37 protein-coding genes and 3 pseudogenes (2 of these 40 only partly in view) are annotated in these 57,671 nt (G+C 65.7%); 16 read left to right on the forward strand and 24 right to left on the reverse strand.

Going from position 1 to position 57,671, the window contains the following annotated elements; all coding sequences use genetic code 11:
- The 4 genes and pseudogenes from OZ403_RS32475 to OZ403_RS32490 all read right to left on the reverse strand — a co-directional run.
- Window positions 1–2,610, reverse strand: partial view of a hypothetical protein gene (locus OZ403_RS32475; RefSeq protein ID WP_268782572.1) — the 5' portion only. It extends 819 nt beyond the left edge of the window; the window shows 2,610 of its 3,429 coding nt (coding positions 1–2,610); it begins with the start codon at window positions 2,608–2,610; the stop codon falls past the left edge of the window.
- A gap of 107 nt (window positions 2,611–2,717) precedes the next feature.
- Complete coding sequence (locus tag OZ403_RS32480; protein WP_011556093.1) at window positions 2,718–3,374, reverse strand: response regulator; 657 nt, start codon at window positions 3,372–3,374, stop codon at window positions 2,718–2,720.
- Window positions 3,352–6,570 (reverse strand): sensor histidine kinase, encoded by a 3,219-nt coding sequence (locus OZ403_RS32485; RefSeq protein ID WP_268782573.1) that lies wholly within the window; start codon window positions 6,568–6,570, stop codon window positions 3,352–3,354. The genes OZ403_RS32480 and OZ403_RS32485 overlap by 23 nt, the downstream gene beginning before the upstream one ends.
- A 407-nt stretch (window positions 6,571–6,977) precedes the next feature.
- Window positions 6,978–7,328 (reverse strand): annotated as a pseudogene (locus OZ403_RS32490) (integrase core domain-containing protein); the annotation flags it as partial.
- Here OZ403_RS32490 and OZ403_RS32495 point away from each other — a divergent pair.
- Window positions 7,281–7,463 carry a transposase domain-containing protein gene (locus OZ403_RS32495; RefSeq protein WP_161604932.1) on the forward strand — a complete coding sequence of 61 codons (183 nt, stop codon included), beginning with the start codon at window positions 7,281–7,283 and terminating at the stop codon, window positions 7,461–7,463. The pseudogene OZ403_RS32490 and the gene OZ403_RS32495 sit on opposite strands and share 48 nt — an antisense overlap.
- Window positions 7,464–7,467: 4 nt before the next feature.
- Here the strand turns inward: OZ403_RS32495 and OZ403_RS32500 are convergent, their stop codons facing one another.
- On the reverse strand, window positions 7,468–7,893 hold the full coding sequence (locus tag OZ403_RS32500; RefSeq protein ID WP_140795129.1) for a hypothetical protein: 426 nt from the start codon (window positions 7,891–7,893) through the stop codon (window positions 7,468–7,470).
- Window positions 7,894–8,024: 131 nt separating this feature from the next.
- Here OZ403_RS32500 and OZ403_RS32505 point away from each other — a divergent pair.
- The 4 genes and pseudogenes from OZ403_RS32505 to OZ403_RS32520 form a co-directional block, all read left to right on the forward strand.
- Window positions 8,025–8,429: pseudogene (locus tag OZ403_RS32505) on the forward strand (IS3 family transposase); the annotation flags it as partial.
- 294 nt (window positions 8,430–8,723) lie between these two features.
- The gene (locus OZ403_RS32510) at window positions 8,724–9,473 is read left to right on the forward strand and encodes an SDR family oxidoreductase (protein ID WP_140857006.1); all 750 of its coding nucleotides are present in this window, start codon (window positions 8,724–8,726) and stop codon (window positions 9,471–9,473) included.
- Window positions 9,474–9,487: 14 nt separating this feature from the next.
- A complete protein-coding gene (locus tag OZ403_RS32515) occupies window positions 9,488–9,988 on the forward strand; it encodes an Ohr family peroxiredoxin (protein ID WP_268782575.1) in 501 nt (166 codons plus the stop codon).
- 50 nt (window positions 9,989–10,038) lie between these two features.
- Window positions 10,039–10,494 carry a cupin domain-containing protein gene (locus OZ403_RS32520; protein ID WP_237080716.1) on the forward strand — a complete coding sequence of 152 codons (456 nt, stop codon included), beginning with the start codon at window positions 10,039–10,041 and terminating at the stop codon, window positions 10,492–10,494.
- 1,118 nt (window positions 10,495–11,612) lie between these two features.
- Here the strand turns inward: OZ403_RS32520 and OZ403_RS32525 are convergent.
- Window positions 11,613–12,101 (reverse strand): hypothetical protein, encoded by a 489-nt coding sequence (locus OZ403_RS32525; RefSeq protein WP_237079932.1) that lies wholly within the window; start codon window positions 12,099–12,101, stop codon window positions 11,613–11,615.
- Between the two features lie 1,036 nt (window positions 12,102–13,137).
- Here OZ403_RS32525 and OZ403_RS32530 point away from each other — a divergent pair.
- Window positions 13,138–14,550, forward strand: coding sequence for an aminotransferase class V-fold PLP-dependent enzyme (locus OZ403_RS32530; protein ID WP_140795133.1), 1,413 nt, complete (start codon window positions 13,138–13,140; stop codon window positions 14,548–14,550).
- Between the two features lie 241 nt (window positions 14,551–14,791).
- Here the strand turns inward: OZ403_RS32530 and OZ403_RS32535 are convergent, their stop codons facing one another.
- Complete coding sequence (locus OZ403_RS32535; protein WP_140857010.1) at window positions 14,792–15,091, reverse strand: hypothetical protein; 300 nt, start codon at window positions 15,089–15,091, stop codon at window positions 14,792–14,794.
- Window positions 15,092–15,590: 499 nt separating this feature from the next.
- Between OZ403_RS32535 and OZ403_RS32540 the strand changes: the two genes are divergently transcribed.
- Complete coding sequence (locus OZ403_RS32540) at window positions 15,591–16,556, forward strand: outer membrane protein assembly factor BamB family protein (RefSeq protein WP_237080717.1); 966 nt, start codon at window positions 15,591–15,593, stop codon at window positions 16,554–16,556.
- A gap of 13 nt (window positions 16,557–16,569) precedes the next feature.
- Here the strand turns inward: OZ403_RS32540 and OZ403_RS39855 are convergent, their stop codons facing one another.
- Entirely contained in the window at window positions 16,570–17,094 is a 525-nt protein-coding gene (locus OZ403_RS39855; RefSeq protein ID WP_442929655.1) for an IS3 family transposase, read from the reverse strand.
- A 122-nt stretch (window positions 17,095–17,216) separates the two neighbouring features.
- The gene (locus OZ403_RS32545; protein WP_268782576.1) at window positions 17,217–19,286 is read right to left on the reverse strand and encodes a lipoxygenase family protein; all 2,070 of its coding nucleotides are present in this window, start codon (window positions 19,284–19,286) and stop codon (window positions 17,217–17,219) included.
- Window positions 19,287–19,489: 203 nt separating this feature from the next.
- Here OZ403_RS32545 and OZ403_RS32550 point away from each other — a divergent pair, with 203 nt between their 5' ends.
- From OZ403_RS32550 to OZ403_RS32570, 5 genes are all read left to right on the forward strand, one after another.
- Window positions 19,490–21,517, forward strand: coding sequence for a lipoxygenase family protein (locus tag OZ403_RS32550; RefSeq protein ID WP_268782577.1), 2,028 nt, complete (start codon window positions 19,490–19,492; stop codon window positions 21,515–21,517).
- 20 nt (window positions 21,518–21,537) lie between these two features.
- On the forward strand, window positions 21,538–22,974 hold the full coding sequence (locus tag OZ403_RS32555; RefSeq protein WP_268782578.1) for a cytochrome P450: 1,437 nt from the start codon (window positions 21,538–21,540) through the stop codon (window positions 22,972–22,974).
- Window positions 22,971–23,816, forward strand: a complete 846-nt coding sequence (locus tag OZ403_RS32560) for a fatty acid desaturase family protein (RefSeq protein WP_140799884.1) — start codon at window positions 22,971–22,973, stop codon at window positions 23,814–23,816. Before OZ403_RS32555 ends, OZ403_RS32560 begins: the two co-directional genes overlap by 4 nt.
- 1,086 nt (window positions 23,817–24,902) lie before the next feature.
- Window positions 24,903–26,261 carry a M23 family metallopeptidase gene (locus OZ403_RS32565; protein ID WP_268782579.1) on the forward strand — a complete coding sequence of 453 codons (1,359 nt, stop codon included), beginning with the start codon at window positions 24,903–24,905 and terminating at the stop codon, window positions 26,259–26,261.
- 167 nt (window positions 26,262–26,428) lie between these two features.
- Window positions 26,429–28,753 carry a hypothetical protein gene (locus OZ403_RS32570; protein WP_268782580.1) on the forward strand — a complete coding sequence of 775 codons (2,325 nt, stop codon included), beginning with the start codon at window positions 26,429–26,431 and terminating at the stop codon, window positions 28,751–28,753.
- Window positions 28,754–29,114: 361 nt separating this feature from the next.
- Here the strand turns inward: OZ403_RS32570 and OZ403_RS32575 are convergent, their stop codons facing one another.
- Window positions 29,115–30,569, reverse strand: coding sequence for a S8 family serine peptidase (locus tag OZ403_RS32575; RefSeq protein WP_268782581.1), 1,455 nt, complete (start codon window positions 30,567–30,569; stop codon window positions 29,115–29,117).
- A gap of 439 nt (window positions 30,570–31,008) precedes the next feature.
- On the opposite strand from OZ403_RS32575, the gene OZ403_RS32580 reads away from it, so the two are divergent.
- On the forward strand, window positions 31,009–33,378 hold the full coding sequence (locus tag OZ403_RS32580) for a hypothetical protein (RefSeq protein WP_268782582.1): 2,370 nt from the start codon (window positions 31,009–31,011) through the stop codon (window positions 33,376–33,378).
- Window positions 33,379–33,608: 230 nt separating this feature from the next.
- Here OZ403_RS32580 and OZ403_RS32585 read toward each other — a convergent pair whose 3' ends face one another.
- The 3 genes from OZ403_RS32585 to OZ403_RS32595 form a co-directional block, all read right to left on the reverse strand.
- Window positions 33,609–34,679 carry an acyltransferase family protein gene (locus OZ403_RS32585; protein ID WP_268782583.1) on the reverse strand — a complete coding sequence of 357 codons (1,071 nt, stop codon included), beginning with the start codon at window positions 34,677–34,679 and terminating at the stop codon, window positions 33,609–33,611.
- An 852-nt stretch (window positions 34,680–35,531) separates the two neighbouring features.
- A complete protein-coding gene (locus tag OZ403_RS32590) occupies window positions 35,532–37,289 on the reverse strand; it encodes an Ig-like domain-containing protein (RefSeq protein WP_268782584.1) in 1,758 nt (585 codons plus the stop codon).
- A gap of 175 nt (window positions 37,290–37,464) precedes the next feature.
- The gene (locus tag OZ403_RS32595; RefSeq protein WP_268782585.1) at window positions 37,465–37,629 is read right to left on the reverse strand and encodes a hypothetical protein; all 165 of its coding nucleotides are present in this window, start codon (window positions 37,627–37,629) and stop codon (window positions 37,465–37,467) included.
- A gap of 266 nt (window positions 37,630–37,895) precedes the next feature.
- On the opposite strand from OZ403_RS32595, the gene OZ403_RS32600 reads away from it, so the two are divergent.
- The gene (locus OZ403_RS32600; RefSeq protein ID WP_268782586.1) at window positions 37,896–40,316 is read left to right on the forward strand and encodes an Ig-like domain-containing protein; all 2,421 of its coding nucleotides are present in this window, start codon (window positions 37,896–37,898) and stop codon (window positions 40,314–40,316) included.
- Between the two features lie 148 nt (window positions 40,317–40,464).
- On the opposite strand, the gene OZ403_RS32605 is transcribed toward OZ403_RS32600, so the two are convergent.
- The 11 genes and pseudogenes from OZ403_RS32605 to OZ403_RS32655 form a co-directional block, all read right to left on the reverse strand.
- Window positions 40,465–42,822 carry a hypothetical protein gene (locus OZ403_RS32605; RefSeq protein WP_268782587.1) on the reverse strand — a complete coding sequence of 786 codons (2,358 nt, stop codon included), beginning with the start codon at window positions 42,820–42,822 and terminating at the stop codon, window positions 40,465–40,467.
- 13 nt (window positions 42,823–42,835) lie between these two features.
- Window positions 42,836–43,753, reverse strand: a complete 918-nt coding sequence (locus tag OZ403_RS39860; protein ID WP_442929657.1) for an IS66 family transposase — start codon at window positions 43,751–43,753, stop codon at window positions 42,836–42,838.
- Between the two features lie 125 nt (window positions 43,754–43,878).
- Window positions 43,879–44,376 (reverse strand): IS66 family transposase zinc-finger binding domain-containing protein, encoded by a 498-nt coding sequence (locus OZ403_RS32615; RefSeq protein ID WP_140877220.1) that lies wholly within the window; start codon window positions 44,374–44,376, stop codon window positions 43,879–43,881.
- Between the two features lie 46 nt (window positions 44,377–44,422).
- Window positions 44,423–44,788 (reverse strand): IS66 family insertion sequence element accessory protein TnpB, encoded by a 366-nt coding sequence (gene tnpB / locus OZ403_RS32620; protein WP_268782589.1) that lies wholly within the window; start codon window positions 44,786–44,788, stop codon window positions 44,423–44,425.
- 3 nt (window positions 44,789–44,791) lie between these two features.
- Window positions 44,792–45,142 (reverse strand): IS66 family insertion sequence element accessory protein TnpA, encoded by a 351-nt coding sequence (tnpA, locus tag OZ403_RS32625; RefSeq protein ID WP_268782590.1) that lies wholly within the window; start codon window positions 45,140–45,142, stop codon window positions 44,792–44,794.
- 78 nt (window positions 45,143–45,220) lie between these two features.
- Window positions 45,221–45,850, reverse strand: coding sequence for a violacein biosynthesis enzyme VioE (gene vioE, locus OZ403_RS32630; protein WP_140795153.1), 630 nt, complete (start codon window positions 45,848–45,850; stop codon window positions 45,221–45,223).
- Window positions 45,851–45,983: 133 nt separating this feature from the next.
- Complete coding sequence (locus tag OZ403_RS32635) at window positions 45,984–47,273, reverse strand: FAD-dependent oxidoreductase (protein WP_268782591.1); 1,290 nt, start codon at window positions 47,271–47,273, stop codon at window positions 45,984–45,986.
- Window positions 47,274–50,285, reverse strand: coding sequence for an iminophenyl-pyruvate dimer synthase VioB (gene vioB / locus OZ403_RS32640; protein WP_268782592.1), 3,012 nt, complete (start codon window positions 50,283–50,285; stop codon window positions 47,274–47,276).
- A gap of 32 nt (window positions 50,286–50,317) precedes the next feature.
- Window positions 50,318–51,586: a flavin monoamine oxidase family protein gene (locus OZ403_RS32645; RefSeq protein WP_140795156.1), complete on the reverse strand. Its 1,269-nt coding sequence runs from the start codon at window positions 51,584–51,586 to the stop codon at window positions 50,318–50,320.
- Between the two features lie 653 nt (window positions 51,587–52,239).
- Window positions 52,240–52,593, reverse strand: a pseudogene (locus tag OZ403_RS39865) (transposase); the annotation flags it as partial.
- A gap of 717 nt (window positions 52,594–53,310) precedes the next feature.
- Window positions 53,311–55,731, reverse strand: a complete 2,421-nt coding sequence (locus OZ403_RS32655; protein ID WP_268782594.1) for a hypothetical protein — start codon at window positions 55,729–55,731, stop codon at window positions 53,311–53,313.
- Between the two features lie 887 nt (window positions 55,732–56,618).
- On the opposite strand from OZ403_RS32655, the gene OZ403_RS32660 reads away from it, so the two are divergent.
- Both OZ403_RS32660 and OZ403_RS32665 read left to right on the forward strand, forming a co-directional pair.
- Window positions 56,619–57,152: an RNA polymerase sigma factor gene (locus OZ403_RS32660; protein ID WP_140795157.1), complete on the forward strand. Its 534-nt coding sequence runs from the start codon at window positions 56,619–56,621 to the stop codon at window positions 57,150–57,152.
- A protein-coding gene (locus OZ403_RS32665) for a hypothetical protein (RefSeq protein WP_140795158.1) crosses the window boundary here: on the forward strand, window positions 57,139–57,671 show its 5' portion. Its footprint extends 19 nt past the window's final position; only the first 533 of its 552 coding nucleotides appear in the window; the start codon lies at window positions 57,139–57,141; the stop codon falls past the right edge of the window. The genes OZ403_RS32660 and OZ403_RS32665 overlap by 14 nt, the downstream gene beginning before the upstream one ends.

Consider the following 57,671-nt stretch of genomic DNA (forward strand, 5'->3'; position numbering starts at 1 on the left):
CAGGCCCACGTCCGCATCGAAGCCCGTGAAGGTGAGCAGGCGACCATTGCCCGAGCGCGAGAGGTGCCCCTGGTGGACATCACCGCCGGACACCGTGAGTCGGGCCGCCCCCGCCGCGTTCGATGAGGGAATGGCGAAGGTGCGCACGGGCGCCCCCCCCATGGGGCGGTACTCATCGATGAAGACCTCCGTGGCATTCGAGTTGAGGGCCGTGGCGCCCGCGCCCACCCGGAACACCATCGCGTTCGCCTCACAGGCCACCATGACGGTGACGTGGGCCTCGCCCATGGCGCCCGTTCCACCCGAGACCTCGCAGGTCTGTCCCATCGGGTGACGGCTCACCTCGACCGCATACGCCTCGCCAGGACGCAGCGGCAGCGGGAACGAAGACTCCCCGTCGGTGGCGACCGTGAGGGCGTCCACGCCGGACTTCAGCCCCAGCGTGCCGGTCAGCCCCGAAACACTGACGCGCAGCCGGTAGACGTTCTCACACGTGACGACGATGTTCGTGACGGGCGCACCGCTCACGGTCCCCCCGCCGGAGCTCACGGCGCAGCGTTGGTTCTCCGGCTGAGTCTTCACCGTCACCGAGTAGCTGCCCTGCTCCGCGACCTGCTGGGCGAAGGTGAAGGCGCCATTGGCCGAAACCGGGAGCACCTCGTCGCCGTTGTTCTGGAGCTCGAGCATGGCGCCCTCGGCCAGGCCGCTCACGCTGCCACCCACGGGATACGACGCCGTGCCGCAGAGCACCTCGATGCGGGTGACGTCTCCCTCGCCCATCGTGCCCGTACCGTTCGACACGGTGCACACCAGCGGCGCGGTCGCCTGGGCCGTGACGGAATAGGCCGCGCCGAAGGCCACCGGCGTCGGGAAGGCGAAGGCTCCATCAGCGGAGACCGTGAGGTCATCCCCTCCGTTGTTCCTCAGCACCGCCGACTGCCCATCCCCCAGCCCCGCCACGGTGCCGCGCACGAGATAGGAGTTCGGCGAGCAGACGACCGATACGCTCTTGACGGTCGCGCCCCCCAGCGTGCCCGTGCCCTGCCGCACCTCACAGGACTGTCCCTCCGGCTGGGTCTTCACCGAGACGGAGTAGGCGCTCAGGTCCGCCGCCGGCTGGAGGAAGGCGAAGGGCCCATTCGCGGAAACGGTGAGACGCTCCTGCTCGTTGTTCCACAGCTCCAGCGCGGTTCCCTCGACGAGCCCCGCCACCTCACCTCCGACGGTGAAGGACCGCGTGGTGCAGGAGACCACCACGTCCGCGTTGCCCCCTACCCCGATTCGGCCCGTGCCATTCGGCACGCTGCAGATCAGCGGGTAGCGAGCCTCGGCGGTGACGACATACGTGCTCCAGTAGGACACCGGCTTCGGGAAAGTGAAGGAGCCATTTGACGCAACGGTGAGCGCATCCCCTCCGTTGTTCTTCAGCACCACCGACTGTCCCCCTGAGAGCCCCGCCACGCTTCCGCCCAGCGGATACTCCGACGCCCAGCAGGTCACGACCACGCTGTTCACATTCGCCCCGCTCACGGTGCCCGTCCCGTTGCGCACGTCGCAGGCCTGGCCCATGGGCGGCGAGCTCACCGTCACCGAGTAGCCGCTCAGGTCATCCACCGGCCCGACGAAGACGAAGGAGCCGTCCACGTTGACGCGGATCGATTCCGAGCCGTTCGTGAGCTCCACCGAGCTTGTGGGAAGGAGGCCCGTCACGGTGCCACCCAGCGAGAACCGTGTCGTCTTGCAGCTGACGCTCACGTTCGTCACCGGTTGGTTGCCCATGGTTCCGGTCCCCCGGCTCACGGTGCAGGCCACCGGATACACCGCCTCGACGGTGACGTCGTAGCTCGCGCCGAAGGCCACCGGCGTCGCGAAGACGAACTGCCCGCTGGCGGTGATGGTGATGGCATCGCCCCCGTTGTTCTTCAGCACCACCGACTGCCCCTGCGTCAGGCCAAACAGCGAGCCGCGCACGCCGAAGGTGTACGCCGCGCACGTGATGGCCACATCGGTGACGGCCGAGCCGTTCACCGTGCCGGCGCCGCGCTCCACGGTGCAGGCATGGCCCGCCGGAGACGACTGCACCGTCACCGAGTAGCCGGCGAGGTCGACGACCTCCGCGGGAAACCGGAACGGCCCATTCGCGGAGACGGTGAGCACGGGCCCGTCGTTGTTCCGCAGCTCGAGCGAGGCACCCGCGGAAAGGCCAGAGACGACACCGCCCACCGGATAGGTGTTAGCGCCGCAGGTGACGGCGACGCTGGTGACGTCCGCGTTGTCCATCGTGCCGCTGCCGCTCTCCACGGTGCAGGAGGCGCCCTCAGGCGGCGACTGGACGGCGACGGCGTAGGCCGCACCTCGCGCGACCTTCTGGCTGAAGGCAAAGGAACCATTGGTGGTGACGCTTAGGGACTCTTCGCCGTTGCGCAGCACCACCTGGGCGCCGTCACGCAGGCCCGACATCGTGCCGCCCACGGAGTAGGACGGGACTCCGCCGCCTCCGGCATCGGGCTCACCGGGGGGCTTCGGGTCCGAGCCGCAGGCGGTGAGCACGACGCTCAGCAGGCCCACCAGCGCGGCGCTGGAGAAGGAGGGGCGTGAAATCAGTCTCATGGGCGGGGGGTCTCCATGACGGTTTGGGACGCACTACGACCCTACGGCCTCGTCGGAGAGCCCCACCATCGGGGAGCCCCCTAGCCTCCCCTCAGGAATCCCCTACGTCACGACGACTCTCCCGGGACGAGCCCATACCGGACCGCCAGGCGCACGAGCGAGGGCACGTCATAGATGGCCAGCCGCTCCATCAACTGCGTCCGGTGCGCCTCCACCGTCTTCACGCTCACCTGCAGCCGCTCGGCGATGGCGCGCGTGCCGTTTCCCTCAGAGATGAGCTGGAGGATTTCCCGCTGCCGCGAGGTAAGCCGGTCCAGCGGATTCGCCGCGGGCCTCTCGTCGTCGGTGATGCGCAGGAAGCCCTCCACCACGGTCTGTGAGATGGCGGGACTCAGGTAGGTGCGGCCCTGCCACACGGACTCCAGTGCCACCTTGAGCTCCTCCACCGCCGAGTCCTTGACGAGATAGCCCGCCACACCCGCGCGCAAGGCCTGGGCCACGTACTCGGCCGACGTGTGCATGGAGAGGATGAGGATCCGCGTGGAGGGGCTCAGCTTCGGCACGCGCCGGGCGACCTCGATACCATTGAGCCCCGGCAGCGAGAGGTCCAGGAGCAACACATCCGGCTGCAGCTTGTCCGTGAGCGTCAGGGCCTCATGCCCATCGCCGCACTCGGCGAGCACCGTCACCCCACCCAGCGACTCCAGCAGTGCACGCAGGCCCGCCCGCACCAACTGGTGGTCATCCGTCAGCAACACGCGCATGTGGTCCTCCGGAGAAATCTTCCCGCTCGTCCACCCTCACTTCGGCCACCACGCGCGTCCCCCCCCCCGGACGCGAGGTCACCTCGAAGTGTCCCCCCAAGTCGCGCACCCGCTCCTGCATCCCGAACACGCCGAAGCTGCCCGGCCCCCGGCCCGTGAGGACCTGGTTGACGTCGAACCCCTTGCCGTCATCTCGCACCTCGAGCCGGATGACGCGCCCCACGGTCTCCAGCCGCACGTCGATGCGGCGCGCGGAGGCATGTCGGAGGGCGTTGGTGACCGCCTCCTGGATGATGCGGAAGACGGCGATGTCCCGCCCCTTGCTCAGCGAGGGAGGCGCCGACGACGCGGTGAACACGAGCTCGACGCCACTGCGCCGGGCCACCTCGCGCAGATACCACTCGAGCGCGGCGACCAGCCCGAGCTCATCGAGCTGCGGCGGGCGCAGGTCCACGGAGAGCGCCCGCACCTGCCCGATGAGCCGGTCGATGAGCGCGACGACCTCGGGCAGGCGCGTCACCGAGGGACTCGCGGAGGTGTTCATCAACCCGAGGTTGAGCTTGACCGCCGTGAGCGCCTGGCCGAACTCGTCGTGCAGCTCGCGGGCGAGATGCTTGCGCTCCTCTTCCTTCGCGGCCTCCAGCCGCATGGTGAGGCGGCGCAGGCGCTCACGCCCGGCTTCCGCCTCCTCGAGCGCCTGCTCGCGCTCCGCCTGCAACGTGCGCAGCGCGAGGTTGCGTCCGACGAGCAGCCGAGTCCGCCACACCAGCCCCACCACCACCGAGAGCAGGACCACCGCCAGCGCGCCGAAGCGCACATCGGTCCGCTGCCAGAGGGGCGGCGCCACGCGGAGGGTGAACGGACGCATCTCGACCCAGTCTCGGCCCGGGCTGCGCGCGCGCAGCCGCAGCGAATGCTCCCCCGGAGGGAGCGAGTGGAACGAGAGCTGATTGCGCGTCCCCAGCGAGAGCCAGGGCGCCTCCGCCGTGAAGCGATAGGCGTACTCCACGCCGTTGCGCGCATAGTCGAGCAGCGAGAACTCGAGCGAGAAAGGCTGGCGCCAGGGGACCTCCAGGCCAGGGAGGTCCCACACCGGCTGGTTCGGGAGAGCGTCTGACTCCAACCCCTCGATGGAGGTGAGGATGAGCGGCGGCGAAGGCTCGCGGGGCGGGCGCACCGAGGGGTCCAGGTCCACGAGCCCCTTGGAGCTCCCCCAGTAGAGCCTGCCGCCCAGGAGCGTCACCGCCTCCGGGTTGAACGCGTCACTGGGCAGACCATCCGAGGCGGCGTAGTTCTCGAATGCCCCCGTGGCCACGTCCAGCCGTGACAGGCCCGCGCGAGTCCCTACCCAGATGCCCCCGTCGGGGGCACGCGCCATGGCCATCACGTTGTTGTCGATGAGCCCGTCGGTGCTCGTCCAGAGGTCCACGGACACCGGCAGCCCGGAGTCGTCGAGCGACACCCGCTGGAGGCCTCCGCCCACGGTCCCCACCCAGATGGCGCCCGAAGGGTCCTCCATGAGCGCGCTCACGTAGTAGTGGCTCAGGTGCAGCTTCGAGTCAGAGCCCAGGCGCATGCACTCCACCGTGTCCTCGCTGGCCGAGCAGACGTTGAGTCCGCCCGAGCGCGTTCCCACCCAGAAGCGCCCGCGCCGGTCCTCCATCAGCACCGTCACGAAGTCATCGGAGAGGGAGCGAGGATTCGAGGGCTCGTGACGGAAGGCCACGAAGTCATCGGTCTCCGGCCGGTAGCGCTGCAGCCCCTGTCCCCCGCTGCCCAGCCAGACGTGGCCACGAGCGTCCTGCAGCAGCGTGTTGACGAAGCCAGGATGGTCGCTCGCCCCGCGCTCCGTGCGACGGTAGAACTTGAGCAACTGGCCTGTCGTCGGGTCCAGGCGATAGGCGCCCATCGAGATGCCGATCCACAACTCCCCGTCGCGGGTGCGCAGGAGGCTGAGGACGCCTCGAGTGTCGACGCCGTCCAACACGGGCCCAGGCAGTGGGACGGCCTGCCCCGAGCGCACATCCACCCGGTCCACGCCTCCGCCGAAGCTGCCCACGAACAGGTGGCTGTCGCCATCCGGAATCACCGCCCACACGTCCTCGTTCGTCAGCCCGGAGGCCGAGTTCCCGGCCTTTCCTCGCAGTGTCCTGAAGGTCTCCTGCCGGAAGGGCGCATAGAACAAGCCCATCCCGAACGTGCCGATGAACAGGTTCCCAGCGGCGTCGAACGCGAGCGCGCCTTCGTCGATGCGGTGCTCGTAGCCAGGCCCCGCGGACGGGAGACGCTCCTCACGCACTTCGCCCGTCACCGTGTCCACGCGGAGGAGTCCACCGCCGAAGGAGCCTACCCACAGCGTCCCGTGTCCATCGGGCTCGAGCTCCGTGACGACCTGCACCTTCTGGGCGAGCTCCGGTGGAGACAGCCGGGCGCGGCGCAGGTAGGCCTCGTCGCGCTCTACCCGGTAGAGCCCGTCACGGGTGCCCACCCACATCCCGCCGTCCGGGTCCGCCGCGAGGCTGAAGATGTCCCTGGAGCCAGGGCCTCGCTCTTCGGAAGAGATGGGCTCGAACGTCGTGGCGCCGGGCCCGCGTCGGAACAGTCCTCGCGAGAGCGTGCCCACCCAGAGCGCACCCGTGCGGTCGTGCTTCAGGGCCATCACGAACTCCTGGCCCCCGCCAGGCTGGAGCGGAATCCGCTCAGCCACCCCCGTCTCCGGGTCCAGCAGCGCGAGTCCCCTGTGGGTGCCCACCCACAGGCGCCCATCGTCGGCGTCGGCCAGGGTGAACACGCCGTCATGGGGGATGCTGGCGGGGTTGCTGGAGTCGTGACGGAAGTGCCGGAAGGACCAGCGAGCCCGGTCCACGAGGCTCAAGCCACCCGTCATCGTGCCGACCCACAGCCGTCCCTGGGTGTCCTCGTGCAGGGTGCGCACCGCGTTGCTTGCCAGGGAAGCAGGGTTGCCCAGTTCGTACTGGAACTTGCGGAAGCGCTGGCCGTCGTGGAGATAGAGGCCCTCGCGAGTTCCTATCCAGAGTAGCCCCACCCGGTCGTAGAGGACCTCGGTGATGTACTCGGCCTGGAAGGGGCGCGCGCCGCCCACCTGCATCAACCCGAGCTCCTGAGCACCCGGCGCGACGGCAGGGCACAACAGGAGGAACAAGAGGACTCCCAGCCATCCGGGAGCCGTGCGCAAGGAGAACCTCCGCGACGAGCTCACGCGCGCACCTGGGCAACCCTTCCGGTGAATTCGTCCAAGTCGAGACAGCCTTGCCTCACGGGAAACGAGCCGCCGAAGAAACGAACGTGAATCGACCCGAAGAGATTCCTATGTCACCCAGAAGGAGCGCCAGCGACGGGGAGTCGGGCCCGAAGGTGGCGAGCTGAGTCGAGTGTCACGGTGACGTCACGTCTCCCGCGCCGCGTCACGCCCTGCCTGGCCAGGTGTCAGCGGCACGAGGCGCCGAGCAGGAGCTCCAGGGCCCGTGGCATGTCACGCAGTCGTGAGACACGTCACGGGGAAATCGTGACGTGTCGACCCAGCGGGTGAGGCAGGAGTTCAGGTGCTCTACCCCTGGAGTTGCCCCCGTCAATTCGGACAGCTCAGGCTTGGGAATTAGCAATACGGAATTCGCGAGGTGACATCATCTTCAATCCGCGATGAGGGTGGCCGCAGTTGTAGTCGTCGAACCAGGCGGGCAGCTGGGCGAGGACGTGGGGAGCCGAGGGCAACTCATTGACGTACACGTAGTCGCGCTTGAACGTCTTCACGAAAGCCTCGGCCATGCCGTTGCCTTCCGGGGAGCAGGCGGGCGTGGTGCATACCAGCAGGCCGAGGCTCCGGCCGAAATCGCGGGTGTCCGTGGCCGTTTCGACGGGCCCGTTGTCCGACAGCCACTCCACCGGATGTGGCACCCTCGAGGTTCCCGAGCCGAAGCGGGCCTCCACCGTCTCGGCCTCTACGCCCTGGTGGCCACCTGTGAGGCCAACGGCGCCAGCCCCGAGGCGTACCTCGCCGACATCCTGCTGCGCGTGCGGGTCTGCGAGCGGAACGTGACGGCGTCGGTGGACGTATCAATCGAGCGGTGAGCGGCTACCCCGTCACCACGAGGACTGCGAGATGATTGTGTTCGAAGAATAGCTTTGCGGCGCCGACACGCAGACGGCGCATGTCACGTTCGATGCCTTCGTCGACGCTCAAGCCATCGGCGCGCAGCCGAGCCGACACAACGGAGTCATCAGGACCATCGGCGAAGAGCCACAGCTCGAGCGTGCGTCCAGGTCCAGCGTTGAGGCCGTATTGCGCGTAGTCGTTAAAGATCATCCAGCAGCGACCATCCTCGCCGAAGTGCAGCTCGAAGTTCCCGTAGCGCCAGATCGACGCGCGCTCGACGGTCTCCTCGACTCCCCAGTCGTCCGGCGCTCCCAACCGCTGGCGTACGTCGTCGCGGCCCATGCCGACGGCGGCACCGCCAAGTCGGCCTTCAACGATGAGCTCGCGCAGCGAGAAACAGGTCATTCGCCGCTCCATTGCCGCATTCTGCCGTCCCCAGAATCTGTCGCGCCAGGGCTTTGCCTCCCCGGAGGCATCCCGCCGTGGCCACGCTGCCCGAGTCCGTCGACTACACCGAGTTGTGCCTACCCCCAGCAAAGGTGGTGGGCTGGGCGATGGGCGAGAGAATCGACCGCAGACTGGTGCTGAGCGCGCTCGACATGGCGTTGCTCGGCCGTCCCGCCCCGCTACTGCACCACTCCGATCGCGGTAGCCAATACGCGAGCGAGGACTACCGCCAGTTGCTGGAGGAGCGCGGCATCGGATGCAGCATGTCGCGCAAGGGCAACTGCTGGGACAACGCCGTGGCGGAAAGCTTCTTCTCCACGCTGAAGCTGGAGCTTGTCTACGTCACCCGCTTCAAGACACGTGAGGCGGCGAAGCAGTCACTGTTCGAGTACATTGAGGTGTTCTACAACCGGAAGCGGCGCCACTCAGCCCTGGGCTACGTCTGCCCCGTGGAGTACGAGCGGATGACCGAGACCAAGAGGCTGGTAGCATAGTCAACCTGTCCACCGAACCGAAGCAGGCCCAATGGCCGCCAGCGGACACGGCCCTCAGTTGCTCGCTCCTCTGCCTACCCCTGACGCAGGAGTGTTAGGCATCTCGCCCAGCGAATACCGGCTGAAGGTGAATCGCTAGCTCTCTCGGGCGCCCGCGCGCGGGTCTTTGGTGCGCTGCCAAGTCCGATCGATGCAAACAGGAAACACCGTGCGTCCCCAGGCGGTCTCGTGGCGGCGCGCGGCACTCCTTAGCATGCACGTGGATTCATTCCACCTTCAGCCTGGAGAAGCGTCATGAAGATTGTTGTGATCGGCGGTACCGGCCTGATCGGCAAGAAGGTCGTGGCGCGACTGGTTGCGCAGGGCCATGAGGTGGTTGCCGCTTCGCCGGCAACCGGCGTCAATTCGTTGACGGGCGAGGGCCTGGCGCAGGCGTTGTCCGGCGCGCAGGTCGTAGTGGATGTCGCGAACTCGCCTTCGTTCGAGGATCGGGCCGTACTCGAATTCTTCGAGACATCGGGCCGCAACCTGGCGGCGGCCGAAAAGGCAGCGGGCGTGGCGCACCATGTTGCGCTGTCGGTCGTGGGCACCGACAAGCTCAAACAGAGCGGATACTTCCGCGCCAAGACCGCGCAGGAGGACCTGATCCGCAAGGCCGATATTCCCTACACGATTGTTCGCTCGACGCAGTTCCTGGAGTTTCTGGGTGGCATCGTGCAGTCGGCCGGACAGGACGACACGATTGCGCTGCCCCCCGCACTGTTCCAGCCGATCGCGTCGGACGACGTGGCGCACGCCGTGGCCGATGCCGCGCTTGCCGCGCCGCTCAACGGTATTGCCTATATCGCAGGGCCGGAGCGCTTCAGGATGAGTGATCTGGTGCAACGCTATCTCAAGGGGATTGGCGATACGCGCCGCGTTGTGGCGGATCCCGCCGCGAGGTATTTCGACGCCGAACTCAAGGAAGACACGCTCGTGCCGGAAGGCGAGGCTCGCCTTGGCCGCATCCGCTTCGAAGACTGGCTGCCATCACAAGCGAAGTAGTCTAGAGACACCCGATGGATAACGAGAGGTTGCGGCCTCCGCCACTTACGCAGCTCGACAAGTATCGGGGTCAGGGATTTTCCGCGCTCTACACGACGACCGTCACGGTGTCGGGCGGCGAGGCCGCGCATGGCCACGCATCGGGCATCGCGAGATCCGATGACGACAATCTGATCCTCGATCTGCGTCTGCCCGCGGCACTGGGAGGTCCAGGCAGCGGCACCAATCCGGAGCAGCTGTTTGCGGCAGGCTATGCAGCCTGCTTTCACGGGCCGTTGAGTCTTGTCGCCAAACGCTCACCAGTCGACATGGCGAACGCGACGGTTGCGGTCGAGGTGTCCTTCGGCCGCGACCCCATCGACGGCGGCTATGCGCTGTTCGCGGAGCTCCACATTCGCATGCCCGGCGTGGAAAGGCACGTTGCCGAAGCACTCGTCCGGGATACCGAGCGCCTCTGTCCCTACGCAAAGATGGCACGCGAAGGGATGCACAGCGTCGTAAGCGTGGTCGACTGAGGCCACGCAGGCGCCGCGAGCCCGAACCCTTCGCCCTGCAGGAGATACCCATGACGCAACATCTTGACGACTTTCAGCAATCCCCGGTCTGGAGTGATGCCATGAAACGCGTTCTTTTCATTGTGACAACCCTGGCGATGTCATGCCTGATGATGGCAAGCCCCGCCGTAGCCGCGGCCGATGTCAGCGTCAAGCCGCTGCTCACGGAGCCGTTGCCCGAGTATCCGGGCAAGGAAGTGGAGATGATCGTTGTGGAATATGGTCCGGGCGGTGCCGACCCGATCCATCGCCATGACGCACACGGCTTCATCTATGTGCTCGAAGGCAGCATCGTGATGGGCGTGAAGGGCGGCAAGGAGGTCACGCTCAAGGAGGGAGAGACCTTCCACGAAAGCCCTGACGATATCCACACGGTCGGGCGCAATGCCAGCAAGACAAAGCCGGCAAGGTTCCTCGTGTTCCTGATCAAGAAGCAGGGCGCGCCGATCCTGACGCCCGTGAAGTAGCCAGTCTGCCTGTCGGTCGGCGGGGGGCGCTGGAATATGGGTGAATTGACGCATGCTCCACCCTGTACCCCGAACGGCCCCAGCAGATTGCCATGTCCACGAAGGGCCGCCACCCGAGAAATGACTCAGGGGAGTTCCGTGGCAACAGCGCCCTGTGTTCGTGACAAACCCCATGAAGCTGCGAATCAGTCCGGGGGCGCTGCCGAAGAGCCCTTCCCTGCCTATGAAGGCTCCTGTGAGCCCCTGCTCTCCGCCCGGGCCAAATCCACCCTTGAGCCCTTGCCGTCAGCCACCTTCAGTTTCTCCCAGCGGACGTCTCCTTCGAGACGAGAGCGGGGAAGTCCAGAGGTTCTGGTGGCTCCATGTCTACCGTTCGATTCATTGCGTGGACAGGAAGCTCACGAAGCGCTTGTTCGCCTGTACCTACCCAAAATCCCGTCGCTGCGTCACGCTCGCGTCCACTCCACCTTCGGTAGTGCGTCAATGCGAGTGAGCGAGGCGCGGGCGGGGCCGGTGAGTTCCCGTGGCGGCAAAGAGGGGAGGAGGAGCAATGGGGAGACGGCCTCGGGACATACCAAGCTGCCGCTACACGCGGCCGGCTCGACACCAACCGCGGAGGCTGCGGACGAGGGCCGGACCGGCCGAGATGGGCCACGGGGCCACCTGGGCAGGGCTTTCGACCCTGAGCCTGCGCGCGCATCGAAACCATGCGGCTTTCACCCACCTCGGCGACTGTGGGTGGAAAGCTGACAGCGGCCCTTCGCCACGATATCGGGCACACGAGAAGTGAAGCTCGCGGAGCTTCAATCGGTCCCCGATTGAAGGGCGCAACCAACCTCCTCCTTGAAGCCGCTGAATATTACTCGGCTTTCGGCCCCTCAGAGAGTTTGAGTCCTCTGAGAGAAAAGCCGAGAACGAGTTCGCGCAGGGCTTCATTCGGGGAGCTGAACGAAGGGCCCTACCAACCGGTAGGGCCCTTTTGTTCAACACGGGCCTCTCGATGAATATCGCGGGGCCTTCGTGCTTAAGCCCCTGCATCACAAGGGATTCTGGATCGCGGCGCTGGGAAGAGCACTCTGCCCCCAAACCTCATGTGGCCCGAGGTGCGAGGCGAGGCCTCACGGGAATGCCATGACTGTCGGCGGCGTGGTGCTGGTGAAGAAGTCCGGGAACCTCGCGGTGTAGTGGCTCCCGCTGCCGCTCTCTCCCGAGATGACGCCGGTCTTCGAGCCCGAGACGGTGACCGTGGTGCCGTCCGCGGCAATCGCCACGTTCTCCGACACGATGTTGCCCGCCCCCATGTAGACGCCCAAGCCGCTGCTCCGGATGACGGTCAGTGTGGCCGGGTCCACATGGTGCACGCTGAGGGTGATGGGCGCGCTGCCGCTGAGGCTCGACTTCTTGGTGTAGCTCGCGGCGATTCCCAGCTCGTTCCCCGCCACGGACCGCGTCGGCTCATAGACGACGGACGTGCCCAGGGTCACGGTGCCGTAACCATACACACACGTCGGGATGGGCTGGCGGAAGAGCTTGATGTCATAGACAGTCGGCGTCACGTTCGGCTGCGGGTAGGCGGAGATGCTGTAGATGCATCCGTCAAGCGACACGGATGATACCGCTGACTCTTGCTGCGCCAGCGCGTCGTCCTGCCCGGTCACCCCATCTCCTCCGCCGCAGGCAGGAAAGAGAACGGCGGCACAAAGATAGACAGCCCGTTTGAAGAATCGCATCGTGCAATAACTCCTTGGCTCGCGGGGAAGCGCGGGGAAAGTAGCAGCAAAGCGATTCTCTTCGCAGACAATCTGCACGCATCCACTCGTTCCTCGATGACACCACGGGGGGCAACGATGACCCCAGCGGAGGAGAGCTGCCGCGCAGCAAGCTGCGTCTGGGGCGCGTGGACATCACCTCGAAGGCGACGCCCAACGATGCATGACCGGGAACCCGAGGCCTCGCATCCAGAGCGAAGGCCCTCTGGATGGATGGTGTTCGGAGACTCGCCCGCATTCACATAGGCCACGCGCGTCAGGGTGGACGACCTCTTGGACTTCGAGGGCGGGGCCGGCGTCTAAGTGCAACCCGCATTCGCCGGGCCCCTGGTGGAGGTAACGCAAACGGCGGGCGCCCTGCGTGTGGTGCTCCACTCAGCAGCTGTGCCTACCCGAAGTTCGGTCGCTGCGTCATGGGGACACCATTGCCACTTCATGCAGTGCGTCTATGGGAGTGAGCGAGGCGCGTACGAGGCAAGCGAGTTCCGACTCGAGAGCCCCCACTGTCCGTGGATGAGATGATGGGCACTCCCGTGGGACGAGTCCCTCCTTTCATTCTTCAGACAGATGGGGTGCTGGTCATCGAGGTCGTCGTGGGTGGCTTCGCGACGAGCACGGTGCGTATGCGGCTATCACGGCGGAGGAGGCACAGGCATTTGCTCGCGAGGGCCGCGCCTGGGCTGACCGGCTCGCGCAGGACATCATGGCCCATCCGTCCTTCGACGGGCGGGCCTACAACGCTCCGGTGTGAGGGCGAAGACTCGGGACGGGGACCGGCATATGTCCGGTCTCCGACTGGCGCGGTGCCCTGCGGAGCAATGTCCCGGAGTCGGAACCAAGTGCACGGTGGCCGCCCCCCTTCCGGAGCGCCCTCATGTTCAAAGCCCCCAACTCCGACGTGGCCGCCAGCGCGGCCGAATCCGTCGACTGCCGCCCCCTCCTCACGTCGCTGTCCGACGTGGGGCTCCTATCCAAGGAGCGAGGACGCGCGCTGACGGACAAGCTGAACCGCTTCTTCGAGGCGGTCCGTGCTCCATCAAAGAAGACCGACGAGGCGTTCTGGACGGGTTTCCAGCAGCAGTTCGGCTTCGCTACGGTCGCGCCCTCCGAGCGCGTCACGCCGATGAACGCCGCCAACCTCTGCCCGGAGCCCACGGCGCTCATCGAGTCACTCAACGAGTTACGCCTGGAGTACAATCTCAACGTCTCGCAGCAGATGCGCACCGCGCAAGGCGAGCGGGTGCGCCAACTGGAGCAGACGCGCAAGAGCCTGGCCCTCGGGCTGGGGCTGACGGACCCGAACGACCTCGCCATCGTGCGCAACGCCACGGAGGCGAACAACGCCGTCAACTGCGGCTTCCGGGGCTGGAGCACGGACGGGAACGACACGGTGGTGATGTGGGCGGAGAACCATCCCACCAACCGCGAGGCCTGGAAGATGCGCGCCGAGTGGCCCGGTCGCCCCAAGCCCTTCCAGGTGGTGGAGGTGAGCTTCCCGACGAACGCCTCGGAGGCGGACATCGCGGAGGCCTTCATCAGTCGCATCACCCCGCGCACGCGCTTCGTGACGTACACGGAGACGGCAAACAGCAACGGCTTCCGCATGCCCGAGCCGGTGATGAAGGCCATCTGGGACCACGTGAAGACGAACCGGCCGGACTGCCACATCCACATCGACGGGACGATGGCGTGGGGCGCGCGCCCGCTCAACCTGGCGGACGCGTACTGCCACAGCCTCGTATCCAGCGCCCACAAGTGGTTCCTGGGCCCCAAGGAGACGGGTATCCTCTTCATGCGCAAGGAGAAGACCCGGAACTTCATGCCGAGCATCTTCGGGTACGACTACCGCATCGTCATCCAGCCCTACCGGGAGCTGCCGGAAAACGCGCTGCGGTTCGAGCTCATCGGCCAGCGCGACGACGTGAACATCATCGCGCTCGACCTCACCCAGAAGATGTGGACGGCGCTGCAGTCGCGCAAACCCCACGAGCGCGTCGCCCAGCTCGCCCGGCACCTCATGTCGCGACTCCATGAGAGCGACGGCCGGTGGAAGCTCGTCACGCCGAGCGACCCGGCGCGCAGTTGGGGAGTGGTGCGCGTTGAGGCGCCGAAGGAGCACCGGGAGAAGACGCTGTACGACTGGCTCTACGAGGACCCGCGCTACCGCATCGCGGGCTCCGGGGACGACAAGACGTTCCGTCTGTGCCCTCACATCTACAACACGATTGCCGAGGTGGACCGGGCCGTCGATGGGATGAATGCCTGGTACGAGGACAAGCGTTCGTGATGGGCGGACCGTGACGCGGCGCACGGACCAGGACAGGGGGGCCGCACGCACTGCGGGGCCGTGACAGGGCTCCGGAAGGCATGCGTGCCCGAGGCACCAGGAGGCCAGACTGTTCAATGGCATGACTCCTGAGACCATCCGTTTGCTCCCCGTGAGGAGTATCTGGATGTCCGCGACGCATGCGCCACAGCGGGGTGTGCCTTGTCCCTATCCAAAATTCGGTCGCTGCGTCATAAGCGCATCAAGGCCACCTTCGGCAGTGCGTCAATGCAAGTGAGCCAGGCGCGCACGGGTGGACGAGTTGAAGGTGCGGCGCGCGCAATTGGCGACTGCCCTTGAGGCAGCGCGCGCCCGGGCCAAGGAACTCCAGGCGCAGCATGCCGATGCTGCGCGGTTGGGCGAGCGGGAAGCGCAACTGGAAGCCTTTGCCGCGGCCGTGCGTGAGGGGCTCGACGCGCTCGACTTCGAGGGCAGGCAGCGGCTGGTACGCCTGCTCATCGAGCGCGTCGTGGTGACGGGTGAGTGCGTCACCATCGAGCACGCCGTCCCCCTCTCCGGCAGGTTTTGTCGTTTGCGGAAAAACGACGTTGGCCGTGTTCGCCTGCGTGAGGTGTGGAGGCCAGGGCAGGCGTCTACCCCATGGGGCTGCGCGGCTTCTCCACCTGCCTGGCGCACGGCTCGCGCGGCCCCCGTCAGCGGCCCTCCTCGCCCCCGCCGCTCCTGCCCTCACCCTCGACATGGCCTCTATCCCGCCTATACGCCGGAACCTGTCAACGACTTTGAGACACGGGTCCTGTCTCAGAATTATTGACAGTCACCGCTCCTCCGGCAACCATCCGCTCCAACAGGCGACTGGTCCGAGGTGTCTCCACTTCCAGGCGAGACCCAGCGCGACGAACGCCATCCACCGGGCCACTGAACGGGATCTACCGATGTCGGATTCATCTCGGTCCGTATTCTTTGGCGCCAATGCTGCGCGGACCGGACACTTCGAGGGAGCGGGGCCGCTCGTGGTCAAGCGAGCCCGCTGGAAGTTCACGATGAGCACGCTCGCGACCACGCGCAACACGCCTGCAATCCACGATGGCGTGCTGTTCGCGAACTTCGACAACGACAAGCTTTACGCGCTCGACCTCTCGAAGGGAAATGAGCTCTGGAGCGTGCGGGTCGGGGGGCGCGTTTCCGAGAGCATCTCGAATCCGATGGTTGCGCATGGTTTGCTCTTCGTCGTCGGGGGCGGGCAGTGTCACGCCGTCGATCTTGGCACGCACGCCATCCGCTGGAGCGTCTCGTGCGACTCCGAGGCGACCTCCTCTCCGATTGTTGTCGACGACGACGTCTACGTGGGAACGCGGCTCGGTGGGGTGGTCGCCATCGACGCGCGCACGGGAGCCGAACGATGGCGCGTGCAGCTACGATGTGGTGAGAGTGTGCAGTCCGCGGTCAGCGTGACGCGCGATCAGGTCGTCGTCGGGACCAGACGGGACTTCGTCGAGGGCCACGTCGTCGCGCTCGACCGCGCCACGGGGGTCGAGCGATGGTCGGCGAAGGCCGGTGCGATGGGCAATGGCGGAGCGCCCGCGATCAAAGGCAGCACGGTCTATGCCCTGTCCGGTCTGGGGAAGTGCCTTCGCGCGCTCGACCTCGCCAGCGGCAAAGAGCGTTGGTCCTACGAGACGGGCGGCGCGCTGTGGGGAACGCCCGCCGTCGCGGACGGCGTCGTGTGCTTCACCGGCGATCACAAGATTCTCCACGCGCTGGACGAAAAAACCGGGAAAGAGATTTGGTCGGTCGCGCTCGACAAGCCGCCGACGGCTACGGTCTCGCCGGCGATCGCAGGTGGCGTCGTCTACATGGGGGCCGGCAACGCCGTCCACGCCTGGACGCTTCGGGAGGGAACAGAGCGCTGGCGGTGGAAGGCTCCCTACCGCGTGACGACGGCACCGCTCGTCGCCGACGGCACGGTCTACGTGGGCTGTGACCGCGCGGTCATCGCGCTGGGGTAGCGTCGGCCTGTGCCTACCCAATATTCGGTCGCTGCGTCATGAGCGCGTCATGACGGTGAGCGGTATGCACGACCAGCCGCCGGGTCCTTTCTCCCGCTTGATAGCGGTCGGCACCTCGCGAATCCCAAATGGGTGAGCGTGGCGCGAACACCTTCGGTGTAGAGCTTGGCCCTGTCTCGGTGCAAGTACCGCGGGGCGCTGGCCCAAGGGAAGGACTCTCGCAGTCGGGTGCGCTGTCACATTGAGGTGGAATGACAAACAAATCCATCCCCGCGGACTCTGACAGATGCAAGTGCAAGAAGCCCTGCCATGTGGGTGATGGTTTCAGCGCCCCCCTTCCCGGTCTGGACATGTACCGAGCGACGGTTGTCTGGCCTACCTCCATCCCCAGCTTCAGCAACTCCCCGTGAATGCGCGGGACACCCCATGTCGGGTTGGCTTCGGCCATGCGCCGAATCAACGCGCGCAGTTCCGGAGTTACCCGAGGCCGCCCTACCCGACTCCGGGACTTCCAGCGCCAGAAGAGTCGAAAGCCCATCCGATGCCACTTCACCACTGTCGCCGGCTGCACCAGGCACAGTGGCCTCCGCCACCCCTGCCAGAGGCGGCGGCTGGGTTCGCGCACTGCGGCTACCCGCCTCAATCGCGATGCACGCCGTGTTAGATATTGATGCGGGAGCTGACGGTGCGGATGTCCATCCCCAACGCGGAGAACTCGGCGGCGTGGGCGCGCAGGAACTCCACGAAGCGGGGATGCACGTCCGCCTCCTCGTTCGCCAGCAGGAAGCCGTAGCTCGTCTTCGAGAGCATCCACGAAATCCACAGCATCTCCGTGGCCTCCTCCGGAGGCGGCGCGACGTCATGGTCCGCCTCCGTCGACAGCGCGCCCGCCTTGCCCCACCGCAGGCCCAGGCACGCGTAGAGCACCTCGCCCGCGTCGTCCCATTGGAGGTTGTTGGCCCAGGCGTGACGGAATGTCGCGAAGTAGATGACGTACCGGCACAACTGCTTGAGCGCCTCCATCTCTCCGGGCTGGGGCGCGTCCGTCCGGGTCACCGCGCTGACGGCCTTGGCGTGGGTCGCGGCGACCTTCGCGTCCAGGTCCATGCGCTCGGAGCGCACGAACCACGGCGCCGCCCTTCCCGGCACCGTCGCGCGCAGGTAGCGGCACACGAAGGCGGGCGCCGAGTGTGCCACCAGGTCGTCCGAGAAGCGCCGCACCTCGCTCCACTGCGCCTCCAACGCCGCGCCGTGCTCCGCGAAGAAGGCATCCACGTGCTCCCCTACCAGCCGCCAGAACAGGCCCGCCGCGCGTGCGTAGCGGTGCGACTCGCAGATGGGCGGCGCGGGCGCGAAGCCCTTCCAGTCGTAGCTGCCCATCAGGTGCAACAGCCGCGTCTCCACGCTGCGCTCGGTGAGCGCGCTGGCGCGGGTGATGTAGCCGGTGGGTCCCACGAGGAAGCCGTTGGCGGAGTGGTTGATGAGGACCACCTCCCGCAGGTGCGGCATGAGCAGCCAGCGCAGCGGACTGCGGCGCAGATTGCGGTGCGCGGCGATGGCGTACTGCTCCACGTTGAAGTGGCACTGGCCCAGGTGGTTGCCCAGCTCCGTCTCCAGCGTCGCGCTCACCCGCGCCATCCGCTTGGCGGCCTCCCAGGCCTCGCCGTCCGCGGGCGTGTAGCTCCGCCGCGTCACGGGAGAGCCCGGCGCCGTCGCGCCCGGCTCGCGCATGCCCAGGATGATGCGCACCGGCAACAGCCGTCCCTCCACCAGCCGCAGCCGCACGTCCACGTCCGGCAGGCAGTGGACGCCGTCCTGCTCGTAAGCGTTCCACGGGAAGTAGAGCCGGAACGCCTCCGGGTCGCCGGGGGCCTCCGGGTCTCCATCCATGAGGGTGGAGAACATGCCGTTGAGCAGCCGCTCTCCGAAGAAGGCGTCGGTGCGCGTGGAGCCCGGCGACTCGCGCTCCATCCGCACCGTCATCGCCTCCGGATAGTCCGCCTGAATCCCGTCCAGGCTCGGCGCCTGCCCCAGCCGTCCCTGGAGCAGGTGGCGGCGCTTGACGAGCTCGATGGGCGCCACCGCCTTCAGCATCGCCAGCGCGCGCCCCGGCGCGTAGGCCGTGGGCGGAGTCCCCTCCTCCGTGACAAGCAACCGGGCCAGCGGCGTCGTGGGGTCGTACTCCCAGTAAGGCAGCCGCAGCGTGCCGAAGTCGTAGTGGAGCCCACCATGGTCATCCGGCCCCTTCTCCGAGCCGATGCGGCGCCATGCCTCCACCACCTGCCCATCCGGGCGGAAGCTGTGCTGGGGCTCGAAGAAGCGCACCTCCAGGTCGGGCAGGTCTCCCACGCCCGCGTCGGCCGGGTCATAGCGAATGGAAAAACATCCATCCGAGTCCGTGAACCCCTCCCCCAGGAAGTCATCCGGCGTGCCGAAGTCCCTGTCCCACAGCTCCACCTTGATGTGATGCAGGGGAATGGGGCCCTGGGGCCCGTCCTGCTCGAAGACCAGCCGCCCGACCGCGACGGCTGGCAGCGTGGTGGGCTCCCTCGCGGGGCGGACAGCCCGAATGCGCGGTGCGAGCTCGCGGCTGATGGCCAGACGCTCCTTGAGCGCGAGCCCCGAGTACCACCGGGACAGCTCCTCCGCGTCGAGCACCTCGTTGCTTCCGCTCTCGCGTCCTTTGCCCCCGAGAGAGCCCATCCATCGGCGCAGCCCCGCGAACATCATGCCCGTCCCCATGCCGCAGGCGCGCCCGTCCCAACGTCTCTCATCAGCCCCACCTCTCCGGGTCACACTCGCGCTCACGTCAGACGCTTGTTCAATGCGTTCGCGCGCTGAGCGACGCCGGCTTCATTCCCAGGGGAGAGTACCATGGCTTGAGGTCCTACTTTTCTCGTTCTACGGTCTGCGCCCGCTACACAGAGGGAGCCATGACTGTCGAGTATAAACTCACGATTCGGACGGGCACGAAGCTCGGCGCGGGGACGGATGCGAACATCTCCATCGTCCTCGTGGGCACGCGAGGAGAGAGCGCCCCCCGCGTGCTGGACAAGTACTTCCACAACGACTTCGAGGCGGGCGCGGAGGACGTATACGCCCTCTCTTCCGAGGACCTCGGTGACCTGGTCCTGTTGCGCTTCAGCAACGCGGGCGGCGTGGCGGCCGACTGGCTGCTCGACTGGGCAACCGTCACGGCCGGAGAGAAGCAGTGGCGCTTCCCTTTCTACCGGTGGGTGCTGAGTGGCGCCACGGTGGACGTGCTCGAGGGGACTGCGAAGCTCGCTCGCCAGGCAGGCAGCGAGCGCGAGTCCACGGCGCGGCGCGAACTGCTCGAGGCCCGCCAGCAGATGTACCCGTGGCGCGCGCCCGAAGCGACCGAGGGGCTTCCCGGCGCGCTCGACATCAGCGAGGCGCGGCCCCTGCCGAAGGACGAGCTCTACCGGGGCCTGACGGAGGGCAGCTACGAAGTGGTCATCGCCAAGACGCTGGCGGCCATCAAGCTGAACCTGCCCATGCTGACCCGCGCCTGGAACGGGCTGGTGGACATCTTCGACTTCTTCAAGCACATGGAGGTGCCCCAGCTCGCCCAGCGCTGGAAGGACGACCTCGAGTTCGCGCGGCAGGCCATCCAGGGCATCGCCCCCCTCCACATCACGCTCATCCCCAGTCTGCCGCAGGGCATGCCGCTCACCGACGACGACGTCCGGGGCATTTTGTCGCCCGGCACCACGCTGGCCAGGGCGCTCGACGCCAAGCGCATCTTCCTGCTCGACTTCGAAATCCTCGACGACATCAGGATGTACCGGAAGGTCGGCGAGGGCGGCGTCGAGGAGCGGCGCTGGGCTCCCGCGGCGCGCTGCCTGCTGTACCTGGATGACCAGCGTCAGCTGCGGCCCCTGGCCATCCAGCTCGGGCGGGACGCCCAGAAGGACCCCGTCTTCACGCCGAACGACGACGCGTACGACTGGCTCGCCGCGAAAATCTACCTCCGGTGCAGCGAGGGCAACGCGCACCAGATGGTGGCGCACGCGCTGCGCACGCACTTCGTGGCGGAGCCGTTCGTCATGGCGACGATGCGCAACCTGCCGGACCCGCACCCCGTCTACAAGCTGCTGCGGCGGCACTTCCGCTACACGCTCGCCATCAACGAGGGCGCACGCAAGGGCCTGCTCTCCGCGGGTGGGGTGTTCGACGACTTCATCGCGACGGGCGGCCCCGACAAGGGCCACCTCCAGTTGGGCAAGAAGGGCTTCCAGCGCTGGACGCTGGCGGACAACAAGCCCCGTCAGGACCTCGAGCGGCGGGGTGTGCTGGACCCGGCCGTGCTCCCCAACTATCCCTACCGCGACGACGCCCTGCCCTTGTGGGATGTGCTCGAGGAGTACGTCGGCGGCGTCCTCAGGCACTTCTACCGGACCGATGCCGACCTCGAGGCCGACACCGAGATGCAGCAATGGTGGAAGGACCTCACCGAGCACGGGCTGCCCGCGGACAAGCTGCCGTGCCGGGAGCTGCGCCGCGTCGACGACCTGGTCGACATCCTCACCACCGTCCTCTTCACGGTCAGCGTGCATCACGCCGCGGTGAACTACCTGCAATACGAGCACTACGCCTTCGTGCCAAACGCCCCCCTGTCCATGCGCCGGGAGCCCCCCCAGCAGAAGGGGACGCTGCGTGCCGAGGACATCCCCGAGATGATTCCCACCAAGTCCCAGATGCTCTGGCAGGTCGCCATCGGCCGGGCGCTCTCCAGCTTCGGAGACGACGAGGAGTACCTGCTGCACGAGGGCGGCTGGCGCGAGGAGTACTTCCACGAGCCGGAGCTGGTGACCATCCGCCAGCGGTTCCAGGAGCGCCTGCGCGCCCAGCGCGAGGCGGTGGAGGCGCGCAACGCGAGCGCCGAGGTGCCCTACACCGTCCTGCGTCCCGACCGGATTCCCTGCGGCATCACCGTCTGAGCCCTTGGAGACACACGCTCATGCCCAACCTGCTCTCTCAAGGTCTCTTCAGCCTGTTCTTCGGTGGCCGGCGCAAGCCCCTGGCCAGCCTGCCGGGCCCCCCGCCGGGGCTTCTGGGCAACATCGGCGACTTCCTCGGCGCCCAGCCGTGGGACGTCTGCGCCCGCTACGCGCGCACCTACGGCCCCGTCGCCGTCACCTGGCTGGGGCCCAGCCCGGCGCTGGTGCTCAATGACCCCACCCTCATCCACGAGGTGCTGGAAACGCGCCGGCTGGAGTTCGAGAAGGGCAACATCGGCGACCAGATTCGCCACTCCGCCACGGACGACACGCCCTTCATCGCCCAGCAGGGCGAGGACTGGGCTCGCAAGCACGCCATGGATCCGCTCGCCCAGCCGTGGACTCCCGCCTGGCACGCGGCCCAGGTGGAGCCCCTGCGCGCGGCCATCCTCGAGTCGGTGGAGGCGCTGCTTCAGCAGCCCTCCATCGACCTGACGCCCACGCTGCGCAAGCTGACGTTCGACGCGTTCTGCGTGGCCACGGTGGGCGAGAAGCTGCCCACGTCCGTGTACGACGACTTCATGCTCCTGGCGGCGGCGGCCGACGCGCGCATCCAGGCCAAGCTGCCGTTGAAGTTCGTCTCACCGCCCAAGGGTTTCGCGGATGCGAAGGAGCGCTTCTACGGCCTGTTCCTGGACAAGGTTCGCACGGCCAGGAAGGCCCCGGAGCCGCACCGCGTGGACCTGATGTCGTGGACGCTGCGCGAGATGCCCCAGCTCGATGACGTGGTGCACGCGAACCTGCTCGGCGGGTTCTTCTTCGGCGGCGTGTTCTCCTCGAGCACCACCCTGGTGGGCGCCTTCCATCAGCTGAACAAGTACCCCGCCACCGAGGAGCGGCTGGCGCTGGAGTCCGCCGCGCTGGCGCAGGGGCCGCTCACCCTGGAGCGCCTGAAGGACGCGCCCTGGGGCGAGGCCGTGGCCTACGAGGCCCTGAGAATCCTGCCCGCGGTGCGCATCTTCCTGCGCCGCACGCCGCTCACGCCGACGCGGTTGGCGGAAGTCACGCTGCCGCCGGGCACGACGCTCATGATTTCCAACCAGCACCTGCACCGGGACCCGAGCCACTGGACGAACCCGGAGACGTTCGCCCCGGAGCGCTGGCTCGACGGGGGCGCGGCCCGGAATCCGCTCGGCAGCGGCCACTTCTTCCCCTTCGGCCGGGGTCCTCGCGCCTGCGTGGCCGGGGACTTCGCCATGGTGTTCCTGCGCACGGCCCTGGCCACCCTCTCCGCCCACGCGCGCGTCCACGTCGACTCGATGGAGCCCTTCGAGGAGGGCTTCTTCTTCGGTGTGGTGCGGCCCCAGGGCGTCACGGGCAAGCTCGTCCCGCGCCAGAGGCAAACCCTTCACCCTCCCACGGGAGCCCATCCCACCGCCGCAGTGGAATCCGCATGACCTTGTTCCGACATCCCCGAGACCGCATCCCCGTCCTGCTCTTCACCCTGGTGTTCGCCCTGGACCTGACGGTCTTCTTCACAGCGCGAAGCTGGTGGTTCCCCATCCTCTGGCTCGCCCTGGGAGTGATTCCCAAGGGGTGGATCAGCGCGTGGAACCACCACCACCAGCATGTGCCCATGTTCCGTCATGCGCTGCCCAACCGACTCCTGGAGGTCATCTTCGGCTTCCAGACGGGCGTGACGTCCCATGCGTGGTTCCTGCACCACGTGCTGGGCCACCACCGCAACTACCTGGACCAGGCCCAGGACGAATCGGGGTGGAAGCGCCGCGACGGGTCCACCATGGGCGAGATGGAATACTCCGTCTTCAACACGCTCGTCGCCTATCCCCGCGCCTTCCGCGTGGGCCGCTCACATCCCAAGGCGATGCGCGTCTTCCTGACCATGGGCGCGCTCCAGGTGGCACTGCTCGGCGTGCTGTTCTGGCACGACTGGTACAACGCCCTCTGGGTGTTCCTGCTGCCCATGGCGGTGTCGCTCTACGTCACCGTCTGGGCCACCTACTTCCACCACGTGGGGCTGGAAGCGACGGAGCACACCCACGCCTCGTACAACATCCTGCACAAGGGCTACAACCTGATGACCGGCAACCTGGGCTACCACACCGCGCACCACGCGAAGCACGGGCTGCACTGGTCTCAACTGCCCGAGCTTCACGCGCAGCTCGCCCAGGCCATACCGGCCACGCACTACCGGCAGCCGGGCATCCCCTTCGTGTGGACCAACCCGGAGGCGAAAATCGAGCCGGCCGAGGCGGAGTTCGGCGCCATCCCCCAATGATAGGCTGACGCCGGACGTGGTGTACGAGGTGCGAGCGAGCGAGGCGCACCAGCCGAGGCGACAACGCCCCTGACTCAGGGGGGCACCCAGGAGCCCGCGCGCACCGTCCTGGCACGGGTGCTCAACAGTGCCAACCGGCGCACCGTGTGGACCCTGAGTGGGCAGGGGGCGAAAGCCGGATACCTGCTCTCTCCACCGGGTCTTTCGCCTCGCTGGCGGCACCCCACCGCCCCCTACACCTGCGCCCAGCGAGAATGTCCCCCGCTCCGAAACGAAGCGCTTCGGGCGGGTGACCGCGTCTCTCAGCACGCATCGTCAGGCCGCGGGGCACAGACTTGGTCCACGCCCACAACTCCAGGCCTACCGCTGTGCCTACTCCACGTTCGGTCGCTGCGTCATGGTTGCGTCGAGACTGAGCCAGGACGCGCGTCAAGGCGAGTGAGCGAGGCGCGCACTGCCTTCGAGTTCATTGGCCGGCAAGGCGGGAAGTCACCATGGCGCGGGAGAGCCTTCAGGTTTGGGCGCCTGGTGGAGTTGCCCCCGTCAAATCGGCCAGCTCAGGGTTGAGATTTCGCAGTGCGGAACTCGCGGGGTGACTTCATCGTGAGCCCTGGGTGCGGATGGAGGCGCCTTGGCGGTGCCCGGACCGAAGCGGGCATCGAGCCTCTCGGCCATTGGAGCGCGGGTGATACCCAACTCCCGGAAATGGGGGCTGATTCGAACACTCGTCCCAGTCCGCCGGAATTATTCAACCAACCCGGTCAGTCGCCCCCCTCGACGCGTGCTTGCACATCATCAGGTAAACGCCAACAAGCATGCTGGGCGGAAACAAAACGATATCGGCTCAGATAATTCTTTCCGGATGCGCGCGGGCCCCTTGCCGGTCACCGGGTGCTTGAGCGACGCCAGCACGGACACTCGTTATTTTCGCGCATATCTGGAATATCTCGATTCGATGAGGCTATTGTCACGCCCCCTGAGGCCAATAACTCGCGGCGGTTCCACTGACTGCCTGGGCGGGCCACAGACCGTGACAAAGCGAGCCGCAGTCTTCACGACCTCTCCCCATCCCCACTGGAGGTTTTGATGTCTCCCGAGTCCCGCAACCCTCGCCAACTCTCCCGGCGCTCCCTTCTGCGTGCCGGCAGTGTCGCGGCCGGCTTCGCCGCCTTCGGCGGGTCTGGCCTGCTGATTGGCACCGCCCACGCCGCAGAGACAATCATCAACCCATTCGCTGGCTACTCAATCTCGGATGGGTGGTGGGACCACGTCAACCGCGGCTCCCTGGGCGGCATCGACTACGTGATGGGCGTTGGTACGCCGCTCCCGGCCTGCGCGTCGGGTCAGCTCCGCATCGACTGGAACAACGGCACGGGCGGCTACACCGCGACCATCGTGATGGCCAACGGCATGAGGAGCCAGTACCTCCACCTGTCCGGATTCAACGGCGGAGAGCGCTACGTTCAACAGGGAGAAATCGTCGGGTACTCCGGAGGCGCTGCGGGTGCACCCGGCTCCGGGTCCTCGACGGGTCCGCATCTGCACTGGCATCTGGTGACCGCCGGCGGCACCCGGGTGAACCCGCTCGACTACGTCGGCGCCGGCAGCGGCGGCACCGGGGGCGGTCTGCCGCTGGAGGACCGGCGCCTCGGGCATCTCGGCACCGCGGGGGGCTGGGCCCACATGCTCAGCAACCTCGTGCTGCCGGGCAACACGACCTACGGGGCGTTCTCGCCGGGCCCTGGACAGTCGCCGCGTGCCATGGCGAACGTCGACGGCGTGATGATGCTTGTATATGCCGGCAGCAACGGCTGGACCACGATGAGCAGTGGCCTGGCGATGGACCCGGGGGCGCCGCTCAACGTGCTGCGGACCCCGGCCAATCCATCGCCCCAAATCTTTACCCTCGAGGACGGACGGCTCTGGCACACCTTCGACGGCAATGGCTGGAAGAAGTTCCCGTCGTCCGTGACGGTGTCGGGCAACTGCACCTTCTCGATGACGGCCAATGGGACGGACCTTCATGGCCTGTTCAACGACAACGGCCGGCTGTTCCATGTCTGGGCTGACGGTTCCGGCTGGCACAAGGGTGACACCCAGGTGGACCTGCAGCCCGGCGCCGACCTGGTCGCCGTTATTCAGCCGGATGGAAGCCTGCAAGGCCTGTCGCTGGAGTTCAGCCGGGTGCACCACATCTTCGGGGCAAACGGGAGGTGGAACCGGATACCGACCACGGCGTCCCTGCCGACTGGGACGCCCATCGCTGGCCGCGCCGCCTATGGCTGGCCGCAGCTGGTCGCCAACCACAACGGGGCCATCACCCACGTCTGGGGCACCTCGTCGGGCTGGATGTGCGTGCCCACTGGACAGTCGACGAACGCGGGACGGCGGCTCAGCCTCGTCCCGGATGTCGCCTCATCCCCGCTGGTCGGCCTGACGCTCTGAGACGCGCCCCACCTCCTCGGACGAGGGCGCCCCGCGCGCCTGCGCTGCCAGGTCCAGGGTTCGGTCCGACGATGCTTCTTTCACATCGCCAAGCAACTTTGGACCGTACTTTCAAATAATCCAGGACCGGACTCCAACTCCACGTCCGTGAATCCTGGAGCATGAGCATGGCGACGCGCGTCACAGGTGGTGTCTCTTCGGCCGGTGCTTCCACCGCGAGCAGCGCGGCGGCGGAGGCTGCTCGGCGCGCGGCGGAGGCAGCCCGTCGCGCCGCCGAGGAGGCCCGCCGCAGAGCCCAGGAGGCGTCGCAGCGGGCGCTCGCGCAGGCCCAGCTCTCCAAGGGCCTCCAGGACGCGAAGAATGCCCCGAAGGCGGGGGTCGCGGCCTCCCAGGCAAGGCAGCTCGCGACGGCCGCCGAGAAGGCGACTCAGCGCGCCAACAACGCCGCCGTGGCCGCTGGGCTGCCGCGCCCCTTCCCCACCGCCGAGAAGACCTTCCACGACGCACTGATGAAGGACGGCGGTGACTTCTCCAGTCGTCCGGGCCGCTCGCTCTTCGGCACGCCCGCGCTCGGCGCCTTCCCGGCAGGCTCCCGCTCCGAACCAACCCTCCGCCACCTCGCCGGGCCCGCCGTCGCGCAGACCGCCGCCGCCACCGGCGCGACGTCGCCCGACGAGGCCCGCGCCAACCTCGTCGCCGCCCAGCAAGCCTACGACGACGCGAGCAAGAAGGCCGAGGAGCTCAACGAGGCGCTGAACCTGGAGCTCGCCAAGCTCGGCCCGGCGCTCACCGACGAGCAGAAGCAGCAGTACGTGCAGCAATTCCGGGCGAAATACCCGGATGAGTTCGCCGCCGAGGAGGCAGCAGCGAAGCAGCTCAACGACGCGCTCAACGACCCGCAGTTGCTTGAAGCCGCCAGGAACAACCCGGACGTCGCCAAGGAGAGCCTTGAGGCGGCAAAGTCGCTCGGGGAGTCCTCGCAGGCCAAGGGCGCACTCGAGTGGGCTGGCAAGGCGTTGGACCCGAATGGCCCGGCGGGAACCGCCTTCGAGAGCCTCAAGGACCAGATTGACGACGACGTCGTGGCGACGGCGCTCACCACCACTTCCGGCCAGCTCCTGGCCGAGAACAACGGCGATGTCCAGGCGGCGCTGGAGCAACTCACGGCAATCACCGAGCCGCTCGTCCAGCTCTCCGAGGGAGGCGCGTCCGTCAAGTCTGGCATTGAGACAATCAAGACGGCACTCGCGTCGGGCTCTCCGGAACCACTGCTGGAGCTCTCGAAATCAGACGGAAAGCTGGGCGCGGCGCTGGCGGGCGTGGGCGCCGCCTACGGCCTGGCGAGCGCGACGAACGACGCGATACGGGGCGAGTGGGGCGACTTCATCAAGGACCTGGCCAGTTCGGGCCGCAGCGGCGCGGAGGCCGCGGCCTTCGCGATGCGCACCCTCGGTGAGTCGGGCCGCATCGCAGCGCAGACGGGCGAGGCGGCGGCGGCGTTCCTCTCGCGCCTGGCGCCCGCGTTCGGTGTGGTGGCCAACTCGGTGGTGCTCGCGGACCACTTCAAGGACATGGTGGACGACCCGACGGTCGGCAGTGCCTTGCAGACCTTCGGGGACGCGGTGGCGTGGGTGGGAGCGCTCATGGGCACGGGGCTCCCAGGCGTCGGGCAGATAATCGAGGGCGTGGGTCTGGTGGTCTCCGCGTTCGGCAGCCTGCTCGTCGACAAGGAGAAACAGGAGGCGCTGGACAACGAGTCCGAGAGCATCCTCCTGGAGATGGGCCTCGACGCGGACGTGGCGGAAACGCTCGCGCACGGCGATGACCAACCCGAACGGCTGTCCTCGGACCTGGGCCTGTCTCCGGCGCAGATTCAGGACCTCGCCAAGCGCTACCCGACGATGTTCGACGCCCCGGGCCTGGGCCAGGCGGTCATTGACGCCGCCAAGGCGTGCGGCATGAAGGGCCCAGACGCGATGGGCTTCATTGACACGCTGGCGAAGGGCCGTCCGGACTTCGCGTGGGACTTGCTCGGGGTTATGCCGAATATGCGGGGTGACGGCACACACCCGACGGCCACGGACGAATCGTGGCGCACCTACGTCCAGGGCCGCTACCCGGATGCGTACGCCTACGCCCAGCAGCACGCCCCGGACATCTTCGGCCAGAGCGCGGAGTCGCGCCTCAAGGCGGGCCAAGACTTCGAGCATTACGCCGGGACGATGGACTCTCCGCTCGTGTACGCGAACCTGTGTGAGCAGAACAAGGGCGACGAGGCGTACATCAGCGAGTTCATCAATCGGATGAAGGACAACGGCTCCCTGGACAGCTTCGTGCAGTACATCAACCAGTACGGCCTGGACGCGCACCGCAGCGGCGCCAAGGCCGCCCTCGACGCAGCGGTGAAAACGGGCGTGCTCTCCGAAGCGGACGTCCAGAACTACCTGAACGGCAGCAACGGCGATGCCTGGCACGCCACCCTCGGCCGCTGACCGTGGGCGCCGGAGCGCATCGAGTGAGATATCGAGGCGCTCCGTGCACGGCTTGTGACGGCGCAGAGAGTCCAACGCTCCTTGTGCTCGCGAATGACTTTCCCACATCATCGCCTCACCTGACTGCGTCGCTTGCCATTCGGCCACGCGCACGCCGCCAAGGAGGCACAGCACAGATGCGAAGTCGCGTTCACACCGTGTCTTCGCCCACCCTGGGGCCGGTGCCTCAACACCAGCGTCCCACTGGAGCTCGAAGCCTCGGAGTTGCCTGACTCCAACAGCCTCCGCACCAATCCATCAACGCGGTAGGCGGCACGAGACTGCCCACCGCAGGCCGCGCCACCATCGTCAAGAAGGCGGGTTACGGCGTGACGAGATTGCAGTAGAACTGCTTGCTCCGTACGACGTTGCGGCCCAATGCGTCGGTGAAGCTGAGCTGGACGGTACTGGTGTTGTTCGGAGTGCAGGTTCCTGATGTGTAATCGGGATTGTTCACGTGACTCGGTGCGATGTTCGCACGCGTCATGCCCGTCCACATCGCTGTAAAGGGACCAATGCCGCCTTCGGGGTTCGCATAGCACACGAAGCTGCCCGAAGCGCTTTCACACGCAATGGAGACATCAAAGGTCGCAGCGGCCACAGCCCCGTCGGCGTTGAGCAAACCCGCCCCGCAGCCATTGTTCGTGCATGAGATAGGCGTCGCGGTTTTCTGGAGGATGTCGCGAACCTGCAAAGACGTCAGCGCCGGATTGCGTGAAAGCATCAAGCCAATCACACCAGAGACATGCGGTGCGGCCATGGATGTACCCGCCCAGTGCCGATAACAGTGGGTTCCTTGGGATGTCGTCCACGAGGAGACGACGCCATGGGTACCGACGCCGCGCGTCTCATTCGGGTCCGTGCAGCCGATGAGTTCGCCAAAACCGCCCGAAGAATTGGCAGCGCGAAAAGCCCCCCCGCCAGGTGCACCAATGGTGATTCCCGGGCCGCGAGCCGAATAGGGCTCAAGGACTCCATTCTGATTCACGGCGGCGACAGAGATGACGCTCGTGCATCCGCTCCACATGAATGCGGAAAATGCCGTAGTATTGAGCGCGCCTTCAGACTCCCAGTTGCCAGCCGCGACAACCACGGGTGTTCCCGCGGCATTGGCGTCATTGACAGCAACTTGGAGGTCGGCCGGACAGGGGCCAGCGACGTTACCCATGCTGATATTGATGACCGAGGCTCTGGAAGGTGCCTGGACATAGTTGAACAGCCCATCATCCACCAAGTAGCCCGCCGAGTAACGAATTGCACGGGCGAGGATTGTGGAGAGAGGCTCATACGCTCCCGGGGAGCCAGAGCCAAAACTGCCCTCCTGCTGTGCGACGCGGATAGGCAACAAGCGGCAATTCCAGCACAAGCCAGCGCCTCCGATGCCGTTATTAGCCGAGGCACCAATCGTCCCCGCGACGTGAATGCCGTGGTGGTACAAGCCCTCGTCAGTAGGGTCGCTGTCGCCAGCGAAGAAGTCATACCCACCTGTCCACTTCGTATTCATGTCGGGGTGCGCCAACCGCCCGCTGTCGAGCACAGCGATTGACACGCTGTCATTGCCAGTGGTGCGACCCCATGCCGCTGGTGCATGGATGGCGTTGTAGTGCCAACTCTGGCTAGAGAAGAGAGGGTCGCTGGGGATCAGGGCGGCCTCTTTCTGCCCAAGCGCTTCAGGCTCGAGCGGCGCCCCGACACTACCACAGGCGAGGAGGGCCCCTGTCAGAACGGTACTCATCGGAAGCAGGAAGATGCGCTGGGATGCATGTCGACGTGGCACGGGACGCCTCCTGGTGAAAATCAAAGCAACTGAGACGATGCGTGCGAGAAGTGTACTGATATGCCCCAACGACTCCAACCCTCCTTGCAGAGAAGGCCTTCACCAGCAGGGCTTCGACGAAGGTGCAGCAGTTGTTCAGCCGGGGCGGCGCCAACGGGACACCGACGCCCGGCTCACGTCGCACCTGTAGTCGAGGAACGCTCCAATAAGAGCGGTGAGCCCCTCCACCAAGACGGCCAGCGGGTCGCTGTCGAATGACATACGGGCCAAGGCAGGCGCGCGCGCTTCTGGGAGACGAGCGTCGCGTCGACGGATGGCTCCGCGGGGCGCCCCCACGCACGGAGCCGTCGAGCAGGCCATGGGAGGGGCGAGTGGCTTGCGCGACGGAACGGTGGATTCGCCACGGGTGTCTCGTGCAAGCACCCGCTGGAGGTCCGCTGTGCTGACCGTCGTGTTGCTGAGCCTGTTGGCCGTGCCTCCGGTGGAGGTCGAGGTCTTCGTCCCGCTGTGTGACAACGCGTTGCTCCAGTGCGGCCGTCCTCCCGCGGGGGCTCCGCGCGCGCTTGAGACAAACCTCTACTGGGGGGCGATGTACGGTGCGGAGCGGTTCCTCTCACGGGCGCCTGGATTCAAGATGGTGAGCCGAGAGCCGGGACCCGAAGGGGCCGCGATACTGCGCGAGCTCGTCCTGGAGCGGACCGCGGCGAAGGGAGAGCGGCCCGTGCGGCTGCGGCTCCGCGCCTACGCGGGCGACGCGATAGACACGGCGCTGGAGGACTTCCTGCGGGCGGCGGCGGGCGCGAGTCGCGCCGACCTGTTGGTGTGGGCCGGACATGACCGGCTCATGGACCGCGAGCCTCCCCGAGTGGCTGCACCGCCGGGAGCCACGCCCAGGCCCGTGGTCGTCCTGGCCTGCACGAGCGAGCAGTACTTCGGTCCGGTGCTGAAGACGCTGGGCGCGAGCCCCATCGCGCTCACGCGAACGCTGATGGCACCCGAAGCCTATCTGCTGGAGGCGCTGGCCAGCACCGTGGCGCGCCATGGGCCCACGGAGCCCAAGGCCATGCGCACGGCACTCGTGGAGGCCTATGCGCGCTATCAGCGCATCTCCCTCCGCTCCGCGGGCTCCGTCTTCTCGAAGCTGCCCCCGTCGGAGGTCGCACTGCCTGGCGCGGTAGCTCCCGCGTCGAGGTCGAAACCGGGAGGCGAGCGACAGCGCCGAGGGCAGACAGGCCTCTGCCGTGAAATGCGGTCGGTCGAGTCCCACCCTGAAGAGGCTCCCGCTCCGCCAATGAATGAACGTGGGCAACTCCACTGGGTCGCGGACTTCACGCGAAGGCCGCGCCAGGAGTACCGCCAGGAGTACATTCACGGACCGCTCATGCTCCCACTCCTCCTGCCACTCCTGGTCGCCGTCGCGCCCGCGCCCTCCCCGGAGATTTCGTCGGCGAACCTCAAGAAGACCCCCGCCTTCCAGGACTGGCGCGGCGGACGATTCCTCTTCGAGGAGCGCTGGGTCGACCTCCCGGAGGTCGGACTTCACGTGGGCTACTTCGTCGTCCCCAGCCGATGGACCCGCCAGTACGCGGACAAGCTCCCTTTCCATGACGCCTTCTTCGTGGTGGACCCACGCACGGGACAGCTCGTTGCCCCGGCCCTGGTACGAACGAGACTGCCGCTCAATGGCTGTCCGACGATGGGCGAGGTGGCGCGGCTCATCCCCGAGCCCGAGAGCGAGACCTCCGCCGCGATCGGCTTCGGCAATGCTCCTCAGCGGTGTCTGGTCCGGCTCCAGCGCATGAAGGAGGCATGGGCCGTTTCCCTCTTCCCGGATGAGGCACGCTCCCCCGCGGAGGCCTTTCCAGAGGCAGCTGCCGCCCTGGAGAAGGCACTCGGTCCCAGGGACGGAGGGGTTCGCGAGCTCAATTGGTCCTACCAGCCCAACTCCCGCTGGCTGCTCGCTGCGTCCCAGGATGAGTGCGCCCTGTGGGTCATCGACAGCATCAACCCTGAGGTGAACGCCACGGCCAGCAAGGCCATGACGCGGGAGATCTGCGAGTGTCTCGAGGGGACCGTCTCCGCCGACGACCTGTATATCCGGCTGCCCCAGACAGCGTACACCACGAGCAGGATGGGTGGGGGCACTGCGCTTCCTTCCTGTGATTGCACGTTCGCGAAGACGGGTGAGGCAGGCGTCACGTGCGAGGCGTACATGGGTCGCCAATACTCCCTTCCGGAGTTCGAGGAGATGCAAGAGGACGGACGGCTGACGGAGAAGAACAGGGTCGAAAACCTGAAGGAGTTGGAGGACCTCCGTCGCACCCATCAAGGCCTGCTCGCCGCGAACGAGGATGCGCTCACTCAGTGGAGAACGGGGAACCAGAAGGTGGCGCTCAGCGCGTGGACCACGCTGTACCGAACATGGCTTGAGAACGGCCGGCCCATGGCTGGGGGAACCCTGGACGAGTTCGCTGTGGAGAACGCAACCCTGCGGGAACAACTGAACCAGCAATTGGAGGCAACCATCGACCTCCAGGCGGAGATCCTCAACAACCTCGGCTTCGCGCTGTGGTCCCACAAGGAGTGGTCCCAGGCCGAGGCCGTCCTCAACGAATGCCTGGCGCTGCTCACCGCGACGGGCCACGAGCGCAACGTGCTCAACCTGAATCGGGGAGACCTGTTTCGGGACATGGGAAAGGGTCCTGAGGCCATCAAGGCCTATCGGTCCTTCCTGCAACGCAAGGTCACCGCGGCTCAACGCAAGTACGCGGAGCGAGAATTGCGGAAGCTCGAGCAGGGCTCGAAATGACTGCCTGAATGGCCTGCCGGGACGCACGCGCTCGGTCTTCGAATGACGCGAGGAGGAGGCTCCGCCGTGCCTCGGAACCACGAGTCGCCGCCGTTCCGCGGCGTGCTTGGCGAGGCAGGCTCGCTCGGCGGCGGTGGCCTGCGTTTCGACCTGCGCCAACCCCGCCAACCAGAGGGCCACGTGAGTGGTGCCCCGAATGGTCCTGCGCCTATGTCTGTACTGCCGAGCCGTTAGCGTCCGGGGGCCACCACCCCGTCACGCGCCTCCGCCAGCGAAGCCTGCCACGCAAGCAGCCTATCCCGCAGCCGCAGGGCAGGTCTCTCCATCGCGATGTAGGTCACCCAGGCGAGCCCATGCGTCACCGTGATGAAGGCGAGCAGATCCAATCCCCACACACCCAAGGTCAGGCTTCGCCGCTCGAACACGCGTGCCAAGACCCAGAACCAGAGATAGGTGCCATAGGAGAGGACCGCGGCCTGGTACACGAGCCCCCTCAGCGGTATGGGCAGCGCAACCGCTTCCGTGGCCACGAGCAGCCCGCCAAATCCCACCGCGAGCCCTGCGAAAATCCACACGCCTCCCCAGTCCGGCAGGTGAGGCACGCACACTGCCAAGGTCACCCCGAACAACAGGGCGCCCATCGCGCCGCAGGCCCTCCGCCAAGCCTGAGGCCACCGTTGCCAGCGCGGCGCGGTCTTCGCGAGAAAGACACCCACCGCGAGTCCATCCAGGTGGAGGTGGGTGCGCCACTGCAATCGCACCCACTGTTCCGCGGGCAGCAGGCCCGGCGTGGCGGTGTGTACCTCCCAGGCCCGTGCCCCCAAGCTCAGGAGCAAGGGCATCAGCCATGCCCAGGCGGGGGCGGAGCGGGCGCGCAGGCCGAAGGCGAGCAGCGGCAGGACCACGTAGAAGTGTTCTTCGACACAGAGCGACCAACTCTGTACGAAGTCGCGCACGCCGACGTAGTTCTGGAGGAAGACGAGGTAGTGCCAACCTCCTCCCACAAAGGGTGTCCCGAACAACCATGGCTTCAGTGCATAGAAGGCGAGGACGACAAAGTAGAGCGGAAGCGTTCGCATCCACCGCTTGAGCCAGAACGTGCGGAGCTGAAGCCCCAGAGGCGCTGAGTCCTCCATCGCGAACACCTGCCGACCAATGAGGTAGCCGGAGAGGACGAAGAACAGGTCCACGCCCACCCAGCCCACTTCGAAGCTGGCACGGAGTACCTCCGGCAGGGCCCGCCGCACGGACTCCGGGGCGTGGAAACTGAGCACCGAAACGATGGCCAAAGCCCGGAGCACGTCCAGGCCGTCCTTGCGTGCGCGCCCTGTGTCCAGGACTCCCGCGTCTGAGGTCTGCGGGTGAGGAGGGGGCATGAAGGGCGCCTCGCATTGTCTTTCACACAGGCTCGGGGACGGCAATGCCTCCATGATTGACCGCTCGCTCCCGGGGATTCCTCGTGGCATCCCACTTTGCTCCGGATCCGAACAGCGACTCGGCTGGCTCCATGCTGGCAGTCCGCGACGCCTTGGCCGCCCGTGGCCATGGGGTCGACTATGAGTGGTTCGTGGATGAAGACGTGGTTACGCATTCCCAGACAGTGCCGTCCTGCTTCACTGCCATCGAGAAGGGCGCCATGTCCTCTTGGCGAAGCAAGCCCGGGCTGCCCTCGGCGCCACAGCCGCACAGGGAAGCGACGAGCGCCTGCGCCATTCCGATTGACCGCATCATTCCGTGTCGATTCATCACGGTTCCCCCGGAACCAGGCAGCACATGGTGGACGGAGTCCATCACGGTACGAGCATGATCGACGCGCCGCGAGGCATCCAGGTGCGGAGAGAAACCACAATCGTGTATGTGACAGAACGAGCGCGGTGCCGGTCCGCGTCAACCACGCCAGAACGCTGGCCTCGTGCGTCACCGCTCATCGGGCACACCTCTAACGACTGCGCTGGGCGCGCCTTCGCCACCGCAGAGGAACTCCGGCGGACCCTGCTGGAATGGCCCCCGGTACAACGAGCACTGGCTGCTGGAGGATCACGACTTCCGCTCGCCGAGACAAGCCCGGCGAGCGTTGATGCAGAGGCAGGCGGCCGAACTACCACCAACCCAGTGTCTCAACAATCCGGCGCGGTACAGCCACCTGCTTCTGGCTACGGCGCAGGCATCCAGGCCAGACCCAAGTTCCTGGCGCTGCCCGAGTTCACGTCCTGGATATCGCTGCCGTCGGCCAGATTGGCGCTCCGGAGCACACCATCCAGCCAATCCGCCCAGTACAGCCGCCCGGCCGTGACATCGATGGCAATCCCATGCGCTGTGGTCTGGTTGGTCACCAGGGTGGTGACGTCGGAGCCGTCCAGGTTGGCGACATAGATGCTGTTGCCACGGGTCGAGTAGTACACCTTCCCGCCGCTCGAATCGACCGCCAGGCCCACGCCCAGTCCGCCCAGGTTTGAAGCGAGGGTCTCCAGGTTGGTACCATCCAGATTGAATCGTACGAGCCTGGTGTTGTTATAGGTAATAACATACACCTTGCCGTTCGGAACATCGACCGCGATGGCAGACGGGCTATCGATACCACCGGAAACCTGCGTGGGATTGTTGCCGTCCAGCTCGGCGCGCATGACCCGACTTTCGTTGAAATCGGACCAGTACAGCTTGCGGTTGGTCGAATCGACTGCCAGCCCGCTGGGGAAGCCTCCGTTGGCCACGATATCGACGGGGTTCGCCCCATCACTGTCCGCTCGAACGATTGCGCTGTCGCGATTGTAGAAGAGGGTACGGGTTACCGGGTCGGTTGCGACGGAAGATGCCCCGCTGATGCCCGTCTCGAGCTCAATAGCATTCGTTCCGTTCACGTCAACCCTCCACAGCGAGCCGGCAGCAGTCACCCAGTAGAGGCTCGCAAGACCGGTGACGTCGACCGTGAAGGTGGTGGAGGTGGTGTCGGAGCCGTCACTCACCGAGAGGGTGATGGTGGTCGAGCCACTGGCGCTGGCGGCGGGGACGACGGAGAGGGTGCGGCTGGAGCCGGAGCCACCGAGAACGAGATTGCTGGGGTCGTTGGGTACCAGGTCGGTATTGGAGGACGTGGCGATGACCGTGAGGTTGTCGGCGGCGGTCTCCACGTCGCCCACAGTGAAGCCCAGGTCGCCGGTCGAGCTGCCAGCAGTGATGCGCTGGTCGGCCACTGGGGAAATGGTGGGAACGTCGTTCACCTCGGAGACGTCGACCGTGAAGGTGGTGGAGGTGGTGGCGGAGCCATCGCTCACCGAGAGGGTGATGGTGGTGGAGCCGCTGGCGTTGGCGGCGGGAACCACCTGGAGGGTGCGGCTGGTGCTGGAGCCTCCGAAGATGAGGTTCGCGGGGGCGTTGGGTACCAGGGCGGTGTTGGAGGACGTAGCGATGACCGTGAGGCCGTCGGCGGTGGTCTCCACGTCGCTCAGGGTGAAGGACAGGTCATCGGTCGAGCTGTCCTCGGCGATGGTCTGGTCGGCCACCGAGGAGAGCGTGGGCGTGTCATTCACTGGGGTGATGGTGATGGTCACCGTGGCCTGGGCACTTTGGCCCTGGCGGTTGGTGGCGCGAAAGATGAGCGCATCTACGCCATTGTAGTCGGCGCCAGGGGTGTAGGTGACGGAGCCATTGGCGCTGATCTCACTCAGCGTGCCCTGGTCCGGTGCATCGACGATAGTGAAAGCAAGTGCCCCGTTGCCGCTGGCCTGCAGGCGCACCTCGAGGGGCGTGTCTTCCACCGTCTCGAGGGTAACGTTGCGGGCTACCGGCGGTACGTTGGGCGGCGGGTCATTGTCGCGACAAGCGCCGAGCGTGCTGGCGGCCAGTCCAATCACCAATCCGGCGCGCAATGCGGCGGCTGGCGCTGTGAGCCATCTTGAAAGAAAATATGACATGAACGTTCCTCGTGGGGAGCCCGACATGGGCGCTGTCAACATGAAGCGCCGGGTTGTAGGTTTGATGCAACCTTCAAAAGGCAAGCAGTGGGAGGGGTAGATTTTTCGTGCGAAGCGGCTCTGGAGTCATGCTGGGGAAACGCCCAGACGGCCAGCAACCAGAGCAGATACCGGGTCACGTCAGCGCGGCCACCTCTACTCTGAATGCCAGCACATGGATATTGGACCTGATGCTTACACAGCGCGGGCTCTCAGCCCAGGCCCAGCCGCCGAACTCGGAGGCAAGCAGCCGGATGCCCCCGCGCAGCACCTGGCCCTGCCCATAGAGGCACAGAATCATGGGCGGGGCGCGTTCCACTCACCTGGAGAGGTGAGTGATACCGCTGCCCCTCCCCCTCACGGCCCCGTCGATTCGCGGAGGCAGGCGGATGCATGCCAGGAACTTTGTGTCCATGGCACTCACGTGCCTGGCGGCGGATGTCGGGACGACGTTGGCCATCCGCGTCTTGCGCGCCGAGCAGTCGAGAGCATGGAGTGGCGTCGTGCATTCCATGAGGGGGCGGCCCATTCCGGGATTCATCGTGCTCCTCGGGGGGGAGACACTCGATGCGAAGCCGTTCTGGTGTGCTGCGGTCCTGGGGGCTGGGCGTGACGCTGGCCTTGTCGCTGGGAGCATGTGGTGTGGCGTCCCTGGAGGAGAAGGTACGTCCTCTGGAGAATGGGGTGTCGCAAGAGGACAGCGGGGCGTTGACGCGTGAGCGTCCGGAAGCCCCGTTGACGTGGGCCCCGTATGCGGACGCGGTGGCATCAGGCACCACGGCGACGGTGCTCAACGCGAGCGCAGCGCTGGGCGCTCCGGACGGGCAGGCCGCGACACTGCTGGGCGTGCTCAACACGGCGCTGGTGCTGGACCTGGGCCAGGGAGAGGAAGGCACCGGCGACCTGCGCGTGTACTATCAGGGTCTGTCGTTGGCGCTGGTGGCGCAGGTGGACTTCCTGAAGGCGGACGGGACCTTCATCGGCTCCAGTTCGTTGCACCTGGTGGAGTTGGGCCTCGGGACGCATGTGGCGGTGGCGATGTACCCGGGGAACGTGCCCTATCGCTACGTGCGACTGAGGGGCGCAGTGCTCGCGATCTACCTGGTGGACGCGGTGGAGACGTCGCTACGGGCCGTCTGTGGTGATGGGGTGCTGGGCGGGTTCGAAAAGTGTGACGACGGCAATCAACTCTCGGGAGACGGCTGTAACAGTGTCTGTGAGGTGGAGCCGGGCTACACCTGCACGGGGCAGCCAAGCGTTTGCGACAACAACTCAGCGCCCACGGTCGAGGACGTCCACGCGACCACCTCCGAGGACATCCCGGTGGACATCACCATCCCCGCAGTGGACCCGGATGGCGACGTGCTCGACTTCTCGTTCACCCTACCCGGCCATGGAATGCTCACGGGCACGGGGGCGTCGGTGACGTACACCCCGAACGCGAACTTCGCCGGAGAGGACACCTTCCAGGTCACGGTCTCCGACGGCAAGAAGCAGGCAACGGCCACCGTCTCGGTCACGGTGACTCCGGTCAACGACGCGCCCGTGGCTGCCTCTGCCGCTGTGACGGTGGGCTACAACACGCCGACGCCCATCACGTTGGCGGCCACGGACGTGGATGGGGATGCGCTCGCGTTCACCGTGACGGCTCCCGCTCACGGAACCCTGTCCGGGACGGGCGCTCAATTGCTCTACACGCCGGACGCGGACTTCCAGGGGGAGGACTTGTTCACCTTCACAGCCAACGATGGCGCGCTGACCTCCCATACCGCCACAGTCGTCATCACCGTCAGGGGGCCGCCTGTCTGCGGCGACGGCTACATCGATTCGGGTGAGGTGTGTGACGACGGCAACCGCGTCGCGGGAGACGGCTGCCGAGCGGACTGCCATGGCGTGGAGGTATGCGGCGACGGCCTGGTCGACAGCGTGACGGGAGAGCAGTGCGATGATGGCGGTACAACTCCCGGGGATGGCTGCGACGCCGCGTGCCAACTGGATGCCTTTTCGAATGTGCCCCCCACGCTCATCAGCGGGGCAATGAACTGCACCACGGCCAACTCGAACCCGGGCCGTAAAGCGGCGGTGGATGCACTGGGGCGCTTCTACGTCGTCATGAGCTGCGGTGGCGCGGTCCATGTCAGCGTGAGCGTGGACCGTGGCCACACCTGGGTGGGCCCCACGCCCCTGGGCATCACCAACGCGGCGGAAGTCGCGATTGAAGGCGGCCCCACCGGAATTGCCTACGTCGCGGCCACCAGCGCGGGCACGCTGATATTCACCCGGACCGTCGACGCGGGAGCAGGCTGGGAGGCGCCGCGAGTCCTCAGCCCGGCGGCCAACCCTACCGTCAGTCTGGATTCCAGGGGCGACGCCCTCTACATCTCCGTCTCGCGAGGCTCCACGGGGGTCAGCGTCCTCCAGAACTTCGCGCGAGGCGCGAATGACTTCAGCGTGACGGATGTAGACCAGAACAATGCCTTCTTCGACGTCGTCGTGGACAAGATCAGCGGAGATGTCTTCTCGGTGAGCGACGACCCCTCGTTCCGCATCCGCCGCAGCAGCGACCAGGGGACCACCTTCGGCCCGCAGAGTTCCCCACCGGGGCAGGCGTTCTTCTCGGACTGGACGGGCTCCAACGGCTTCATCTACGTCACGGGCTCCTTCGGGGACGACAACGTGGACGTCATCCCGATGTCCGCGCCGGGGACAAGCATCCAGGTGCCGGGCCTCCCCACGGACATCGGTCCCGCGCCCCTCCGGGCGATTGACGCGGACGCGCTCGGCAACGGCTACATCGTGTCCCAGCGGGGGACGGGCGACATCCAGTTGGACCGGATGCTCGTGGGGGCCACCATGATTCTGGCCACGGATGCCAGGACAGTAGGGCCGGGCGCCGCGCCAGCAGTCGCGGCGCTCCCCTCGAACGGCGGCGCCCTGGTGGCCTACACGAACGGCACCAGTGTCTACGCCTCAGTGGTGGTGTACTGAATCAACGGGGTCCCTGATGCGCGCCTTCCAAGTCGTAGGGGAGGCGCGCATCCAGGTGGCCCGTGCGGCCTTCAACTCGGACGCTGGCTCGCGTTCCGCGCGCAGGGCTTCATTCGGGGAGATGAAAGAAGGACCCTGGCGCGGTGGCTCAAGGGGAAGGCTGCAGCGCCTTGCGCTCCTTCGCGCAGACCTGGAGCAGCTCCAGCATGCTCATGCTGGCGCCGCCGATGTCGAACTTCTGCTCCTTGAAGTCGGGGTATCGGTTCTCGAGGATGCGCCCCTCCGCGATGCAATCGTTGAGCTGCGCGAGCGCCTCGTTCTTGCGCCCCTTGGAGAGGTGGGCTTTCGCCGCGTCGTAGGCCTTGCGCTGGCCATCCTGGAACCGGAGCTCCACGTCGACCCGCTTCTGGGGCACCTGCAGGGCCTCGGCCTTCTGGGCACACTGGGTCATCACGTCCTGGGGCCGGGTGGGGACCCCGCCCACGAGCACGTCGACCGCCGCGAGGCTGGCGTTCTCCTTCACCATCCGGGCTCCCTCGTCCTGGCAGGCCTTGAGCTTCTGCGCCGCGCTCGCGTACAAGTCCCTGCGCTTGCGCAGGTCCGCGGAGGACGCGGCGGAGGCCGCCGCCTTGCCGGCGACGTCCAGCGCCTCACCGGTCAGACGGCGCAGCGCCCTCGCCTGCTTCGCGAACTCGAGCGCCTCGACCATCTTCAGCCAGTCGGCGCGCGACCGCTCGGCGGACGCCGCGTAGCTCGCGTCCTGCCGCTCCAGCGCCGCGTGCGCCTCGAACATCTGCATGACCTCGTCCACGCTCTTCGAGGCGGTCTCGACCTCGGCGTCGGTCGCAGAGATGGCCTTGGCGACCTCGAGCTTCTCCTTCGTGGTGGCCAGCCGGGACGCAAGCTGGATTCGGGCCTCCGCCGCGGCCAGGACGACCTTCCGCCGGCTGATGCGGTCGTTCAGCTCCGCCATGCGCTCCTTCGACTCCTTGGCGTACAGGGCGTAGTCACGGTCCTTCTTGACGAGGGCGGCACCGGCCTCCAGCACCACGCCAATCTGCTTGACCGCGTTCTCCGCCTCCTGGAGCTGCGCCTCCGAGGGCGTCTCCTTCTGGACCTGGGCGACCAGCGCCACCGCGTTCTTCCGGGCCTCGTCCACCTTCGCGCGCTGCTGCAGCAGGTCGACCTCGTACCGGCGCCGCTCCATCGTCGCCCGCCCGTCCTTGAGCAGCTGACGCGCGTCGGCGGCGGCCGGGCTGATGGCGGGGTTCTTCACGTGGACCGTCTCGAGCGTCTTCTCCAGGACGACCATCGCCGTCTTCGCCTCCTCGAATTGCTCGGCGGTCACGGACCGCTTCTCGACGAGCCGCAGCGCCTGGACGACCTCGGCGCGCGCCGCGTCGAGGGTGCGGACCTGGAGCGCCACCTCCACCTCGACGAGCGTGTTCTTCACCTCGGCGAGGTACTGGCCGATGGCCTGACTCCTCGCCGCCTGCGGCTCGTACCTGTCCACCAGCTTCCGGACGACAAACGCCGCGGTCTTGGCCTCGGAGAGCTGCTCGGGCGTGGGCCGCTTCACCCGGAGCGCCTTGGCGGCCGCACGGAGCTCTTCATGGGCGGGCTCCAGCTCCACCTTGATCCGCGAGACACCCGCCTGCACCACGAGCTCATCCATCCGACGCCTGGCCTGGGTGACCTCGGCGCGGGCCTTCTCCGCCTCCGCGCGATAGGCCTTGTCCTGAGCCTCGAGCGGCCTGCCATCCTCGAGCTGCTTCTGCAGCGCGGCCACCGCCCTGTCGGTCGCCGCGAACTTCTCGTCCGACCAGGCCTTGCCCACCTCGGCGAGCGAGCTCGCCAGGCTCTTGCGGCTCTCGTCCAGAAGGCCCCGCTGCTTCTGCGCCGACAGCTGCAACCACCGCTCGTCGAGCGTCTTCCGGTGACGGGCGAGGGTCGCCTCGACCTCGGTGAGGTACGTGGAGAACTTCGGGTCCTGGCTCTTGAGGGGCCGGCCCTCCTCCGCCAGCTTCCCAAGCGCGTCCACCGCGGCGCGGGCCTCGTCCACCGCCTTGGAGCCCGGGTCGCCCTGGCCGAGCTTCGCCATGCGCTCGTTCAGGGGCGCGAGCGCGCCGTCGATGCGTCGGCGGTACTCGTGGATGTGGACCTTGGCCCGGCGCTCGTCGACGTACTCCCGCTGCGTCCGGAGCTGCTTGCGCGCCGCCAGGACCAGCTTCGCGTACTCGAGGTCCTCCGTCTCGAAGCTCGCTCCGGCATCGAGCGCGACCTTCAGCGCCTCCACCGCCGCGAGGGCGGCGTCGAGGTCGGCGTTGCGCGGCGGCTCCACTTCGATCCGCTGCACGGCCGTCGCGAGGTCGGCGCGAGCACGCTCCACTCGCTTCGATGCCTCCCCGATGGACCTCGCGGCGCCAGCCTCGGCAGACGCGGCGGAGGCCTCGACGGAGGCGAGGAGGAAGAACCCGATCAACACCAGCCTTGAAGTGCGTACCATTCACGCCAACCTACTACAGCGAGGCGGGAGAACCCGGCATAGTGTGCGCCCCGCGCCACGCATCGGACAGGATGGAACCCGAGGTGGGAGCGCCGAGAGGGCCTGGCTCCCGGGCAGGACGAGGAGCCTCACGCGCCCGGAGTTGTCGGAGAGGGGGGCCGACAGGCGCACATGAAGTGGAGCGTCCTCTCCCGTCAGGTCGTAGGTGTACTTGCGCTCGCGTGCGTCGACCGCAGCCGAGGAGGCACGGTGTGCCCAGGTCTTCCCCCCGTCCAGGCTGACCTGGACGACGCTGAACCGCAGCGGAGAGCGCCCCGGGGCCTTCACGCCAGCGACGGCCGCTTTTCTCAGGCGCCGCTTCCGAGCGGTTGTTGTCGAGAGGAAGCCGCTCATTCTCGACGAAGCGAGTGAGGGCCTCCCACTGCTGGCGCACGTAGGAGATGGCTTGGCCCAGCGGACTCTTGGGCGGGTGCCGCGGCGCCTGTGCTTCGAGCCAGGCATGTAGTTGCGCCAGAACGGGGGCGCTGCGCAGTTGGCGCAGTTCTCGGTGCGCGACCGTACGCACCATGTCCGCATCGCGCGCCTGGGCTTCCACGCGGTAGAGTTCGAGGATGAAGTCCAGCGCCTCGCGCGCTTCGGGTGCGGTGGCCAGCGCGTCGACGAAGCGGCGACGCACGTGGGCCCAGCAGCCGACGCGTAAGGGGCCCTGGGGCAGCGTCACCGCGTTGTAGCCAGCATATGCGTCCACCACGAGTGCGCCCGAAGTGCCGCCCAGCACTTCCTTCGGCGTCTTGCTGGCCCCCCCCCTGATGAAGCGGTACCCGATGAGCCATTCACCTTCCTCATTCTGGGTGAGGAAAGTCCATAGGTAGCCAAGCTTCGTCCTCTTCACGTCCAGCACGCGCAGCGGCGTCTCGTCAGCCCACACCACGTCCGCGGACGCAGTTCATTGCAAGAGGTGCTGCGACAGCGGCAGCAGTACCGAGGCGGCTTGGTGGAAGAGGTCCGTCAGCGTGCTGCGACTCATGGGCATGACGTCCGCGCACTTCGACGTCACTACGTGGGCAGGAAGCCGGGGCCGTACTCGCCCCTGTCCACCACCCGCGCCGGAGGTGGGGCGGTGACGACGCCCCGGCCGCACGCGCACGCCAGCACCTCCTGCACGTGCACCTGCTTCTCGAAGCGCGCCGGCACGTACTCGTACAGCACCGAAGCACGGCCCTTGCCCAGCGGCCGTAAGTCCTCGCCGCCGCACGCCGGGCAGTGGCGCTCCTCGGCTGGCACCGCGTGGCGCATCTCTCGCGCCGGGGCCTCCTCGGCTTTCCGGGCCGCCCGCTGCTGGCGCTTCTTCTTCGCGGCCTCGGCCCGGGCCGCCGTCGACACCGCCTCCCCTCGCAACTCAGCGGACACCGTCGGCAGCTTCTCCGCCCTGCGGCCGAAGACGTGGCGCTCCAGCGAGGCCATCTTCGCTTCCAACGACGTCAGGCGCTCCTTGAGTTCCTCCGCCTCCTCGCGCCAGGGGCAGAAGTGGTCTTGAGGTAACTCGCGCGGCACGCAGCCTCAACACGCCGCCGCCGCACCTCGTCCCGGGCCAGGCCTGTCAGGTGCCCGTGCGCCCGGGAGGCGTCCAGGCGGGCTGACGCCGCACCTGGGCCACGTCGATGCCGTCCAGCAGCATCGCCAACTGCGTCGCGTCCAGGTGCACCGTCTGCGCGCCAGCGTCCACCGTCGGTAGCCGGAATCTCCCCGTCTCCAGCCGCTTGTACAGCAGCACGAAACCGCCCCGGCTCCACGTCAGCACTTTGACTCTGTCGCCCCTGCGCGAGACGAAGGCGAAGAGGTGCCCCGAGTAGACGTCCTCACCCCACGCGCTGCGTACCAGCGCCATGAGGCCATCAATCGACTTGCGCATGTCCACCGGCTCGGTGGCGAGCACCACGCGCACCGCGGCAGGCAGCGCGCACACCGCTCACCGCCCCAGTGCCGCGACGAGCCGGGCCACGTAGTCAACGTCGGCGCCCGAGGCGAATCGCAGTCGCGCGCCGCTGGCCAGCACCACCTCGAGCGGCGTCGTACTCAGCTGCGGCGTGCCAGCTACCTCCACCGGCAGCAGCCGCACCGGCTCCGGCTTCCTGGCCAGCTGACGCCTCCGCCGGTACACCCACGACTGCAGCGTGCTCAGCCGCAGCCCTCTGTGCTGCGAGAACTCCTGCTGCGTCAGCCCGCTCGCCTCGAATGCTTCAGCGACACGGAACCACTCCTGCGTCTCCACCGGCTTCGACATGCGCGCCAGGGGCCCCGGCGGCGACTCCTCACTCAACGCCCCTCAGCACGTCATTGGCCGGACGGATACCGCATGACGCAGCGACCGGATTTGGGGTAGGCACAGGCCCCCCCTTCAAATTTCAACTACGCGCGGGACCTCCCCATCCACGCCGGGTGGGGAGATGGTTCTCTTCATCGCGAAAACACTCTCGGGAATGTCTCCAACAAATACGTTGGGGAAGTCACGTACCGAGACGTGCTGCTTGTCGTTTCCGGAAACCATGCGGAGCAACAGGTTGGTTCCGGTCTGGAGGTAGAGAGTCAATGGTGCCTTGTGCGGCCTTTCGATGGTCCAGACATCAGCCAGTTGGCCCAGTACAGGGTCACATCCGGCATGACGCGCATTCCCATCAATCAACACGGCGCGAGGCAGGAACAACTCATGAAACGACGACATTTCATTCGGCAACAAGGCCCCATCAAGACAATCGCCGATGGTGGTCGCCTTCTTCCAGTAAGCCATTTTCCTCTTGAGGCTCTGTCCGCGCGCGACATCGCCGACTTCAGACATCCAGAGCTGGTACCCCATCTCTTTCTCGGGCCAGGGATTGAACAGGCCGTCAATTCGGCAGACATCGCGAGCATAGTCAAACCAGCAGTAGCCGGAAGTGACTTGGTCGTCTCGCAGCATGGGCGACCAATAGGAGACATAGGCGCTGCTCCATTGGATTGGCAAGAGCGGCGGAGGGGGATGTGATTGCATGACAGGGCCTTATCTCTCCAGGGCGAAGCGAGGACCTTGGAGCCGCACCTCTTCTCGGCTCGGCGCGATAACGCAAGTCCTCACGTATGAACTTCATGACCTGTGCCGTCGACCTTGAGAAAGAGCTTCTCGGCTAGTTCATCCTTCCAAGTCTATACCACGCATTCTGCTTCTGCTGAATTTGTTGTAGTTCATCATAAGGGATCGAATCGAAATACAGCTTCTCCGCCATGTCCGGCGGATAGAGGCTGGGAAATTTTTTATGCATGTAGCGAGCATATTGGGTCCGCAAGAAGAAGATGAAGCTTGGATTGCTCAGCACCTCGTAGTTCGCGATGGACATGTCCTGCATTGCATCCGCCTGCACCTTGCGCTGGCGGGTGAACTCCGGGAGCACGACGTCAAGGTCATCGGCGTGCTTGTCCAGCAGGGTGGCGAAGACATAGGCATCTTCCAGAGCCATGTTCATGCCTTGGCCCAGGAAGGGCGCGGTGGCATGCGCCGCATCGCCAAGCAGCAACGCGTTCCCACGATAGTGAAAAGTGCTGGAGCGAACATTGACGAGGTCGTTGCTGGGCAGTGTCATGAACTGTTCCAGCATTTCTTTCCGACGGGTGGGCGGCAGGCCGCCGAAATAGTGATTGAAGAAGGCGCGCATCGTGTCTCCATCTTGCGTCGCCAAGCTAAGGGCACCAGCATATGGCAAACAAATTGCAAAGCTGATGCTGCCACCGGGAATGGTTGCCGCGCGACCGGCGAAAAGACCCTTGGAGTCCATACCAAAGAAGTACAATAGGTCCTTCCGATAGCCCAGTTCCGCGGCATTGGGAAGGACCAGCGTCTTGTAGCCGTGGCGGAAGAAGGTTTGTTTGAATTCGAAGCGCCGCAGGCCGCTCTGCATGGACTGGCGTACCGCAGAGTGTGCGCCATCCGCGCCGATGATCAAATCCCCTCGATGGTGCTGGAACCCACCGTCGTCTTCTTGGACGAGGACGGACTTCTTCTCCAGATCGACACTTAGGCATCTGCATTCGAAGCTATACTTCACGCCGTGAAGGGCGGCGTGCTTGTTCAACAGCTTTTGAAACGCCAATCGATTCAGAGACAAAGGGGATAGCCCCTCGAACGGAGTGAGCTCGCGGATCTTGTACTTTCCGCCAACGGAGAAAGCCATGCCAACTATTGGTTCGCCGCATAGCTCCAGTTCTTGTGGGGCAATCCCAGCCCTCAGGACTGCCTTGATGCCCCTGACGGTCATACTGACGCCGATGGCGCGCGAGTTGGTCATCTCCAGGGCAGAGACGGTGTTTTGCAGTGGGTCTCTCCTTTTTTCGACGACATGAACGTCGTACCCACGCCGCGCTAGATAGATGGCGGTCAGACTGCCTGCAAGTCCACCGCCCACAATGATGGCTTTGTGCATTCAGGCCTCTCTCGAAATATTCCCCTGGGCCAAATCGCTCAGTTGACGATTGAAGAATTCCAACATTTCTATCTGTGCCACGCCGACGAGGTCCGCGCCAAGACTGCGGGCCAATCGCGCCAACGTCAGGCATTTCTGAGCCAGCATATGGCATCCCGAAGCGTAGTCGCTGCTGATCGGGCCATTGACTGGCTCGGGCACTGGCGGTCCGGCATTGCGCCCAGGCAGGCCGGACGGCGTATTCATCAAGGTGATCGACAAAGGGCGCAGCAGGCCCGTCATGATGTCGATTGAGGCATTCATCAAGCGGGAGCGACGCAAGCTGCTCAGCGGTCTTTGCGCGAAATGATGAGCCATCAATGAAATCATCAATTCATGCCCCCCTTGATAAAGGACCATCAGCGATCTGGCTCCCTCGTTCAGTACCTGGACACAATTCTCACGTGGCTCCAGGGCCGGATTCCTCAATGCCGGCACGGCCGGCTCGAACGGTTTCTCTTGAGCGCTGAATCGGGATGCCATGCGGCGCAGTCTTTGGAAATGCGAGGACTCAAAATATGGGGAGTCGACCGCGACACCCTCTCCCTGCTCGGTGACATAATCAATGGAGAAGATCGCGCTGTCCCGATCGAAGACCTCCAGCTGATATCCTGGAAATCTCTCGTTTGTCAGCTCATTCAAGAAGAGATGGTGTTCCCCGCCGCGTTTGCCGGGACCGGTGTCGAACAAGTCCGGCAGCTCACGAAGCCCCTGGCGAATCGAGGTGTAGAAATCCGCGATGGATTTTCCTGGCGCGGGGATATGGCCAGGCCATTCAAAACGAACGAATTTAGCGAGCACATGCTCTGAGAAGGGCTCAAAGGAAAACTCAGTATCCAGACCAAAATGGAGCCGCGCCTGCGCTCCCAACATGGGCGTGCCAGCATGGAAGGGTTCGCCCAAGGCCATCAGCACATTATTCATCACCAGATAATGAATCATTTCTTCATGCGCGATTTCCAGCAACGTACCGCGCATACCACTGTTGCGGCGCCTATCCTCGGAGCCGCAGGCCAGCTCTAACTCGGCCATCCGCCAACGGCCCGCATGAACCTGCTTGAGTCCTTGTTCGTAGTTGGGTATGGAGTAGGCGGCATACAGATATTGAAGCAGTAGGGATAGCTCCAGATCGATCGCTCTCTTCAATTCCTTGACTAAATGGGCCTTACAGCCGATCGGCTGCGGTCCAGGAGACTCAGGAAGGGAAGTCCTGGAGGCGGCTTCGATGTGCGTCAGATATTTCAGGAACAGCTTGGACTTGGGTAGGGATAGTTCCCTGCTGCTTGGCATGTAGTAGCTTTTGTCCCGGTTGAGCGGATCGCACATCTGCCACATCAGTCGGGAATACGTTTCGCATTTGCAGCGGTCCGCCAGGCTGAACACCTTGTTCGCCATGAAGGGATATACCAGTTCGTAATAGCCCATGACGTGCTGATACAAGAATGCATAGTCCACCTGCTCGGCGGGGACCTCATCCAGGTGCCAGTCGTCGGGCAATACCCTGACGCCAATGAACTGGCTGTCTTGTCCCGCTCTCAGCTCAACGCGAGTCGCTCCAGGACGTTGGCCCGTGAGGGTGAGTTGTGCATAGCCAGCCCCCTGTGTCGAAGGAGACAGGTGCGCGGTCAGCATGTTGGAGGCTTCAGCCTGCACTGCCAGCGCCGCGTGCGATGCCAGTTCGCCACGGAGGCGGCTTTGCACGGTGATGGTCTCCGGGAAGACCTGGTCCTTCTGTTTGTTGGGGGCCTCAAGAAACAGGTGATTGCTGTCGGACTGCACCACCCAATCGACTTCTTTCCACTGTGCTTGTGCGCCTGTCAGGAGAAGCGAACCAGTGGCGGAGTTCAACAACGGCACGTCTAGGACGCCATGATGACGCCAATAATCGAGATATAGCTTTTCAGGAATTCTGGCAATCAGTGCGCCGGACTGGCTGAGTAGTGCAAGGTCCCCCAGTGGCAGTTTTCCGCCCAAGCCATGGGTGGGATGTTGATCTGAGACGAGCTGGGCGCTTCGGGTAGTGAAAGGAACGGCGGTCGGCATGTTGAGAGACACCCGGTCCGACTGCACTTTCACCACGACCGGCCCCAGGCCGGGCTGGCGCGGCAACAATAGACGTCCTGTTGGATAGGTTTCTAGTTCATGCTGGCACCATAAACCAACGGTGCCAACCAGATCATAAAAGACAGGTGAATCCGCCCCCCGCGGCGTCGACATGTTGAACAAGGCGTACTGGACCGTCAGTCCCTGTATCTCCTCGTCTTCCAGCGCTTGCCGTACGGCACGCAAGCCGAGGGATAGGGCGGCTTTCGAATCGAGTGTGAACTGGGTGTCTTTTTTTGAGATGGAAAATTGAAACAGCCGCGAGCGGGTGAATTCTTCGGCGAGAAAATGGTCGCTGCGCTCGACGACATGCCCTGTCCCCACCCAGCGAACGGAATGAGCACGCGGAATTCTCGCCGTGAGCAAAGACGGAGTGTGAGGCGTGGCGTGCTTGTCGCTCAGCGTCAACTGGCCGGCGTATATCAAGGTGGTGTCGGCCTGGCTGGGATTGTTGTCCACCCATCTGGCGCGATTGAACGTAGTGCGAAGGTATTCGTTGTAGTGTCCCCAGAGCGCTAATTGCCCCCCCACCAGACTGTCGCTTGTGTCGATGTCTCCGTCCTGCAGTTGTACTCCCGTGATCCTGACGTTTTCCCAGGAGAAGTGATTATTTCCGCAGAAATTATAGCCGGCTGCCTCGCTAAAGATTCCTCCAGAGTCCGGCCTCCCCTCCGCGTCGAATCTGGGCGCCAGCTGTTTCAGATGCTCATGAAATTCGGATGGCGCCCGGCGAAGATCAAACGGAGCGCCCTCCATGAAGACGGTATTGGTGGCGATGTCGATCTGGCCATGCGTGTTTCGATTCGCGGTTGGAACATTGGCGCGAGCAAAGCCTCGAAAATAAAGCCGAGGAAAATGGAGAATACTCATGGCGTTCGACAAGAGGTGCTGTGAGGGCTTTGTTAAGCCCGATTCTTTGAAGCGCTGGTGAGCTGTTCCAGCATTAGCTGAATTGCTTGATGCGCGCTGAGCAGTCCACCTTCCATCCAGCCGCCATGCGACGTGTAGGCATCTGAGCAGGCGATGACACCATCGCGAAGAAGCAAGGCGTTGGGCTGATCGGCCGTGGATTTCAGACTGAACTCCACTCCATGTGGCCAATGCTTGTGAAAATGGTCCTTGATGGAAGGTAGGGGCTTGCCACCGAGGGGTAGAACCTGTTCCATGCAGGCGCGTACCCTATTCAAATAAACGTCCTCGCCTTGCTCCAGACAGTCCCGCCAATAAGTCGCGTTTTCGCCGTCGGTGTAGAATTGTACGTATTTTTCGCTTTTGAAGTAGATTTTTCTCAGGGGGTTATTGACCACCAGGACCTTGTCTGCCAGCTGACAGTCTCGCCACCAGGCGCTATTGAATGTCAAAAATCCCTTGAACAAGGGTAGAGAGCCATATTGGCAAGGACTCCAGTTGGTGGGAAAGCCGAGATTGAGCCGTGTCATTGCGGAGGGTGGAATGGCCAATATGAGGTGGCGCGTTCGATGTATTTGCGTGTTGCCTTTATGACTGAAGGTAAGGACGTATCTATCTCCACATCGCGAAATGGAGAGCAATCGGTGCTCCATCCGAAACTCGACCCGGCCAGCCTGTGCCTGGCACTGAAGCCGCGCCAGCAACTGGCCGTAGCCATCCGGTGCATAGCGCCATTGGTTGCTTGCGTCGTCAATCAGGCCTTGCGTTTCCGGGTGCATCTTGATGATGCTGTAAGCCATGGACGCAGAGACAATTGGCAGAAGTAGGGCGTCATACCCCATGGCCTTGATGATTTTCCTGGCCTCATCCTCTCCTTGATATTGGCTGACGAAATCCAGGAATGAGTCGTGGGGATGAGCTTCCAGCATAGAGAGTAAGCTGAGCAAGGTCGTTTTCAGCTTTCCTTGCACGTTGTCTTGAAAGATAGCCTGAGTAAATGGGTAGGCCTCATGTTGATGTTGGAAACAGTGCATGAGCGCCTGGAAGCGTGGATGCAGTTGCGGCGAGTAGCGAGCGGCGCCCAGTTCGGTGATTTCCCCACCGTCAAGTTTTCTTGACAGGATGCGGCCTCCCACGCTGGCATTCAAATCAAACACTCTGATGCATAGGCTGTTGCTCAGTGGGGAGGTTGCCAACTGGGTTGCGCAGGTTAGTCCTCCGATTCCGGCGCCTACAATGCAGATATCCGAGTGGTGTTTCATCTCAAACTCTTGGACAGAGGAGGGAGCGCTGGGGTGAACCCTCATCGTTCTGAGCGAAATCACCGCTCGGCCATTGGGATCCAACCGACGAGGATTTGAATGGAGCTGTGTCGTCGTGCCGCGGGGAGAAGCACGGCATCGGCAGGCTCACGTCACTTGTTCCATGACGATGCCTGTTACAGCGAAAATCTCTTGAGAGTCGGTGCCTGTTGGATCTTTCGGCCGACCTCTGCGTCTGCGTCCCTGGAGAGGATGCATCCCATTGGGGCATTCTCGCAGGGGGCTGCGTCGTTCGTTGGCTTCAGGCCTTTAGCCTGCGTCCTCCATCGATCCTTGAACTCCACCAAAATCTCGGCGCGTTCACTCGCTCATCTCAAGTGCTCTCCGTTGTAGGTGTACGTGCATGGATGCCTGGCAACCAGGAGTTTGGTGATGCCGCTCATGATTTTAGAAGCACAACCAATGCCAGAGGATGGCTCATTCTTCACCGGCGTTGGCACTCCTCATCTTCGGTGCCATACGGGCATTGACTACCGGGTCGCATCGCTTCCGAGCTATCTGCTTCATGCCGTCTCCCCGTCGGAGTCGGCTGGTTTCGCAGGGGACGCCCGCGGCCTTGCATCGCTTGCGGCTGCGAGTCCACGCCTCCGGTAGGAGTACTGGCGAGCCACCCCCACCGAGTGCTCCCCCTTCTTTGGAGCGCCCGTGTCGTCCACCACCAGCGCTTCAACCTCCGGCTGGTCCGCTTCTAGCTTCAGTGCCAACCGTCGACGCAGCTCGTTGTCGCTCCAGTCGGCCAGCGATACGCATTGCTGCAGACGCTGCCGCACGGCCTCTCGCCGGCGGACGTCCTCAACCAGTCGCCCGGCATGGGCTCCACGCTTTGCGCTCCACGTCCAACAGCAGGCCGGTCAGGTACAACTCCAGGGCCTGGCACCGCTCCAGTCGGCCCAGTCCCTCCACCATCGACTCGAAGTACTCGTGCAGCTCCTATCGAGCTTACGCATCTGCGTGGGCGTCATGGTCCATGGAGTAGATCATTCTCGCCCACTGGCACAACTGACCAGGTAGTACTAGGAGAATGTTGTCAACAGCGCCTAACAAATGTGAGGCCTGAGCTGGTCGTTCGAGCTGACCATGCCCACCTCTTGGGGCATGGCCCGAGAGCTTGTCTCCGACGCATTCTGGCAGCGTGTGGCGCCTCTGTTGCCTGCGCCAAAGCCCAAGAAGCCTAGTGGTCACCCAAGACCGGCCAATGAGGGGACCACCGACTCCATGCCGCGCAGCCGAGCCGGAGTCCGGCACGTATCGGCGAGCATCGTCGCGCCCTACGTCGAGTGGGTGCGGCAGCGGCTGGAGGTGGGCCGCAACGGGCGCGCCATCTACGAGGAGCTCGGCGACACGCAGGGATACACGGGCAGCTACATCAACGTGCGCCGCTTCGTCCGGGCGTTGCGCGACAGCCAGGGCCCGGAGGCCAAGGCCGTCATCCACACGGCGCCGGGCGAGGAAGTCCAGGTTGACTATGGGGAGGGGCCCATGGTGCGCCACCCGGAGACGGGGGAAATACCGGCGCACGCGCATGTTCGTCATGACGCCAGGCTACAGCCGCAAGTCGGTGCGGCTGTTGTGCGTGTTCCGGGGCATGTCGAGCACCGATTCCGGGGATGCCGAGCAGGCATTCCGGTGAAGCCGAGCACCTGCGGTGAGGGGCGGGCCTTCGCTCAGCCCTTTGCCTGGAACCCATTCAGGATGCGTGAGGCCTCCTGCCACAGCACCTTGAACTCCGGGTCAATGTTCTTGTCATTGGCCAGGGAGTCGAAGAACTGCTTCAGCCCTTCCCGGTTCTGCGCCGGGTTGTTCCGCAGCGTCCGGAAGAAGGGCTCGAGCACGAGTTCCGCCTTCTTCCCATGCCGGGAGGTCGCTTCCTCGATGACCCCATCCAGCAACTGGTAGAGCTGGTCGCCGTTCAGCCCTCCGCTCTTGGCCAGCATCTCGACGGCGGGAATGGGCTCGGGATCCAGCCCGATGCTGCCGTTTGTGAGTTCCGGGTAGGACTGCATGAGGTTCTGGAGTTGGTCGGGTTTCAGCCCTAGCTTCTCCGTGAGGAGGTCGAGCCGGTCACCGCCCGCGTTCATCAAGGCGTCCTGGAGCTTGCCCTTGATGTCAATCTGGTCCAGCAGGCGCTGGCGCTCGTTGTCGAGTCCCTTCTCCTCGATAACGTTGCCCAGCAGCTCCCCGACCGCGCTGATGCCGGCGCCGATGCCGCTGGCGACAGCGCCCGGCACCTGCCCTCCTGGGAACGCGCCTACGGCGCCGCCGAGGACGCCAATGGCATCACCGAAGAGGGCCACGGCATAGCCGGGGTTGGCAGTCTCTCCCGCCTTGTGTGCATTGACAGCCAGGGACGCGGCGCTAGCGACAGCTCCGAGCCCTGGGGCGAACCTCAGCGCGAACTCCGAGGCAGCCAGTGCCTTACCTCCATGGCGGAGGACCACCCCGTTCTCGGCGTTGCGGCCTAGGTCCACAAGGCGCTGCGTGACTCCCGCCACGAGTTCCACGGTTCCCTTGCCTGCTCCGGCGAACTCCTTCACGGCTTCCACGTACTCGCCCTGATTGGCCTTGGCCGCTCCAGTGTATGCACTGAATAGGATGAGGCCGCCGGTCAGCAGCCTCTGCCCGGTGCTCTGGTTTGCGAAGTCCTTGCCGAGCGCCTTGAAATGGTCGTAATTGCCGTTAGCTGCGTCCTCCAGGGCGTTGATGGCCATCGTGGCCTGCGCCGCGCCGTCCTTCGCGTCGAAGAGCGGCTTGCCGAAGTCGGCGAAGGTCTTGTCGAGCGACGTGAGCTTCTCCTGGAACGCGTCCATCGCGCTCTTCGGATTCCCATTGTTCTCTGCCAGGATGCGGGTAGCGAGCCCGTTGGCGGCCGGCTGGAGGACTTCCTTGTCGAAGTCCTTGAACTCGTTGAAGGCTCGCCCGACCGCCGGGTCCTTGAAGAGCTTCTCCACTACATCCACGGTCTTGGCGGAAGCAGGGGAACTGGCGAGCGACTTGAGCGCCTCGTAGAGTTCCTTGCGCGCCTGGGGCTCCTTGACTGCGGCCTGACCCAGTGTGGCCTGGTGCTTGTCCAACGACTCCGCGAGCGCCTCCGCCGCTTTCGTCTCCTCCGCGTAGGCTGCCTTGTTCTCAGGGGATTGCTGGAACTTCTGGATGAATTGAGCCTTTTGCCGGTCGTTGAGCGCCGGGCCGAAGTTCCCCAGGAGCTTCGACAGCCGCTCGCTCTTCGACTGGGTGGCCTCGCGCGCCTTGTCGAGCCGGGCCTTCGCAGACTGGACTTCCTTCTGGGCGCCTGTGGCGTTGGAAGTGGGCGCGGCGGAGGTGGTGCCCTTCTCGGGCTCGACGCGGCTCTGTCCCTCGTGGGCGCCCACGTTTGGGTTGTTGCCAGCGGAAGGCATGGAATCGGAGGATGGGGTCGAGTACGTCTGCCCAAACGGGGCATGTGGGTCGTCCTTCGCGCCCATCGCGTCGAACGGAGCTCCAGGCGATTCGCCGCTCCCCGCCGTCTGGATGACTTCCTGCGGTGGCGGGGGCGTCAAGCCCAGCAGCTTCTCCAGCTCCGCCTTCCTGCTCGTGCCCTCAAAGGCGGAGACGAGCTCATTCTTCGTCGGCTTGACCTTGTCGATGGCCTTCTGGTTGTAGGGCGGCGTCTTGCCCTCCTCGACGGCCAACGCGTTCGCCTTGCGCATGGCCTCCTCGGCGCTCTTCGCGGCAAGGGCTGCCTTTTCCTCCACGTCCTGGAGTTTCTGGGCCGCCATCTTGGACGCCTCGGTGGCCTCCTTGAGCTTCTTCTCGGTGGCGGCGAGGTCTTCCTTCGACTTCTTCGCCTCCGCGGGGGGCTGTCCGGGCCTCTCCGCGGTCTTGCGTGCGTCAGCGACGGCCTTCTCCGCCGCGGTCTTCTGTCGTCGCGCGGAATCCGCGTCACGCTTGGCCTGCGTCAGGTTGTCCCGGGCCGTCTCCGCCGCCTTGCGCTTGGCCTCGGCGACAAGCCGCGCTGCCTCTGCCTTCTGCCTGGCCTCCTCCGCTCGGCGCTGTGCCTCGGCAGGGTCTACTTTCCCTCCAGAACCGACCGCTGTCACTGAACCCATGGAATATCTCCTCTTGACGGGGAATGCCTCTTGTCCGGATTGAGGCAGACGCGATGCATGTGATTGGAGGCGCGGTACGTCCTGCTCGGGTCGATGCCTGTCTGCCTCTGCACTCGAGGAGAGAGAGGGAGGAAGGCAACCGGCGTCCCAAAAATCTCGGGAGTCGACGTTGGCGGACCCGGCGGAGGCGTTGGCTCGGCGCTCTCGCCCCAAGGGCATTAGCACTACTGCGTCTGGGGCCCGCGGCGTGAACGGGGAGACCGGGCAAGCGACGTGAGGCGCGACCCAGGTTCGTGCGGTGGCAGGTAGGTCAGCGAGGCAACCAGTTCCGGCTCGCGCTCAGCGGCACACCCATCGAGAGCCGACTGGTGGACCTCTAGAGCCTGATGCACCTCGCCAACCGGGGGCTGCTCGGAGGGCGCAAGGACTTCGAGGAGCGCTGGAATGCCCCCCCGCCGGACAGGGAGAGGCAGGCCGGGCCACACCGTTGCAAGAGATCGACCGCGACCCTCCGTGACAGTGCCCCAGCGCCTAGGCACAGGGGCGCTCACCCACCCTGGGGCCTGGATGCCCTGGGAGGGAAGGCCCGGGCCTCTGCCAGGATGGCGCCTGGGTGACGGGATGCCTTGCGCCATGGCCGGAGAATTGGAACGAAGGCCTGTCACGCTCTTCGCCCGTGCCGCCTAGAAGGGGCGAGGACGGCGCGAGGCCCGTCCCAGAGGACCCTCTTGATGCACACCTTTGTCGACTTCGCGCCGGACCAGGAACAGGTAGCTTGCGCGGGCCGGAGGGCGCCTGCTCGTGCCCCGATGCCGCTGGGTTGACCGATTCACAGGGGAGCAGGGTGACTTCTCTCGAGGTGCGGGCCTGAACCGGAAGCATTCAGCATGAACGTGCGCACGGTCTCGGAACTCGATGCGCTGATGGCTCGGCTCGCCGAGGGCGACCGGGTCGCGTTCACGCGTGTCTTCGAGTTGCTCTGGGGCCCCATCCAGAAGCTATGCCTGAGCCTGCTCAGGAACGAAGCAGACGCCGCTGACGCCGGCCAGGAAGCGATGCACAAGATTCTCGAACGCGCCTCCGACTTCGACAAGACCCGTCCGGCGATGCCCTGGGCTCTCGCCATCGCGGGCTGGGAGTGCCGGACCCTGGCGCGCCGCCGAGAACGCCGGCGCGAATCCCACACGGACGCCATCCCCTCGTGCGCCGGACCTCACGCGGAGGAGGAGTTCCTCCAGCGGGACCTGACCACCGCCGCGATGGCCGCCCTGGGAGAGCTCTCCGAGTTGGACCGCGAGGTGCTCATCGCCACGTTCTGGGACGAGGCCGCGTCGGTCTCTGGCGCCACGCTGCGAAAGCGCCGTGAGCGCGCACTGGACCGGCTCCGAAAGACCTTCAGGAGGCTCTATGGGCTCGACTGACATCCAACTGCTTCAACGACGGGTGCGCCGGACCTACGAGCTCGCGAGGCTGCGACGCGCGCTCGTGGGCGTACTCCCGATTGTCGTCGTCACCGCGATTGCCACCCTTCTCGCGAGCCGGCCCGCGCCACCTCTCACGTTCGGCCTGGCGACAGCGCTGATGGGTGCGATGATGCTCTGGCATGGCCGCGATCCGCAGAAGGCGTTCCTGCCTGGCGTCATCGCGGGGCTCGTCCCACTCGCGCTCGCGCTCGGCACCGGCGCCCTGCACACCTGTGGCACAGCCAACTGCTCCTCCCTGTGCCTCCCAGCATGTGTGCTCGGCGGTGTGATCGCGGGAATGGCCGTGTCGGGGGTCAGCTTCCAGCGTCGCGCGGGCCCCTGGTTCTGGGTCTCCGCCTCCGGGCTCGCGCTCCTTACCGGCGCCATGGGCTGCGCGTGCATGGGCACATCGGGTGTCGTCGGCCTTGGCATGGGCTTCGGAGCAGGGATTGTTCCTGGCCTCTTGCGTCGCGTTTT

This window comes from Myxococcus sp. NMCA1, from assembly GCF_026810205.1.
Classification (GTDB): Bacteria; Myxococcota; Myxococcia; order Myxococcales; family Myxococcaceae; genus Myxococcus; species Myxococcus xanthus_A.

Bases quoted from the DNA above. Each gene is read 5' to 3' on its own strand.
- OZ403_RS32480 (WP_011556093.1), bottom strand. From the start codon at position 3,374: ATGCGCGTGTTGCTGACGGATGACCACCAGTTGGTGCGGGCGGGCCTG.
- OZ403_RS32495 (WP_161604932.1), top strand. From the start codon at position 7,281: ATGTGGCACCCTCGAGGTTCCCGAGCCGAAGCGGGCCTCCACCGTCTC.
- OZ403_RS32500 (WP_140795129.1), bottom strand. From the start codon at position 7,893: ATGACCTGTTTCTCGCTGCGCGAGCTCATCGTTGAAGGCCGACTTGGC.
- OZ403_RS32510 (WP_140857006.1), top strand. From the start codon at position 8,724: ATGAAGATTGTTGTGATCGGCGGTACCGGCCTGATCGGCAAGAAGGTC.
- OZ403_RS32515 (WP_268782575.1), top strand. From the start codon at position 9,488: ATGGATAACGAGAGGTTGCGGCCTCCGCCACTTACGCAGCTCGACAAG.
- OZ403_RS32520 (WP_237080716.1), top strand. From the start codon at position 10,039: ATGACGCAACATCTTGACGACTTTCAGCAATCCCCGGTCTGGAGTGAT.
- OZ403_RS32530 (WP_140795133.1), top strand. From the start codon at position 13,138: ATGTTCAAAGCCCCCAACTCCGACGTGGCCGCCAGCGCGGCCGAATCC.
- OZ403_RS32540 (WP_237080717.1), top strand. From the start codon at position 15,591: ATGAGCACGCTCGCGACCACGCGCAACACGCCTGCAATCCACGATGGC.
- OZ403_RS39855 (WP_442929655.1), bottom strand. From the start codon at position 17,094: ATGGGCTTTCGACTCTTCTGGCGCTGGAAGTCCCGGAGTCGGGTAGGG.
- OZ403_RS32545 (WP_268782576.1), bottom strand. From the start codon at position 19,286: ATGATGTTCGCGGGGCTGCGCCGATGGATGGGCTCTCTCGGGGGCAAA.
- OZ403_RS32550 (WP_268782577.1), top strand. From the start codon at position 19,490: ATGACTGTCGAGTATAAACTCACGATTCGGACGGGCACGAAGCTCGGC.
- OZ403_RS32555 (WP_268782578.1), top strand. From the start codon at position 21,538: ATGCCCAACCTGCTCTCTCAAGGTCTCTTCAGCCTGTTCTTCGGTGGC.
- OZ403_RS32560 (WP_140799884.1), top strand. From the start codon at position 22,971: ATGACCTTGTTCCGACATCCCCGAGACCGCATCCCCGTCCTGCTCTTC.
- OZ403_RS32565 (WP_268782579.1), top strand. From the start codon at position 24,903: ATGTCTCCCGAGTCCCGCAACCCTCGCCAACTCTCCCGGCGCTCCCTT.
- OZ403_RS32570 (WP_268782580.1), top strand. From the start codon at position 26,429: ATGGCGACGCGCGTCACAGGTGGTGTCTCTTCGGCCGGTGCTTCCACC.
- OZ403_RS32590 (WP_268782584.1), bottom strand. From the start codon at position 37,289: ATGTCATATTTTCTTTCAAGATGGCTCACAGCGCCAGCCGCCGCATTG.
- OZ403_RS32595 (WP_268782585.1), bottom strand. From the start codon at position 37,629: ATGATTCTGTGCCTCTATGGGCAGGGCCAGGTGCTGCGCGGGGGCATC.
- OZ403_RS32600 (WP_268782586.1), top strand. From the start codon at position 37,896: ATGCGAAGCCGTTCTGGTGTGCTGCGGTCCTGGGGGCTGGGCGTGACG.
- OZ403_RS32605 (WP_268782587.1), bottom strand. From the start codon at position 42,822: ATGGTACGCACTTCAAGGCTGGTGTTGATCGGGTTCTTCCTCCTCGCC.
- vioE (WP_140795153.1), bottom strand. From the start codon at position 45,850: ATGCAATCACATCCCCCTCCGCCGCTCTTGCCAATCCAATGGAGCAGC.
- OZ403_RS32635 (WP_268782591.1), bottom strand. From the start codon at position 47,273: ATGCACAAAGCCATCATTGTGGGCGGTGGACTTGCAGGCAGTCTGACC.
- vioB (WP_268782592.1), bottom strand. From the start codon at position 50,285: ATGAGTATTCTCCATTTTCCTCGGCTTTATTTTCGAGGCTTTGCTCGC.
- OZ403_RS32645 (WP_140795156.1), bottom strand. From the start codon at position 51,586: ATGAAACACCACTCGGATATCTGCATTGTAGGCGCCGGAATCGGAGGA.
- OZ403_RS32655 (WP_268782594.1), bottom strand. From the start codon at position 55,731: ATGGGTTCAGTGACAGCGGTCGGTTCTGGAGGGAAAGTAGACCCTGCC.
- OZ403_RS32660 (WP_140795157.1), top strand. From the start codon at position 56,619: ATGAACGTGCGCACGGTCTCGGAACTCGATGCGCTGATGGCTCGGCTC.